This is a genomic window from Corynebacterium sp. (genome assembly GCF_022712275.1).
In the GTDB taxonomy this organism is placed as follows: domain Bacteria; phylum Actinomycetota; class Actinomycetes; order Mycobacteriales; family Mycobacteriaceae; genus Corynebacterium.
Map to the genome: position 1 here is coordinate 1 of NZ_JALAGU010000002.1, position 57,671 is coordinate 57,671.

Consider the following 57,671-nt stretch of genomic DNA (forward strand, 5'->3'; position numbering starts at 1 on the left):
CGGGCCCCCGCCCCCCTGCCGGGGGGGGTGGCGCGGCCCCCCCCGTGCCCGCTGCCTGGGGGGGGGGGGGGGGGCGGGGGCGGATGCAGCACTCATGATGGTTCGTCATCCCTTTCTTCGGAAAAAGTACAGGTCAGCGGGGGTTGCGAGGGGCGCTTGCTCCCCTCCCATTATGTCTGGATCTAGAATCTCCGTCAGGTGTTCGGGAGAACTGGTGCATCCGTCGCAGCCTTCACCTCCTCCTCGGTCACCCCCGGCGCCAGCTCGGCGATGACGAAACCCTCCGGAGTCCGGTCCAGAACGCAGAGATCCGTGATGACCCGGTCCACCACCCCCGCCCCGGTGAGCGGCAACGTAATGTCGGAGACAATCTTCGACCGACCGTCCCGACTACGGTGCTCCATGACCACCACAACCCGCTGCGCACCGACCACGAGGTCCATCGCGCCACCCATCCCCTTGACCATCTTCCCCGGCACAATCCAGTTGGCGATATCCCCCCGGTCATTGACCTCCATGCCACCGAGGATGGCCAGGTCGATCTTGCCACCCCGGATCATCCCGAAACTCAACGCGGAATCGAAGTAGGACGTCCCGGGCATCGCGGTCACCGTCTCCTTACCCGCATTGATCAGATCAGGGTCCACCTCCCCCGCCACCGGATACGGCCCGATACCGAGCATGCCGTTCTCCGACTGGAGGGTAACGTCCACCCCGTCCTGCACATAGTTGGGCACCAACGTCGGCAACCCGATACCGAGATTCACATACTGGCCGTCCTGCAGCTCCTGCGCTGCCCTGGCCGCCATCTCCTGCCTGGTCCAGCTCATCGCACAGTCTCCTTCTCGATCATCTTGTCCGCCGCCTGATCCCGGGTGAGCTCCACGACATGGTGAACGTAGATCCCCGGAAGGTGGATATCATCCGGAGCGAGCTCGCCCTTGGCCACCACCCTCTCCGCCTCGACAATGCAGACCCTTCCCGCCATCGCCGCCAACGGGTTGAAGTTCCTCGCGGTCTCATGGAACCGCAGATTGCCGGCGGTATCGGCGACCTCGGCGCGGACCAGCGCGACGTCCGCGACAATCGCATGCTCCAGGACCTGCGTCCGACCGGCGATGTCACGGGTCTCCTTGGCCGGTGAGATCACCGCACCGTCGACCGGATCCTCCGACCCGTCACGCCCGTACTTCCACACCATCCCACCGTCGGACACCGGGGTACCGACACCGGTGGCCGTGTAGAAGGCACTGATACCGGAACCACCGGCACGCAGCCGCTCGGCCAGAGTGCCCTGAGGGGTGAGCTCCACCTCCAGTTCACCCTCGAGATACTGCCGGGCGAACTCCTTGTTCTCGCCGACATAGCTCGCGACGATGCGGCTGAGCTGCCGGGTCTCCAGCAGAAGCCCGAGACCCCGACCGTCCAGGCCGGCGTTGTTGGAGACCGCCTCGAAGTCACCGACCCGCCGCTGCGCCAGTTCGGCGAGCAGGACCTGCGGGATCCCGCAGACGCCGAAACCACCGACAGCGAGGGTCGCGCCGTCGGGGATCAGATCGACGGCATCATGTTCACGGATGAGTTTTGACATGGTGATTCAGCTTTCTCTTCCGTAGGTGTAGAGACCGAGGATTCCGATGGCTTTCTCCCGCATCTCGACCTTGCGGACCTTGCCGGAGATCGTCATCGGGAAGCTCTCGGTGATGTGGACATATCTGGGGATCTTGAACTTGGCGAGCTTTCCGTCGCTGAAGGCGCGGATGTCCTCTGCGGTGAGCGTGCGACGGTCGGTGACGGCGTCCTCCTCGAGGATGATCCAGGCCATGAGTTCCTCCCCGTACTTCTCATCGGGGACGCCGATGACCTGGACGTCGGCGATATCCGGGTGCTCGTAGAGGAACTCCTCGATCTCACGCGGGTAGATGTTCTCCCCACCTCGGATGACCATGTCCTTGATCCGGCCGGTGATCTGCACATAGCCGTCGGCGTCCATGGTGGCGAGGTCTCCGGAGTGCATCCAGTTGTCGGCGTCGATCGCCTCACCCGTCTTCTCCGGCATGTCCCAGTAGCCCTGCATCACCGGGTAGCCGCGGACGAGCAACTCGCCCTGGACGCCACGGTCGACCGGGGCACCCTCCTCGTCGACGATCTTGACCTCGATGTGGGGTCCGACGCGGCCGACGGTCTCGACCCGCTTCTCCACCGGATCATCGGGCATAGTCTGATGGTTGACCGGCGACGTCTCGGTCATGCCGTAGCAGATCCCGATCTCCTCGATGCCCAGGATGTCGATGATCTCGCGCATCGTCTTCGTCGGACAGGAGGTGCCCGCAATGACGCCGGTACGAAGCCGTGATAGATCCAGGTTCTTGCCCTTCTCCGCCAGGTGGTCGAGCAGCTGGAGTTCGGCCATGAACATCGTCGGCACGCCGAGCAGGCTGGTCGCCTGACCATGGTGGGCGGCCTCCAGTGTGCTCTCGGCATTGAACACCGGCCCGGGGATGATCGACGCCGCCCCGTGGGTGACCGCGGCGAGGATGCCGATGACCATGCCGAAGCAGTGGAAGAAGGGAACCGGGATGACCACCCGGTCGGCGTCGGTGTAGTTCAGCCGTTCGCCGATCATGAACCCGTTGTTGAGCACATTGTGGTGGGTCAGGGTCGCGCCCTTCGCCATGCCGGTGGTGCCGGAGGTGTACTGGATGTTGATCGGGTCGTGCGGGTCGAGAGACTCGCGCACCGGGTTGAGGTCACCGATGGCACTGTTGGCAAGCTCCTCCCACCGCTCGGAGCCGAAGAACACGGTCTCCCTGAAGGGGCGGTCGAAGACGTGAGACACCGTGCCGATCATGGCCCGGTAGTTCGAGTCCTTGAATCTACCGGCGGAGAACAGCGCCTTGATACCGGACTGGTTGACGGCGTAGGTCAGTTCGCGGGTCCGGTAGGTGGGATTGATACAGACCAGGATCGCCCCGATCTCGGCGGTGGCGAACTGCAGCACCATCCATTCCCAGCGGTTGGGTGACCAGATGCCGATCCGGTCACCCTTCCGGTACCCGGCATTGTGCAGGCCGGACGCCAGGCGCAGGACCTTGCGGTGGAACTCCTGGTAGGTCAGGTGGATATCACCGTAGAGGTCGATGAGCGCGTCATGGTCGGGGAATGCGGCCACGGTACGGGCGAGATTCTGACCGATGGTCTCGGTGAGCAGCGGGGTATCTGTCGGTCCGACCTGGTGGGAGACCGCCGGGTCGATGTCGGCGGGGTCGGTGAGGATGATGTCATGATGCGGACGCAGTGAGGAAGTCATCGCGGGTCAGCTCCTTGAAATGGTGGATCGGGAGAGAATCAGTTCGGCCTGGCGGCGCAGCGGGGCGTCGATCATCTCGCCGTCGACGGCGAAGGCGCCGGGGTTCTCGGCGGCACCGGCGACGACCCGGCGGGCCCAGTCGACGCTGTCGGCATCAGGGTTGTAGGCCTCTCGGATGACCGGGACGAGTCCCGGATGGATCGCCACGGTGCCGGCGAAACCGCTGGCGGCGGCGTCCACCGCCTCGGCGCGTGCCCCGGCGGTGTCGGCAGTGTCCGCATGGATGGAGTCGAGGGCGGTCTTCCCGGCGGCAGCCGCGTGCAGCAGCGCGAGGGACCGGGTGAGCCGGGGAACCTCGCGGTAGCCGCCCGGCTGACCGGAGGCGCCGCCGCCAGGTGTGGGGGTCTCGTCCGCGGCGTAGCGGGAGGAGGTACCGCCGAGCGCGGCGGTGAGATCCTCCGCACCCCAGAACAAGGCGTCCACCTGGGGGTGTGCGGCCAACGAGGCCAGATCGAGGACGCCACGGGGCGTCTCGACCAGGGCGATGATCCGCCAGGTCGAGGCGTCCGGATGAGCGTCCGACAGGGCGTCGACGGACCGGCCGCCCTCCGCCTTCGGCAGCATCACCGTGGTGAAGGGACTGTCAGCGACGGCCTGCAGGTCGGCGTCGAAGTCCGGGGTACCCGGCGGATTGATCCGGACCACGGTACGGGCCGGGTCCAGGTCGGCGGCGACGATGTTCTCCCGGGCCGAGGCCCGGTTCTCCGCACGGCAGCCGTCCTCGAGATCGAGGATGACGGCGTCCGAGCGTTCGGCGGCCTTCGTGAACCGTTCCGGCCGGTCGGCCGGGGCGAAGAGCAGGGCGGGGCCCGGTGGTGTCCAGCGGTCGGTCATGCCGTCTCCCCTTCCCCGTCACCGGTGGGCCGACACCGCACGAGTGTGTTCCGTACGGCGGTGCACACGATGTCGCCGTGCTGGTTGCGGCCGATGTGCCGCAGCTCGATGACCCCCTGGTCGGGACGGGACTTCGAGACGCGCGTGGACAGGCATTCGGTCTCTGCGTAGAGCGTGTCGCCGTGGAACATGGGTGCGGGGAAGCTGATCTCGGAGAAGCCGAGGTTCGCGACGATGGTCCCGAGGGTGAGCTGGTTGACGGACAGGCCGACCACGGTGGACAGGGTGAACATGGAGTTCACCAGCCGCTCGCCGCGGAAGCCGGGCCGGGTCGCCGCCCAGGCGGCGTCCAGGTGCAGTGGCTGGGTGTTCATGGTCTGGGTGGTGAACAGGGTGTTGTCCGCCTCGGTGACGGTGCGGCCGGGGCGGTGGAGGTAGGTGGTCCCCTCCTCGAACTCCTCGAGCCACAGGCCCCGCTGTTCGACGGTCTTCGGTGTGCCGGTCATGGCGTCATCCCTCCAGTCCGAGCGAGCGGGCGATCAGCATGAGCTGGACTTCGGTGGTGCCCTCCCCGATCTCCAGGATCTTGGAGTCCCGGTAGTGGCGGGCGACGCGGGTCTCGTTCATGAATCCCGCACCACCGAAGACCTGGGTGGCGTCCCGGGCGTTGTCCATCGCGGCATCGCCGGCAACCATCTTGGCGATCGAGGCCTCCCGGCTGAAGTCTTCGCCGCTGAGCATCTTCTGTGCGGCCGCGCGCCATGCCTGGCGTGCGGTCCAGGCACGGGCCTCCATCCGGGCGATCTTGAAGGAGACACCCTGGTACTCGGCGATGGGACGCCCGAAGGAGGTGCGCTGCTTCGCGTACTCGACGGCTTCATCGACACAGCCCTGGGCGGCACCGGTGGCCAGTGCGGCGATGGCGACGCGTCCTTCGGCGAGGATGGAGAGGAACTGGGCGAAGCCACGCCCCTTCTTCCCCAGCAGGTTCTCCTCGGGGACGACGACGTCGTCGTAGCTCAGCGGGTGGGTGTCAGAGCAGTTCCAGCCGACCTTGTCGTAGGCCGGCTCGGCGGTGAAGCCGGGGGTGTCGGTCGGGACGATGATCGCGGAGATCTCCTTGCGTCCGTCCTCCCTGGTCCCGGTCACGGCGGTGGTGGTGACCAGCGAGGTGATGTCGGTGCCGGAATTGGTGATGAACTGCTTGGAGCCGTTGATCCGCCAGGTGCCGTCCTCCAGCTTCGCGGTGGTCTTCGTACCGCCGGCGTCCGAACCTGCACCGGGCTCGGTGAGACCGAAGCCGGCCAGCGCCCGACCGGCCGTGAGGTCCGGCAGGTACTTCTGCTTCTGTTCCTCGGTGCCGAAGCGGTAGATCGGCATGGCGCCGAGCGAGCAGCCGGCCTCCAGGGTGATGGCGACGGACTGGTCGACGCGGGCGAGCTCCTCCAGGGCGACGCCGAGGGCGAAGTAGTCCCCGCCCATGCCGCCGTATTCCTCGGAGAACGGCAAGCCGAACAGTCCCATCTCGCCCATCTGGGACTGGATGCCGTAGTCGAAGGTGTGGTTGCGGTAGTTCTCCGCCATCTTCGGATCGACGACCTCGTGGGCGAACTCCTCGACGGTACGGCGCAGTTCGACGAGCTCCGGGGTCAGTCCGTCATCGGCGGGGTTGCGGCGGCGGGCGGGGGAGTTGGTGGATGTGGAGGATGTGGAGGATGTGGAGGATGTGGAGGATGTGGAGGATGCAGTCATGGTGGGTTCCTTTCGTGGGGGTGAGGGTCAGGCGGGGACGGCAGCGGGGACGGTGGCGAGTACGGTTCCGGCGCCGACCTTGTCGCCGGTGACGCAACTGAGCTTCACGATCCCGTCGTGGGAGGCGGTCAGGGAATGCTCCATCTTCATGGCCTCGAGGACGACGAGCGGTTGGCCGGCGGTGACCGTGTCGCCGTCGGTGACCCGGACGGCGACGACGGTGCCCGGCATGGGGCTGAGGACGTCGTCCTCACCGCCGGCGGCGTCCGCGGCGTCCCGGCCCAGGCCGAGCGGACGGACCACCCAGGTTCCGTCGGGACCGGACACGGCGACCGCCTGACCTGCCCCGTCAGGGATGGTCCGGGAGGCCCACCGCCGGGAGGCGGCCGGGTGTCCGTCGCCGGACGCCACGGTGAGGACGCGGACCGTGTCCCCGCCTTCAGCGGCGGTGGCCAGCACCTGTGCCGTGACTTCCGGTGGTGCCGTGGTCTCCGGGTCCACCGGTCGAACCGAGAGGGTCAGGTCGGTGGTACCGGACAGTTCGAGGTCGACCGGGCCGGTGCCGGGCACGGCGACCCGGGACCGGAAGGGGGCGTGGTCCGCACCGGCACGCCATCCGTCGACCGCAGCCCAGGCGCCGTGCCGACCTGACCGGTGTGCGGAGTCACGGGCGGCGTCCTGCAGTGTCAGGGCGGCGACGACGAGGGCCTCGGCGGGCATGGCCGGGACCGAGTAGTCCCCGACGATCCGGTCGAGAAGGCTGGTGTCCAGTGCCCCGGCGCGGACGGCGTCGTCGGCGAGGAGGTACCGGCAGAAGTCGATGTTGGTGCCTTCACCGGCGTCGGAGCCGAGTCCGCTGAGCAGTGTTCCGGCCAGCGCGGCGTCCAACCTGCCGATGGCCTCGGCACGGTCGTGACCGGAGGCGATGACCTTGGCGAGCATCGGGTCGTAGTCCGAACCGATCACCTGACCGGCGCGGATGCCGGTGTCGACCCGGATGCCAGGGGCCGTGGGCCAGCGCAGCGAGGTGACGGTACCGCCGGTGGGCAGGAATCCGGCCGAGGGGTCCTCGGCGTAGACGCGGGCCTCGATCGCGTGGCCGGTCAAGGTGATGTCCTCCTGGGACACGGGCAGCGACTCCCCCTGGGCGACGCGGATCTGGAGTTCGACCAGGTCGAGACCCGTGACCAGTTCGGTGACCGGGTGCTCGACCTGCAGGCGGGTGTTCATCTCCATGAAGAAGAAGAGATCAGGACGCTTCGCCGAGACGATGAACTCCACGGTGCCGGCACCGCGGTAGCCGCAGGAGCGCGCGGCGTCGCAGGCCGCCTCGCCGATGCGGGCCCGGGTCTCCTCGTCGAGCAGTGCGGAGGGCGCTTCCTCGATGACCTTCTGGTGACGGCGCTGCAGCGAGCACTCCCGCTCGCCGAGGTGCACGACATTGCCGTGGGTGTCCGCCATGACCTGGACCTCGATGTGCCTCGGAGTGTCCACGAAGTGCTCGATGAACAGGGTGTCGTCACCGAAGGAGGACGCCGCCTCCCGGCGCGCGCCGACCAGGGTCTCGGCCAGGTCATCCGGTGACCCGACGACGTGCATACCCTTGCCGCCGCCACCTGCCGAGGGCTTGATGAGGACCGGGAACTCCACACCCGCTCCCCCGTCGGTGCCGGTGACTCCGGCGATGAGTTCGGCGTCGGTGAGCCCCGGGCGGGAGATGCCGGGCACGGTGGGAACGTCACGGGCCTCGACGGTGGCGCGGGCGGTGATCTTGTCACCCATGCCCTCGATGGCGTCCGCCGGCGGGCCGATGAAGACGATCCCGGCGTCCTCACAGGCGCGGGCGAAGGTGGCGTTCTCGGACAGGAAGCCGTAGCCGGGGTGGATCGCGCCGGCCCCGGACGCGAGTGCCGCGGCGATGACGCGGTCGATGTTGAGGTAGGACTCGGCGGCCGCGGCCAGGCCGAGCCGGACGGCGGTGTCCGCCAGGGCGACATGCGGGGCGTCCGCGTCGGCGTCGGAGTAGACGGCGACGGAACGCAGTCCCATGTCCCGGATGGTGCGGATGACGCGGCAGGCGATCTCCCCGCGGTTGGCGATGAGCACGGTATCGAACATGGTCTTCTGTCCTCTCACATCCGGAACACGCCGAAACCGGCGGCGGTGGTGTCGGTGGTGGTGTCCCGCGGGACCCGGGCGCAGACGCCCAGGGCCATGGCGAGGACGCGGCGGGTGTCGGCGGGGTCGATGACCCCGTCGTCCCACAGTCGGGCGGTGCCGTACCAGCAGCTGGACTTCTCCTCGAAGAGGTCCCGGACCGGACGCTCGAAGTCCTCCCGGTCGGTGTCCGTCCACTCCCCTCCCTCGCGGATCACCTTCGCTCCGCGGACGGTGGACAGCGTCATCGCCGCCTGCGGTCCGCCCATGACGGCGACCTTCGAGTTCGGCCAGGTCCACAGGAAGCGCGGCGAGTAGGCACGGCCACACATGGCGTAGTTGCCGGCGCCGAAGCCACCGCCGGTGATGACGGTGAGCTTGGGGACGGTTGCCGTAGCCACCGCGGTCACCATCTTGGCGCCGTGCTTGGCGATGCCGCCCTCCTCGTAGGACTTTCCGACCATGAAGCCGGTGGTGTTCTGCAGGAAGAGCAGTGGAGTGCCGCGGCGCTCGCAGAGCTGGATGAAGTGGGCGGCCTTCACCGCTCCCTCGGCGAAGATGACGCCGTTGTTGGCGATGACGCCGACCCGGTGGCCTTCGATCCTGGCGAACGCGGTGACCACGGAGTTGTCGTACTCCGCCTTGAACTCGTGGACGGAGCCGGTGTCCGTGATGACCTCGATGACCTCGCGGGAGTCATAGGGGGTCTTCAGGTCGGTGGGAACAATGTCGTAGAGGTCGGTCTGGTCCCGGGAGGTGTACGGCTCGACCGGGGCGGCCGGGTCATCCTCCGGCAGGGTGGCGACGATGTCGCGGATGCGCTGGATGGCGTCCGCGTCATCGGCGGCGAGGTGGTCGGTGACACCGGAGACCCGGGAGTGCATGGCTCCACCACCGAGTTCCTCGGCGGTGACGTCCTCGCCGGTGGCTGCCTTCACCAACGGCGGACCGGCGAGGAAGATGGTGCCCTGGCCGTCGACGATGACGGTCTCGTCGGAGATCGCCGGGACGTAGGCGCCGCCGGCGGTGCAGGAACCCATGACGGCGGAGAGCTGCGGGATACCGCGGGCGGACATCCGCGCCTGGTTGTAGAAGATCCGGCCGAAGTGGTCGCGGTCCGGGAAGACCTCGTCCTGCTGCAGCAGCATCGCGCCACCGGAGTCCACCAGGTAGATGCAGGGCAGCCGGTTGGCCTCGGCGATCTCCTGGACTCGCAGGTGCTTCTTCACCGTCTCCGGGTAGTAGGTACCGCCGGAGACAGTCGCGTCATTGGCGGCGATGAGGCAGAGGCGCCCCTCGACGAGTCCGATACCGGCGACGATGCCGGCTCCGGGGACCCGGCCGTCGTACATGTCCTCGGCGGCCAGCGGCGCCACCTCGAGGAAGGGGCTGCCGGGGTCGAGCAGGGAGTTCACCCGGTCCCGCGGCAGCATCTTGCCGCGGGAGAGATGACGCTCCCGGGCCTTGTCCCCTCCCCCGCGACGGGCGCGTTCAATGCGGTCGCGGAGTTCGGCGGTGAGATCGGCGAACCCGGTGGTCGGTGCCGTATCGGTGGATGCCGTCACAGTCGTCACGGTGGCGTCCTTCCTGGTCATCATTTCCATGTTGGAAAGCGAATGTTTTTGTCGCTGCAGCGAGTGTATATGGCACAGGTCACATCGGATAGCAATCACACATGATTGTTTTTGACTTGCACGTCGTTCAGGTGTGCCACCTGGCAATGATCAGATAAGAACACCCTTATACGGGGGTGGCGCAGGGGGGCACCACGGCAATATCCGGTCATCACTGACTGGTGGTGTTGAAACTCCGGAGCATGCTTCCCCCTCTGGACCGTTACAGGAACAGGTCGATCTCCAGCGGCTCTTCGCCGCCGTAACCGGACACGTCCGCGACGCCTGCAGACCGGAGCACGTCGGAGTCGACGAGCGTATACCCGCTGACCATGCCTCGCACCGACATACCGAACTTGCCGACGGCATAGGCCGGGTAGCTGCCGATCCACTCCTCCAGATTGACCGGCGGCGACAGGGTGAGAATGTGCGCGTGGTCGGACTCCCACGGATACGGCAGGGCCGCCCGGGTCAGTGCGAGAGAACCGCGGATGTTGATGTCCGGCACGAGGTCCAGCCGATTCAACGGCAGGCCCTTCGTGGGGTGGAGGTTGATCGCACTGGCGTTGTTCAGGTCGATGTCCACACCACCGGACTGCTCGACAGTCTCATCGACGACACGGGCAGTATCCTCACCTTTCCGCACGTCACCGACGACGGGGGCGCGTGACCACCCGCCTCCTCGATCAATTTCGCAGCGGAGAAGATCGTCCCCGGAATGCGGAGGTCAGGCTCTGCTGTCTGGGTGAGCATCGCAACAATGGCGCCGGGCCGGGCGGCGGCCAGGGCAATCTCACGGCCGAGACCGCGGGACCCGCCCGACATCACGATTGTCCGGCCCGCCAGCGCCCGGGGCGCCGGCACGGACAACGGAGGGCCAGCCGTACCTCCACGCAACGGGTCGATGGTCGCAGTGGTGGTGGCCGGGGACGGAGGGGAGAAATGAGTTCATATCAGGCGCGGTGACTCCGTGAAATTCGATTCTTCTGTTGTTGTGTTGTGAAACGCAGCACAGTATCGGCTAGCCTCTAACCAGTCAATGGTGACTGTTTTCGTCGTTGTCCCTCTCAGACAGAGGCCGACCTACTGCTACCCTGTTCCACGACATGCAGCCCCGTCCGCACAGAGGCGACAGGAGGATTCCGTGCCACGCACCCCCCAGCAGGACCGCAGCCGTGAGACCCGGAGGAAGCTGCTCGACGCCGCTGTCACCGTGCTCTCCGGGCAGGGCGCAGCGGCGACGACCGTCAGCGCCGTGGCCAGTGAGGCCGGCGTCTCCCGCGGAGCGGCACAGCACCATTTCGCGACCCGGGACGTCCTCATCGAGGAAACCGTCACCGAATTCTTCAACGCTCTCACCCATCAGCTGCGGACTGCCGTTGCTGACCTGCCCACGGGGCCGGACGGAGCCTCCACCGAGGATGTCGTCAGGCTGGTGACAGAATCATTTGCCAGCGATTCCTTTCGGGCTGCGCTGCACGTCTGGTCCGCCGCTGCCGGTCCTGAGGGCGAGCTCCGGGACCTGATCATCGCGGCAGACAGCCGCTACGCCAGGGAAGTCCACCAACTCATGGGACTGGCCCTGGATGCCGACCTTTCCGACCAGGCCACCCGGGAACTGCTGCGGATGACAGTCGACCTGGCCCGCGGTCTCGGCCTCGGTGCCGTGCTCGTCGACAACTCCGAGCACCGCCGGCGGGTCATCGACCGCTGGGCGGGCATCCTCTCTGACGGCATCGTCCGGAACGACTGAACCCCACTACAGTCGGGGCATGCCGTCCCGACCACCCCACGCCGCCACCGTCGTCGGCTCCGGACCCAACGGTCTGGCCGCCGCGCTCGTGCTGGCCCGGGCCGGGGTGAAGGTCACCGTGGTCGAGGCCGCGGACACGGCCGGAGGGGGTCTGCGCAGCAGCACCGATACCCACGGCGTGCGCCACGACCACTGCGCCACCACCTTCCCCCTCGCCCAGGCTTCCCCGTTTTTCCGGGAGTTCGGACAGGCTTTGGCCGGTCACGGGCTGGAGCTCGCCACCGCACCGGTGGACGCCGTCCACGTCCTCGACACCACCCGCTCCGCGACACTGCACACCTCGGTGGCGGACACCGCTGCCGGACTCCCCGGAACAGACGGCCGCATCTGGCAGGCGTTCTTCGGACCTCTGGGAGACCGGGCTGACCGGGCGGCCAAAGTCACCGACGAGTTCCTGCGCCCGATACTCCATGTTCCCCGACACCCGCTGCTCTTCGCCGGGTTCGGGGTACAGGCCGGGCTACCGGCGTCCTGGTCCTGGCGACGCTTCCGTTCCCCCGAGGCACGCGCGTTACTTGCCGGGATCATGGCGCACGCGTTCACCCCGCTGAACCTGCCCGGGTCTTCGGCCGCGGGCACCATGCTCACCGTCGCCGGCCACGCCCACGGCTGGCCCGTCGCCGTCGGCGGATCACAGTCCATGGCGGACGCCATGCTGGCTGAACTGGCCACCCTCGGAGGTTCGGTGGTGACCGGGATGCAGGTCACCGACGTGTCCCAGGTCTCAGGGGCGGATGTTCTTCTCCTCGACACCTCCGTGGAGGACGCCGCCCAGATCCTCGGCGACCGGGTACCGGACCGTGTCGCCAGGTCCTGGCGCAGGTTCCACCGTGGCCCCGCGGTGGCGAAGGTCGACTACACCATCGAGGATGGGATCCCCTGGTCCTCGCCGGATGCCCGGCGCGCCGCCACCGTCCACCTCAGCGGCACCGCCGACCAGGTCGCCGCGGCGGAGAAGGACTGCTGGCAGGGGCGACTCCCCCGACGTCCTTTCACCCTCGTCGGTCAACCCTGGCTCGCGGATCCCGGCCGCACCGTCGTCCACGACAACCGGCAACTGAACCCGGTGTGGGCCTACGCCCACGTTCCGGCCGGATGGACCGGAACCGCACAGGACACCTTCGACCTCGTCACCGCACAGATCGAGGACGCCGCCCCCGGCTTCCGTGACCACGTCGTGGACTGGTCAGCGTCCACCCCGCAGGCGGTGGAGGTCACAGGACGGAACAATATCGGCGGGGACATCTCCGGCGGGGCCAACGACCTCGTCCAACTGCTGGCCCGACCCCGGCTGCTGCGTCCCTATGACACCGGTGTCCCCGGCGTGTTCCTGTGTTCCTCCTCCACTGCACCGGGCGGCGGAGTCCACTTCATGTGCGGGATGAACGCAGCGGACCGCTGTTGTCCCGGTGCAGGTGCCGGGCGATGACCATCCGCTGGATCTGGTTGGTCCCCTCGAAAATCTGCATGGCTTTCGCCTCACGCATGTAGCGCTCCACCGGGAAGTCGCGGGTGTACCCCGCACCACCGAGAACCTGCACCGCATCAGTCGTGACCTTCATGGCACTGTCGGTGGTGACGAGTTTGGCCACGGACGCCTCCTCGGCGAAGGGCTCCCCGAGGTCCTTCAGCCTGGCGGCGGCGAGCATCGTCGCCCGCGACGAGGTGACGGCCGCCTCCATGTCCGCAAGCAGAAACGCCAGCCCCTGGTGCTCGATGATCGGCTGGCCGAAGGTCTCCCGCTCCTGCGCGTAGTCCACCGCCGCGTCCAGCGCACCCTGGGCCAGCCCGGTCGCACACGCAGAGATGCCCAACCGACCCGAGTCGAGTGCGGCCAGGGCGATCTTCAGTCCCTGTCCCTCCTCGCCGATCCGCTGGTCGGCGGGGATACGGACATCGTCGAAGGTCAGCGCCGCGGTCGGTGACCCGGTCAGACCCATCTTCCGCTCCGGTGGCCCCGCCGAGAACCCCGGTGTCTCCGCCGGGACCAGGAAGCAGCTGATGCCCTTCCCGTCACCGGGCTCGCCACTGGTCCTCGCCATGACCGTGTAGAAGTCGGCGAAGCCACCGTTGGTCACCCACGCCTTGGAGCCGTTGAGCACGTACGAGTCTCCCTCCCGTCTGGCCCGCATCGCCAACGCAGCGGGGTCAGATCCGGCATGCGCCTCCGACAGACTGTAGGCGCCGACCTGCGTACCGCCGAGCATCTCCGGCAACCACCGTTGCTGCTGCTCGCGGGTACCGAAAATGGCGAGCGGGAAACAGCTCAGTGTGTGGACGGACACTCCCACGGCCACTGAGGCCCACACCGCCCCGATCTCCTCCAGTGTCTGCAGATACAGCTCGGTCGGCATCCCCGCACCACCGAGCTCCTCGGGGTAGACCATGCCGGGCACGCCGATCTCACCGAGCATCCGGAACGCGTCCTGCGGAAACTGCCCCGCCTCCTCGATCTCCGCGACCTGCGGGGCCAGCCGGTTGGTGACCACGTCCCGCACCGTCTCGATCACCGCGAGGTGTTCCTCGTTGTCCAGAATCCGTCGTGCCGGCATCGTCACTCTCCCTGTCCGGTTGGTGCGCTGTGAGGTTCAGGATACGGCTCCCATGCTACGGTCAGACCCATGGGAACTCTGATTCACTAGATCTGGACGCCGCGTCGAGGACATCCTCCGTGGTGGGTCCTGAGCACGCCGTCGCCGTCTGAACGGGGATGCGTGTCGGTCCCCGATCCGATTCCGGTTCTCTCCTGGGGAAGAGAACCACCTGCAGCGTGCCTCCGCACGCCGAGGAGTTCCATCATGTCCCGACCATCATCCACTGCGTCCCTGCGCGAACTCACCGTGACTTTCGCCGACCGGACCGTGCTCGACCGGGTCGACCTCGTTGTCGGCCCACAGGACCGTATCGCCGTCATCGGCGACAACGGATCCGGGAAGTCCACCCTGCTCAGCGTTCTCGCCGGCACCGTCACCCCCACCTCCGGCGACCGGGAGGTGGACCTGCCCGGCGGCTTCGCCGTGGCCGAACAGGGCCCCGTCTTCGCCGCCGACGCCACTGTCAGCCAGGCGATCGACCACCTCCTCCACGACATACGGACGCTCGAGAGGGCGATCACCAAGGTCACCGGAGCGCTCGAAGTGGCGCCCGCCGCGGAGCTTCCCTCGCTCCTGGACCAGTTGTCCGAGCTCAACGACGTTTTCGAGTCCCGCGGTGGCCCCACCCTCGACCGCCGGCTGGACGCCGCCCTCGACCAGCTCGGTCTCGGCGCGCTGGACCGCGCGCGTCCGGTCGCTGAACTCTCCGGTGGTGAGCGCGCCCGACTGTCACTCGCCGCCGCCCTGTGCTCCGGCGCTGACCTGCTGCTGCTCGACGAACCGACCAACGATCTCGACGAGGACGCCGTGCGTTGGCTGGAGCGTCAACTCGACACCCACCGGGACGCCCTCATCGTGGTCACCCATGACCGGGCCTTCCTGGACCGGTTCGCCCGCGACATCATCGAGATCCGGGACGCCCACCTCCACAGGTACGGTGACGGATACCGCGGCTATCTCCGGGCCCGGGACGCCGAGCGGCTCCGGATCCGACGGGAGTACGAGCTCTGGTGCACTGAGCTGGCGCGTGCTGACAAGCTGGTCGTGACGAATGCACTGCTCAGCTCCGAGATCCCCCGAAGCCGGGAGAAACCCGGCTTCGGCCACGGCGCCTTCCGCACCCGCAGCGCCGACCACGGCGCCACCGGCCGGATCCGGCAGGCCAAGGCCCGGGCAGCGCAACTGAGGTCGGCACCCGCCGAGGTCCCCACTGACCCGTTGTCCTTCGCTCCGGACATGGCCGGCGCTGGGCTGGGCGATGCAGACACCTCGATGCCGCTGGTGACACTCCTCCCCGGACATCTGGAACTGCCCGACGACATGCCGCCGCTGTACCTGGACTCCACTCTGGAGATCCGGCCCGGTGACCGCTGGCTGGTGACCGGACCCAACGGAGCGGGCAAGACCACACTGCTCCGCGTCCTTGCCGGTGAACTCGGCGATCCACGGCACCGGCAGACCTCCGCTGGGCTGCGCGTCTCGAGGCTCCGGCAGTCACTCGCGACCCCGGACGGCGACGGACGTACCGCCCTCGTCGACACTTTCGCACGCGCCAGCGGGATGTACCGGGAGGACGCCACGGCCGCACTCGGCACACTCGGTCTCTTTCCTCCGGATGCCCTGACCGGAGCGGTCGCTGATCTGTCCGTCGGGCAGCGCCGACGTCTCGAACTGGCGGTCACCCTCACCGCACCCGGTGACCTGCTCCTGCTCGACGAGCCGACCAACCACCTCACCCCGGAGCTCGTCGAACAGCTGGAGGAGGCTCTGGTGGACTTCCCCGGTGCGGTGGTCACCGTCACCCACGACCGGCGCTGGCTCACCAACGCCCGACACCGGGACAAGCCACGGGAACTGCGCATCGCTGCCGGATCCGTCGCCGTCACCAGGTGAGGTCGGTACTCCGACCATTCCTTCCACGGGGTGGCCTCGATGACGACGTCGTTGACCGGGGCGAGATAGGTCTGCGTGCCGAGTCCGTCCTCCTCGCCGAAGGAGTCGAACTGCCACAGGTGGGGATCCTCGACGACTCCGATGAGGGTGTGGAAGAGACGGGCGATGGTCGTGCGGGGCATGATGCCTTCCTTTCTGATGGACGGCGGGAATGCCGTCACCGGATACGACGACACAGCTCTCCCGAACTCATCGGTCCAGCCGGAGATCCTCGAGAATCCAGGTGTCCATGACATGGGTGATCGAGGTGATGTGCCCGTCCCGGGTACCCAGGACATGCACGGCGAACGGGTCACCGTCATGGAAGACGGCGACGGCAGGTTGATGGTTGACCCTGGTCAGGAGACCGCCGAGGCCCGGCACACCTGCCCCGGGCCGCGCCACCACTGTTCGATGTCTTCCCTCCCCTCCGGCCAGAGGGTGTAGGGCGGCATCGAGAAGCGGGCGTCCTCGGAAAGTAGCGCGATCAGACGGTCGACGTCGTAGGCACTGAACGCCGCCACATAGTCACCGAGGACGCGGCGGTCGGCAGTGGAGTCCTCCGACGGTCCCCGCTCCTGCCGACGGCGCAGTGTCGTCCGGGCCCGTGCCAGCGCAGAGGTCACCGAGGCCACCGAGGAGTCCAGCAGCTCGGCACTTTCTGCGGCGGACCAGGCCAGGACGTCCCGCAGGATCAGCACCACACGCTGCCGCGGCGGCAGTGCCTGCAGTGCTGCGAGAAACGCCGACCGTACCGACTCGACCTGTACGTCGGCGTGCGCGGGGTCGTCGCTCAACCGGTGATCGGCGACCGGACTGCCCCAGACCGTCTCATCGCCCTTGTCCAGTGCGTCGCCTGTGGCAGGGACACGCTCCGAGGAGTTCACGTCCGTCGGCAGACTCCGTCGTCGGCAGGCCTTCGCCATGTCAAGACAGACATGCGACGCGATGGCGTAGAGCCACCGCCGTAAGGAGGACCGTCCCTCGAATCCGCTGCCCCTGCTCCATGCCCGCAGGAAAGCCCCCTGGACCGCGTCCTCGGCTTCCGCGTAGGAGGCGAAGAAGCGGTAGCAGTAGGCGGTCAGCTCGCCCCGGTAGGACTCGGCCTCAGTCTCACCGGCGGGGCCCCGGACACAGGTTCGGGAGTCATGGTTCCGGGGTAGTGTCCGTGCGGGCACGTGGTGACGGCCGCGACGGACAATGCCGCGCGGGCCGCTGTCGGCGGACTTCGGATGGTGTCCATGTCTTCCGAGGCCAACCCCGGTTCGGCGTCGGAACAGGGGTGGTCAGTCTTCCCGGTGCAGCGTGAACATGAACGGTGCATCCAGTGCACGGAAGTCCATGGCGCCGAAGAGTGTGTCCTCGTCCACCCGCCGGATATGGTCATTGACCGGCTGTGCGTCGTAGACCATCGTCCCGGAGACCACATTCCGGTACTCCACCATCCGCAACCGGGCGCCTGGCTTACGCGTCTTCGCCAACGGCAGCAGTCCACGCACCACTCTCCCGAGCTTCAGCCGACGCAGCACCGGAGCCGTCCTCATCGCCAGGCCCATCGGAACCAGCGCCGGATTGACCGCGAACAGCCCGCGGCGTCCCGCCATGACCAGCGGGTGGGCGTCCTCGGCAGAGTAGTACCGCTTGCCGTGCCAGCCCGAGAGTTCGAGGACGCCGTCCAACGGATTGCCGGTCGACACCTCCGCTCCGTGCCAGTTGCCCAGCATGTCCTCGACCTGCACCGGAGGCAGGGAATCGAAGAGCGCCAGGGCATCAGCGGTGCTGGTGCCCTGGCGCTCCATGGTGCGCAGTACGTTGACGGGATCCATGCCCGCCACCGTAGGCGAAACTAGTGGGCGAAGTGACGCTCACCGGTGAGGTACATGGTGACACCGGCCTTCACGGCGGCGTCGATGACCTCCTGGTCGCGGACGGAACCGCCCGGCTGCACGACAGCGGTCACGCCGGCCTCGGCAAGTGCCTCGAAGCCGTCGGCGAAGGGGAAGAAGGCATCGGACGCGGCGACCGCACCGACGGAACGCTTCTCGTCACCGGCCAGGGTGTTGGCGCGTTCGACGGCGATCTTGGCGGAGTCGACACGGTTGACCTGACCCATGCCGACGCCGACGGTGGCACCACCCTTGGCCAGCAGGATCGCGTTGGACTTCACCGCACGCACGGTCCGCCAGGCGAATTTCAGGTCGGCGAGGGTGGCCTCGTCGGCGGCGTCACCGGCGGCGAGGGTCCAGTTGGCGGGGTCGTCACCGGCGGCGTCGACCAGGTCGGTCGCCTGGACAAGCAGACCGCCGGAGACGTCCTTGTGGTCCAGGGAACCCTCGCGGACCGGGGCCTCGGTCGCCAGGATACGGATGTTCTTCTTCTGGCTCAGCACCTCGATCGCGCCGTCGGCGTAACCGGGGGCGACGATGACCTCGGTGAAGATGCCGGCGACCTGCTCTGCCATCTCGACGCTGACCTCGCGGTTGACAGCAATGACTCCGCCGTAGGCCGACACCGGGTCGCAGGCGTGGGCCTCGCGATGGGCGGTGGCGACATCGGCGGCGACGGCGATACCGCAGGGGTTCGCGTGCTTGATGATCGCCACACAGGGATCCTCGTGGTCCCAGGCCGCACGCCACGCGGCGTCCGCGTCGGTGTAGTTGTTGTAGCTCATGGCCTTGCCGTGGAACTGCTCGGCGTTGGCCAGACCGCCGGTGGCGCCCGGGGTCGTGTACACCGCGGCGGCCTGGTGCGGGTTCTCGCCGTAACGCAGGGTGTGGGCCCGCTCATGGACCTCACCGATCCACTCGGGGAACTGCGCGAACTCGCCCTCGGCGGTTTGCTCGGTCAGCCAGGTGGCCACGGCGACGTCGTAGGACGCGGTGTGGCGGAATGCCTGGGTGGCCAGCAGGGTGCGCTCACGACGGGTGTAGCCGCCGGCATTCGCCGCATTGATGACGTTGGTGTACTCGGCCGGGTCGGTGACCACCGCGACCGACGGGTGGTTCTTCGCGGCGGCACGCACCATCGACGGGCCTCCGATGTCGATCTGCTCGACACAGGCGTCGAAGTCTGCACCGGAGGCGACCGTGTCGGTGAAGGGGTACAGGTTCACCACGACGAGGTCGAAGGGCTCCACACCGAGGTCCTTCAGCTGCGCCAGGTGGTCGTCCTTACGGGTGTCGGCGAGGATGCCGGCGTGGACGCGCGGGTGCAGCGTCTTCACACGGCCCTCGAGACACTCCGGGAAGCCGGTGAGCTCCTCGACCGGGGTGACCGGCACGCCAGCGTCCGCGATGCGGGAGGCGGTGGAGCCGGTGGAGACGATCTGGACGCCGGCCGCGTGCAGGCCCTGCGCCAGCTCTTCCAGACCGGTCTTGTCGTAGACGCTGATCAGGGCGCGCTTGATCGGGCGCTGCCCGTTGTCGGTGGTGGTTTCAGTCATTGATCCAGACCTTTCGTCCGTCGATGGTGTAGCCGTACCGGGCCGTGCGGTGCAGGACGTCAACGATCAGCCGCCGTTCCACCGTCTTGATCCGTTCGTGGAGTGACGCCCGAGTGTCCCCGCGCAGAACCGGGACCTCCCGCTGCGCGATGATCGGGCCGGTGTCCACGCCGTCGTCGACGAGGTGGACGGTGGACCCGGTGAGTGCCACGCCGTAGGCCAGCGCGTCCTCCACCGCGTGCGCCCCCGGGAAGGCGGGCAGCAGCGCGGGGTGGGTGTTGATGATCCTGCCACGGAACCGGCCGACGAACTCTGCCCCGAGAATGCGCATGAACCCCGCACTGACGATGATGTCCGGACGGCGGGACGCCACGGCGTCGGCGATGCGACGGTTCCAGGCGTCCCTGTCGTAGCCGGACTCACGGTCGGGGTTGTACGCGACGAGGAAGGTGTCCAGTCCGGCAGCGGCGGCACGCGCCAGGGCGTGGCACGGGCGGTCGGCCCCCACCGCGACGATCTCGACCGAGTTGTCGAGGGTGTCGATCATCGACTGCAGCAGTGTGCCTTCACCAGAGGTCAGGACGACCACCCGCAGGGGTGCTGTCGGGCTCAGTTTCCCCTTCTCGGGGGCCTCCGGGGGCGTGGACTCACTCACGCCCGTCTACTTTACGGGGTGCGGTTCGCGCGGGGAATGCCGGGGCAGGAGGCAGGACGCCGCGACGGGCGTCACTTGTCGTCGTCTGCCGCATCCGTGCCGTCGCCGGTGTTGTCTCCGGTGCCATCGCCCACGGCGCCGTCCTCGCCGTCCTCGCCGTCCTCGCCGTCCTCGTTGGCCTCGTTGGCCTCGGGCTCTTCCTCATCCTCATCCTCAGACCCGTCGTCCGTGTCCTCCTCCGCGGCGTCCTCACCCTCGTCGTCGGTGGGCTCTTCATCAGAGCCTTCGGAGCCGTCAGAGGCCTCTTCCTCGGCCTCATCCTCAGCGACGTCTTCTTCGGGAGCACCCTCCGAATCAGCGGCGTCTTCAGTCTTCTCGTAGTCGTCGAACTCCAAGTCTCCGGCGGACTCCGTGACGCGGCGTCCCGACCAGGCGACCCAGCCGAACACGACGAGGGAGGGCAGCACCATCCAGCCCAGGAACAGCAGCGGTGTCAGCCACAACAGCGGCCCGGTCGAGCCGTAGTAGCCCAGCTCTCCGCCGGCGAACCAGGCGATCAACAGTCCGGCGACGCCGGCACACAGGCCCGCACCCATCGCGGTGAACAACGGGGACTCGATATAGCGGCGCCCCGCGAACCAGCGGTAGACGGTCACGACGGCGGCGACCGCCGGGATGAGCAGCCACACCGGGCCCAGCGGGATCGATTCATTCGGCATGACGGCCAGCACCGGCAGCGGCGGCATATTCGCGTTCGTCACCGCGAACAGTGAGGCACTGCCGTCGCCGATGTGCATCTCCCCGCCCATGATCACCGACGTCGCACCGACCGCGAGGTTCGGGAAATAGACCAGACTGAGCAGCGTCAGGCCCAGCACACCACCGACCCCGCCGGCGATGTCGTACGCACGGCCCACCGCGGCATGGTTGACCAGCAGCCCGATGCCCGCCACGGCCGCCCCCACGAGCAGCAGTACCTTGAAGAAACGGTCGGCCAGCAGCACTGACTCGACCGGCCACGTCGGCATACCCCGTCGCAGCAGCAGCGCGCGCCAGATCTTCGGACCGAGTCCGGCGACGACCACGGCACCGTTGAACAGCACGGTCGTCAGCAACGCCAGGAGGATATTGGGTGGCGCAACATCGAAGACCTTCGAGGCGTCCCACAACATCAGCCAGGCGATGAGCGTGAAGACCGCCGGGACGAGGACGCCGAGCACCGCGACAGTACGGATACCGCGCACCGTCACCGTCGTCCCGCAGGCCGCCCTGATCCGACGGGAATGCGCCACGAATATCAGGAGGGCGGGAAGTAAGGGGGCGACACCGAGGGACGCCCCGCTGATGGTCACCGGTGCGAGATTCGACAGCAGCCACATAGAACCGATGTAGGCCGGCACCGCACGGAAAGTCGTGCCGATGGCCAGGACCACGGCGATGACGAGCGCCACGGCCACGGTCACACCGTGGTTGAGGAGGATCCCCGGACCGAAGCGACGGATGTGCGGGCCCCAGACCGACCAGAAGGCGCCGAAGCGCCCCTGGGAGGCGGGACGCCCCGAAGCCGGCGCAGCGGCCCGCTGACGCGGTTCCCTGGGGTCTGCACCATGGGCACCGTCGACGAACCCCTCTTCACCACGGGTCACACCACGCGTGGACGCGCGGGTGGTGTCGCGGGTGGTGGCGGACGACCGGGAGGCATTCCGGGAGAAACTCCGGGCACTCCCCCGTTCCGGGCCGGAGGAGCCAGCCCGCCGGCGCCGCTCCTCCGGCCCGCGACCGGCGTTACGTGACCGGGGACTGGGACGGTGGCTCTCGTTGTTCACCCGTCCCATTGTGCCTGCCGCAGGTCCGAACGTCGGGGAAGGGCACACCGGTGATTACGGACACCCTGTCAGATACCCCCGTCACACCAGTCACATATGGACGATGACCTGCTCACTCGCAGGAGAACTAGACCCACCCCACCCCCGAACACCCATACCTCAATGTTGCTGAACCGTGATTTTTTACCGGAACAGGTTGCCCGCGGACCGTCTCCGCATTAGAGTTCACCCTCGTTAGATCACGATCCGGTCACGAAAGAGCGACCGGAAAGTAACAGCCCCAGGGTGGACGGCCCTGAAACGATCACACGGAGACACTGCAGACAATGACTGAAGCGCAGCAGCACACCAGCCACCGGAAGATGGACACCTCGGCCAAGCGCCGGATGGCTTTCGCCGCCGTCGCCGTGACCGGAGTCGCCACCGCCGGTGCCGCCGGTGCAGGTGCCGCCACCGTCCAGTCCGCAGACCGGGACGACGCCGCCGTCGCCCTCGCGTCCGACTCCAAGGTTCTCGCCCAGGGTGCCACTACCCCGGCCGCCGAGTCCGCCGCCCAGATCCTCGCCGCCCCCCAGGATCTCAACTTCGACAACCTCGGTGCACAGCTGTCCAGCGCCCTGGACTTCAACGCCGCGCGTATCGCCGAGGACCTGCTCAACCGCACCCCGCAGACCGTGAAGCCGACCGACGGCACCTACACCTCGGGCTACGAGGTCCGCTGGGGCACCATGCACAAGGGCATCGACCTGGCCGCTCCGCTGGGCACCCCGATCGTGGCCGCCCAGTCCGGCACCATCATCGACGCCGGTCCGGCCTCCGGGTTCGGTAACTGGGTCCGCATCAAGCACGACGACGGCACCATCACCGTCTACGGCCACATGCAGACCATCGACGTCACCGTCGGCCAGCAGGTCACCGCCGGCCAGAAGATCGCCGGCGTCGGCAACCTCGGCTTCTCCACCGGCCCGCACTGCCACTTCGAGGTCTACCCCGACGGCGTCAACTCCGTCGATCCCCAGGGCTGGCTCGCCGAGCGCGGCGTCCAGATCTAGTCTCCGCTCCCCGGGCAGCCCGACTGTCCCAGGCTCCCACCACAGAAAAGCCCCCGCGTCCTGATGAGGATACGGGGTTTCTCTGCTGTCTGCGGGTCCAGCTTCCTCTGTCCACCATTAATGTCCGTTTGTAGTGGCGGGAGGCTGCTCTGAGGCAATCTGAGCGACCTGTGAGCACTACAACTGAACCAGGTGGAGCACCGATACTGGCTGACTGCTGTGAGGCACTGTCGGTAACGCACAGTCGCCGGACTAGGTCACAGATCCTGGGCGAACAGCTGACCGGCCCCCGGGAGGCACCCCGAGAAGACTGGGCTTCCCTACCCCTGACAGCGGAAAGCCCTGCCGCGGCTCGGAAAGGGGGCGGCAGGGCATTACCGGAACAGGTACCGGACACAGGACCGGAACGGGACCGGATGGACAGTTCCGGTCAATGGACGGTTCCGGGGCAACCGGTCGGGGAAGAGTCAACACACTATTTGTCCCAGCCGATGTTCTGGACCGGAACCTTGGCGAAGCCGAGTGCGCCGTAGTTCGCGACGCCCGGGGTGACGGCCCAGATGTCCGGACCGTTGAAGGTCGGCATGATCCCGTACTCGGCGAACGCCTCCTTCTCGAGCTCGTTGGCCTTGTCGATCGGCTCGCCCGGGTCACCGATCTGCTGCAGGTCGCGGATCTTGGCGTCCAGTTCCGCAGAACCGGTACCGGACTTGTTCAGCTCAGACTCCGAGTTGTAGATCTGGTCGAAGTAGGCGACACCGAAGGGATCAGTGGAACTGAAGCCCATCTGGAAGATGTCGAAGTCGCGCTCCGTGGTCACCTTCGAGAAGTCGGAGGACGGACGTACCTGGATGGTCATGTCCACCCCGATGTCCTTGAGCATCTTCTGGATCGCGGTGGCCTGGGCCTTCTGCGCCGGGTCATCGCCGAGCAACACGTACTCCGGGGAGAGCTTCTCCCCGTCCTTCTCGCGGATGCCACCGGATCCTTCGGTCCAGCCGGCCTCGTCGAGCAGTTCCCTGGCCTTCTCCGGGTCGAAGGTGGCCTCTGCACCGAAGTTGTCCTCGTAGCCGTCCTGGGTCTGGAAGAGGACGAAGGAGCCGGGCAGATTCTCGGAGTAGTTCAGACCGTTGAAGCGGATCTTCGCCAGCTGTTCACGGTCGATGCCGGTCATGATGGCCTCACGGACCGCCACATCCTCAAGCTGCGGGGACTTGCCGTTGAGGGTGACCAGGTAGTTGGAGGGATGCAGTGCGATGCGGATATCCGCCTTGTCGCCCATGTTCGAGGCCGTGGCGAAACGGTCCTTCGTAGCCACCCGGGTCGCGTCCAGCTCACCGGCCTGGAAAGCGTTGAGGCTGGCCTGGTCCTCCAGGTAGCGGTAGGTGATCTTGTCCAGCTTGCCCTCGTCGCCCCACCACTTCTCGTTCTTGACGAAGGAGACCTCACCGGTGTTGACGTCGGCTCGGTCGACCTTGTACAGGCCGGCACCCCACTCCGGGTTCAACTTCTTGAGGTAGGCGGTGTTGAAGGTGTCCGCGTCCTTCACCTGGGGCGGCAGGACGTAGTTGAACAGTCCCTCCCACCACGGGTACTCCTGCTTGAAGGTGACGACGGCCTGCTTGTCGCTGTCGCCCTTCGTGACCGAGTAGATGAGCACGTAGCCGTCCGAGCTGGAGATGTTGCAGCCCTCGACGTCACCCTTGTTTGCCTTCCAGGTGTTCTCGAAGGCGGTCCAGTCCAGCGGCGTGCCGTCGTTGTACCGGGCCTTGTCGTTGCCGGCGTCGGTGGTACCGAACCAGTGCTCACCGGAGGGCTCGGCCGACAGGTTGAGGAAGTCGGGGTCACTGCAGGATCACTTCGTCAGGCGTGCGGGCCGACAACTGCGGCGAGCACGGGGAGGATGAAGATCACCACACCGACGACCGCCATCCTGTTCCGCAGGTACCGGCAGACGCAGAGCATGGTCTTGCTGGTGCCGCGACGTTTCGCCTCGGTGACCGGGGGCTTCTGCGGTTCCGGGGCGGAGGCCGCGGCCCGGAGGTTCTGGATGGTCATGTCAGTTCACCCGCACTCTCGGGTCGAGGAAGACGACGAGGATGTCGGAGAGCACCGCGCCGAGCGCGGTGGCGACCGCGCCGAAGGCGGCGACGGCGACAGCTCCGTTGACGTCGTTCCTGGTGATGGTGTCGATCGTGTACTGGCCCATGCCGTTCCAGCCGAAGATCTTCTCCGTCATGATGGCGCCGACGAAGATGCCGGGGATGGAGATGCCGGGGATGGAGAAGGCGACGTTGGTGGCGACCGGGATCAGTGAGGTCCGCAATGCGTGGCGGCGGATGGCCTTGCCACGACCCGGTCCCTTGGCCCGGGCGCGGTACGGACGTAGTCGGCGCCGAGGTTGTCGAGCAGCAGACTGCGTTGCAGTATGTGGTAGGTGGCGTAGGTGATGATCACCAGGGAGATGGTCGGAAGGATCAGGTGCTGTGCCACGTCGACGAGCACGGGGAAGAACCCGTGGACGTCGGTGTTCTTGGATCCGGTGACGTAGAAGATGCGGTTGCCGGAGGTGTCGTTGATCCACCGACCGACGGTGACCACAGCGACGGTGACCACAACGACGTGGAGGTTCAGGGTGACGATCGAGATGCCCTGCCAGACACGGTCACCGACTTTGTACTGGCGGGAGGCGGTGTAGGTGCCGATGGCGACACCGATGACCACTGAGAGGATCGTCGCGAGCAGCAGCAGTTGGGCGGACGTCCACATCCGGTATCCGACCTGCTCGTTGGCGGAGTCTCCGATCGGAGAGGTCCCCCAGTCCCAGTGGAGGACCACTCCGGTGATCCAGGACCACCACCGCTCCAACAGAGGCTGGCTCGGACTGAGATTCAGCGGGGTGAGAATGTCGTCGATCTGTTCCGGTGTCATCGGAGGGCGTCGACCAACGTAATTCGACCGTGGATCAAGGAAGGTAGCGGCCAGGAACCAGGCGAGATTCGTCGCGATGACGATCACGCCCAGCCAGGTGGCCACGCTCTTCAGAATATATCTGAGCAGGTTGTGGGCAGTCTTCCAGGAGAGGCTGGAATGTGGTGGGCCGCGGTCAACGGCCGGTCGACGGTGGTCACCCGTCATTCACACTCCAGCAGATTCAGTGTGTTCCCTGGAATCTAGCAGCAGATCCACATACTTACACCACCAAACATGTAAATACCCGGCTACCTATTTTTCAGCACTGCTACCCCAGTTCCAGTCACTGATTCCGTTCTAGAGTTTCTCCATCGGTACTCCGCCGATCAGCATGAGACGGACAGTTCCACTGGCACCGAAGTCGATGGTGGCCGTGGCACGAACCCCGGATCCGTCGACGGTCTTCACCGTGCCGAGGCCGTATTTGTCGTGGTTGACCCGGTCTCCCACGGCCAGTTCCAGGGGCTTCCCGCCCGACAGCGGGGAGGTCGGCGCCTTGCGCTTGGGTGCCGGGGAGGACGACTGACGGGAACCGTAGCCGGAGCCGCCGAAGCCGCCGCCGAAACTCGTGCCGTCGGCGTAGCCGCCGGAGGTCGACGACCCCCAGCCACCACCCCAGGACGGAGTCGGCTCCTCACGGATCCAGTCGATGAGCTCACCGGGGATCTCGTCCAGGAAGCGTGACGGCGGGTTGTTGGACGGCGTGCCCCAGGACGACCGCGTCATCGCACGCGAGAGGTACAGCCGCTGGCGGGCACGGGTGATGCCGACATAGGCCAGGCGCCGCTCCTCGGACAGTTCGGTGGGATCCCCGAGCGCACGCTGGTGCGGGAACTGGCCGTCCTCCCACCCGGTGAGGAAGACCACCGGGAACTCCAGTCCCTTGGCGGTGTGCAGGGTCATCAAGGTGATGAGTTCCTGCTCCTCGCCGGGGATCTGGTCGGCGTCCGCCACCAGGCTGACGCGCTCCAGGAACGCCTGGAGGCTGCCCGGTGCCGGCTCCCCCTCAGCGAGCACAGCGTCTGCCGCAGCGTCTGCGGCAGTGGCCGCCTCAGAGTCCGCGCCAGACGCAGCGCCACTCTCCTGCTGCGCTGCGGTACCGCCGGCGGAATCAGGCATGGCCTCATAGGCCGCGAGATTCGCGGCCTCCTGGGAGAACTCGTGACCGACGGAAACCAGCTCATGGAGGTTGTCGAGCCGGGAACCGTCCTGCGGATCATTCGATTTCTCCAGCTCCGTGGTGTAGCCCGTACGGTCCAGGACGTCACGGATCACCGCGCCCAGATCAGGGATCTCCAGGGAGGATCCGTCGGAGGCCTCCATGACATGGCCCGGCAGATCCTCACGTAGCCCGTCCATGAGCTCCAGGAACCCGGCGATCGCGTTGCGTCCCCGCGAGCTCAGCCCCGGCACCTCGCCGGCGGCCGCGGCACGCAGACCACCGGCGAAGCTGAGGTCCATGTTCTCGGCATGCACACTGACCTGGGAGATCGCCCGGTCACCGATACCACGGCGCGGGGTGTTGATGATCCGGCGCAGTCCCATCGTGTCCTCGGCGTTGTCGAGGACCTTGAGGTAGGCCACCACATCGCGGATCTCCCTGCGCTCGTAGAACCGGGTCCCGCCGACGACCTTGTACGGCAGTCCGGAACGCACGAGCACATCCTCGACCACGCGCGAGGAGTTGTTCGTCCGGTACATCACCGCGATGTCGCCGTAGGTGGCGTCCCCGTCATCGACAAGCTGGTCGATGGTCTGGGAGATGAACCGTGCCTCGTCATGCTCATTGTCGGCGACATAACCGCCGATCAGCGGACCGTCGCCGGAGTCGGTCCACAACTTCTTCTCACGCCTGCCCTGGTTGCGGGCGATGACGGCATTCGCCGCCGACAGGATGTTCTGGGTGGAGCGGTAGTTCTGCTCCAGCAGGATCGTCTCGGCGTGCGGGTAGTCACGCTCGAACTCCTCGATATTGCGGATCGTCGCGCCACGGAAGGCGTAGATCGACTGGTCCGCGTCACCGACCACGCACAGTTCACCGGCACCGGGTCCCTCCCCCACCAGCGTGGAGACCAGCACATACTGGGCGTGGTTGGTGTCCTGGTACTCGTCGACGAGCACATGGCGGAACCGGCGGCGGTAGTGGTCCGCCACCGCCGGGTTGGCCTGCAGCATCCAGACGACCTCGCCGATGAGATCGTCGAAATCCACGGCATTCGATTCCCGCAGCCGCGCCTGGTAGTCGCGGTAGACCAGGGCGATCTGCTCGCGGTGCCGGTTACCGTCCTCCTGCGTCTCCTTCAGCGCCTCGGCAGGCCCCTGCAGCTCGTTCTTCCAGTTCGAGATGACGCTGAGCACCGCGCGCGGGGCGAACTCCTTGAGGTCGCAGTCATGGTCCTTGAGCACCATGGTGATCAGACGCTTCTGGTCGTCCGAGTCGTAGATCGTGAAGTTGGTGTTCAGCCCCTCGATGAGCTGCGCGTTCGCCCGCAGGATCCGGACACACAGGGAGTGGAAAGTGGACAGCCACATCCGTTCAGCCACTGGGCCGACCAGATCGGTGACGCGCTCGCGCATCTCGGCGGCCGCCTTGTTGGTGAAGGTGATCGCCAGGATCTGCCAGGGTGCGACACCGTGGGCGAGCAGCCACGCCACCCGCCGGGTGAGCACACTGGTCTTGCCGGAACCGGCGCCGGCGACGATGAGCAGCGGAGAACCGTGGTGGACCACAGCAGCACGCTGGGCGGGGTTCAGCCCGGCGAGCAGCTCCTCCTCACGGGCGGCCAACCCGTTGCCACCCCCGTTGCGCAGGGACGCCGGAGCGGTCGCACGCTGCGGTACCGGCGCTGCACCCGCATCCCCCGTCGGCATCTCCGGGTACTCCGGCTCCGGCGGGAGTTCGGGCAGTGGCGCGAGGTGGGCGACCGAGTCGGCGAAGTCCTCGGCGAAGTCGTTGAGCAGGTCACCGGCATCCTTCGGGGGGAGGTCCTCCTCCGGCGGAGCGTCCCACCCTGCGTTCAGCGCCGCCTCATCCGGAAACGTGTCCTCAGGGAACGGGATCTGCCCGTCGAAGGGGTTGTCGGACATGCCCTGGTTCACTGTGCGGCGCTCCTCGTCAGCTGTATTTCACGGCCCTGTGTTCGGGTCTTGTCCACCCTACAACCCACGCGGACGTAGAATTACCGACCATGAGCGAACCTTCGAAGGGGCCGGAGAATGAGGTCGTGAACTCCGCCGCGGAATCGACACTGAGCAGCGGTACCGATGATCCCCTGTCGGACGCCGAGATCCAGGCCTACCGCCTGGAGATCAATGAACTGGACCGCGCGATCATCGAGGCGGCGGCACGCCGCTCCGAGGTCTCCCGCATCATCGGGAAGACGCGCAAGGCGTCCGGCGGGACGAAGCTGGTCTACGCGCGCGAGACCGCGATCCTCAACGAGTACCGGGACGCCCTGGGGCAGGAGGGCGTGGCCATCGCCAACGCCCTGCTGCAGCTCGGCCGGGGCCGGCTGGGACAGTAACCCCCTCCCGCCCCACCGGTCCGGGGATCAGGACTGGTCAGGCCAGGCGGAATCCGGCGCCGACACCACCGGCGGCGTCCATCTCCGCGGCGATCGAGTCCCAGGTGGCGACGAACACGGGGGAATGCGCCGGGCCCTGCAGCGGGGTGACACAGGCCGGCAGGGAGGACAGGCCGCCACTGAGGACGCCGATCAGGCGGTTGCCCGCGTAGACCGGGGCGCCGGAGTCCCCGTGGGCAGCGCAGAGGTGGGTGGCGAGATCGTCGCCGACCTGCATCACGGCGGGGCCGCAGCTGGTGCCGGTGGTGATGCCGGTCTTGCACACGGTGGCGGGGGCCTCGCCACCGAGCGAGGAGATCGAAGCGTTGTTGTAGGTGTCCGTCACCTGTGCATTCCCATTGAGCAGGATGATGCCGTTGTCCTGCGCACCACCGCGTACATAGGTGCCGATGAGGGTGCCGTCGGGGTCGTCACCGGAACGGACCTCGTCACCGGCGACACCGCAGTGGCCGGCGGTGATCGCCACGGCATTGCCGGCGGCGTCGTAGCCGGCGACAGCAGCGGTACACAGGGACTCCCCGACAACCAGCGGGGTCGAGGGGCCGACGAGGACTGACGGACGGATGGACTCCGCCTCATCGGGGACGCCGGGTGAGGTGAAGTAGGCGCCGGGCACCCGGTGGGGGCCGGGCTCACCGGTGACGGTGAGGAAGGCGTCCACCGGGTCGACGGTCTGGGCGCCGGCGGTGGCCGGGGAGGCACCGACCATGCCCGCAGCCAGAAGTGCGGCGGCACCGACGGCGGCGGCGCGACGTCCTGACGGACGGGCGGAAAACAGGGAGGACCGCAGAGCGGTGAGGGCAGTGAGGGCACGGGAGGGGCGGAAGTGACGCGGCATGCCCCCAAACTACAGGCGTTGTCATTACTTACCCCCTGCCCTCTGTCTATCGGGGTCCGCACACCACCCCCGAATGGGCAGACCATGACCGTTCGTGACTGTTCATGACCATTTTCCCCTAATTACAGGCAAATGATCCTTGACTAACCACACAATCCCACAGATAATCACCCCTGAGAGCTTTCTCTTACGGAAGCACTCGTCAACCCCCGAGCAGAATGGAGGTCACGCCCGGTGTACGCGACACTTCGACAGGACATCATCGCCGAGGAGATCAACTCCCACGGCGCCATGACCGTCGCCGAACTCGCCGAGAAGCACGGGGTCTCCGCCGAAACCGTCCGCCGCGACCTCGACGTCCTGGAGAAGTCCCGGCGCGTCTCCCGGGTCCACGGCGGCGCCGTGCCCTGGCTGCAGGGACAGCGCCATACCGGTGGCCCGGGGAGCGGGGGCAGCAGCGGGACCGAGACCGCCGTCACCGAGCGGCAGAGTTCGGCACGGGAGGCCAAGGAGCGGATCGCCACCGCGGCGGCGGAGCTCCTGCCGGAGACCGGCTCCGTGATCGTGGACGCCGGCACCACCACCGTGCTGCTGGCTGACCCGATCCTCGCCCACCCGGACCTCGCTGTGGTGACGAACTCCCTGATGCTCGCCCACCGGCTCTCCGCGGCGGATCACCGTCTGCTGCGGATGGTCGGTGGCCGGGTCAGGGGTGTCACCCAGGCAGTTGTCGGGGCGGACGCCGTCGCGGACTTCGAACGGCTGCGCGCCGATGTCGCCTTCCTCGGAGCCAACGGCGTGACCGCCGGATTCGGCCTGTCCACCCCCGATCCGTCGGAGGGGCAGACGAAGACCGCGATGGCCCGCTCGGCGCGTCGTCGCATCGCCCTGGTGGACGCCACCAAGCTCGGCGAGGAGCTGCTCTATTCCTTCGCCCGTCCCTCGGACATCGACATCCTCATCACCGACGCCCCGGAGGACCACCCGGTCGTCCGGGAACTCACTACCCACGGATTGGACGTGATCCACGCGTGATCATCACCGTCACCCCGAACCCCAGTATCGACCGCACCCAGGTCCTCGCCGACCCCCTGGGTGTGGGAGTGGTGAACCGGGTCATCTCCGGCACCGACCAGGCCGGCGGAAAAGGCGTCAACGTCGCCACTGTGCTGCACGCCGCCGGTGAGGAGGTCACATCGGTGGTCCCGACCCCGGACGTCGGCCCGTTCGCCGAGCTTGTCGGCGAGAGCCAGGTTCCCACGACATTCATGGAGTACGGCGTCCCGGCGCGGACGAACCTCACCCTCGTCGACGCCGACGGGGTGACCACGAAGATCAACGAGCCGGGACCGTACAGCAACGGCAACGCCCTGGCTACCACGGTCGGTCGACTCCTCGACGGGGCCTCCTGGCTGGTGCTCGCCGGATCGCTGCCGCCGGGTTACCCCGACAACTGGTACGCCACGGTCACCGCCGAGGCGCACCGGAACGGGGTGCAGGTCGCCGTGGACACCTCCGGGGCCCCGCTGACCGAACTGGTCCTCGCGGGCGCCTCGATCGCCGGTTCCACCCCGGACCTCATCAAACCGAACACCTTCGAACTCGCCGAGATCCTCGGTCTCGATCCCACCGACGCAGAAACCATGGAGGACGCCGCGGGCCGCGGCGAGCTCGATGAGGTGGCGGACGCAGCCTCGCAGCTGGTGGACCGTGGTTTCGCCGCGGTCCTGGTGAGTCTGGGTGCCGCCGGCGCCCTGCTCGCCACCGCTGAGGGGAACTGGTTCTGCCCCAGCCCGAAGGTGGAGGTCGTCTCCACCGTCGGCGCCGGTGACTCGACCCTGGCCGGTTACGTCCTCGGCAACGCCCGCGGGCTTGCCCCGGCTGACTGCCTCGCTCTCGCCGTCGCCCACGGATCCGCCGCGGTGACCCTGCCCGGCACGACTCTCCCGATCCCCGAAGACCTACCCCACGACCTGCCGACACCCCGGCAGACTAGGAGAGCATCATGACCACCCCGGAACACAGCGCCGACCGTCCGGTGCTCATCCCCGAGCTCGTCAGCCTGGACGCGGGCCTGCCAGCCGACAAGGACGTCGTCCTCACGACCCTGGCCGACCTGCAGGTCTCCGCAGGACGCGCCACCGACGCCACCGTGCTGCTCGGTGACATCCACGCCCGTGAGGCACAGGCCGCCACCGGTCTGCCCGGCGGCATCGCCATCCCCCACTGCCGCACCACTGCGGTGGACGCCCCGTCCCTCGGCGTGGCACGACTCTCCGAGCCCACCGACTTCGGCGCCGAGGACGGACCCGCGGACCTGGTGTTCATGATCCTGGCGCCCGCCGGTGCCGGCAAAGAGCACCTGAAGATCCTCTCGACCCTGGCACGGTCCCTGGTCAAGAAGGACTACGTGGAGGCCCTGCGCTCCGCATCCTCGGAAGAGGAGGTCGTCGCGCTGGTGACGGAGAAGCTCAACGCGAAGAAAAAGAAGAAGGCCACGGCGGACCCGGAGGCGACTCCGGAAGCTCCGGCCGCTACCACGGCTGCCACCGCAGAGTCCGCACCGGACGAGGCCCCGCAAGCGGCCCCGGCCAAGAAGGTCACCAAGCTCGTCGGCGTGACCTCCTGCCCCACCGGCATCGCCCACACCTACATGGCCGCCGACGCCCTCACGGGTGCGGCCGACAACCGTGACGACGTCGAGATCGTCATCGAGACGCAGGGTTCCTCGGGTACCGGGAAGCTGACGAAGGAGCAGATCGAGGAGGCGGACGCCGTCATCTTCGCCCACGGTGTCGCCGTCCGCGAAATCGAGCGCTTCGCAGGCAAACCTGTCGTGGACGTCCCGGTGAAGAAGGGCATTTCCGAGCCGGAGGAACTGATCAACCGTGCCATCGAAGCGTCCACCGCAGAGAACCCCCGGCGCGTCGCGGCATCCGGCGGTGGAGAATCCGGCGGTGACGACGAGGACGAGGGCAACCTCGGCTGGGGCTCACGCATCCAACAGGCCGTGATGACCGGTGTCTCCTACATGGTGCCTTTCGTCGCCGCCGGTGGTCTGCTCATGGCCCTCGGCTTCCTCATCGGCGGGTACAACGTCTCCAATGTCTGGGAGACGGCCGTCAAGGACTTCTCGCTGTGGAACCTGCCTGACCACCTCGACTACATGATGGACGGCAGCGAGGAGACGTTCAGCTCCGACCGCTCCGGCCTGCTGCTCTACCTCGGAGCCGTCTTCTTCGGTGGCGGTACGACCGCGATGAGCTTCCTGGTGCCCGCACTGTCCGGATACACCGCCTACGCGCTGGCGGGACGCCCCGGCATCGTCCCGGGCTTCGTCGGTGGCGCGATCTCGCTGACCGTCGGCGCCGGCTTCATCGGTGGACTGATCACCGGTATCATCGCCGGCCTCGCCGCCATGTGGATCCAGTCCTACAAGGTGCCGCGCTGGCTGGCATCCATGATGCCGGTGGTCATCATCCCGCTGGTCGCCACGCTCATCACCGCAGCGTCGATGTTCCTCGTGCTCGGCCGCCCGCTTGCCGCGATCATGGACGGCCTGCAGAACTGGCTGACCGACATGTCCGACAGCTCCGCCTGGCTGCTGGGCATCATCCTCGGCCTGATGATGTGCTTCGACCTCGGTGGCCCGGTGAACAAGGCCGCCTACCTCTTCGCCACCGCCGGGCTGTCCACCGGTGACGACGCCGCGCTGAAGGTCATGGCCGCGGTCATCGCCGCTGGTATGGTCCCGCCACTGGCCCTGGCGCTGGCGACGACGGTGCGTCCGAAGCTGTGGACCAAGGACGAGAAGGAGAACGGCAAGGCGTCCTGGCTGCTCGGTGCGTCCTTCATCTCCGAGGGTGCGATCCCGTTCGCCGCGGCGGACCCGCTGCGCATCATCCCATCGATGATGGTCGGTGGCGCCGTGACCGGTGCGATCTCCATGCAGCTCGGCGCGATGAGCCGCGCCCCGCACGGTGGTTTCTGGGTCGCCCCGCTGATGGACAACGCCTGGGGCTTCGTCCTGGCCGTGGTGGTCGGCACGCTCGTTTCCGCGGTAACGGTGATCATCGTCAAGCAGGTGACCGGGAAGAAGGACGCCGCTGCTGCGTCCGACTCGATGCAAGAGGCTGCCGCCCCCGCTACCGCGTGACACCCGACCCACCCCGATGACACCCCTGGACATCTCCAGGAGTGTCATTATCGTTGAGGGGTGAACAGGAGGTGCATCCGCCATGTCCACCACACGCACCCGACACACCCTGTCTTCGCTGTCTTCGCTGTCTTCGCTGTCTTCGCTGTCTGCAGTCCTCGCGGCCGGCGTCCTCGTCCTCGGCGCCTGCAGTTCCGACGACTCCGACGACACCGCGGCATCCGACTCTCCGTCCGGGACCGTGACAGTCACCGCCGGCCCTCCGGACAGCACGGTCGCTCCTGACCCCGGCGGTGACGGGGACGGTGGCGCCGGTGACGGGGACGGAACCGGTGAGGGGGACGGTGGAGAGAGCGACGACTGCTCCGGGCTCACCGGCGCCGACGCTGTCGCCCGCTGGGCAGGGGACGTCCCCCCGAACTCCGGTGGCTACCCGTGGGCCCCGGAATCGGCCGAGACCGACGGCTACGACCCCTGCGCCGACCTCTCATGGATCATCCTGCCCATCGAGGGCGGCACCGCCTCCTCCCCGTACCAGATCATGCTCTTCCACAACGGCTCCTATCTCGGCACCGCCACCTCCGACGCCTACTGCTTCTACCCCGACATCTCCCGCGTCGACGACGCGACAGTCTCCGTCACCTGGCACTGGCCGAAGGACGGCGAATCCAATGCCGGACGCTCCGGCGAGTCGACCGCCCAGTTCACCTGGGACGAGTCCACGCAGTCGGTCCAGATGACCGGTGAAGTGCCGCCGGTGTGACCCACCCCGCCGACTGAGCAGTGATCAGGAATTCTGCGCGGTGACGAGCAGTACCCGGGCAGGCACCGTGAGCAGTCCGGCGGAGTCCAGCATCGGCGTCAGCTCCGCACGCGCGTCAGCGAGTGTGTCCTCCCACTGCCCCACCGGCTCCAGGACCCGCCGGACCTGCAGCCCCACGTTCCCGACACAGGCGACGGCGAGACGCTCCGTGACACCGTCTGCTCCGGCGTGACCGTACGTGACCGGCTCCACCAGTTCCACGACCTCGATGCCGGACCAGCCGGCCGCAGTGAGAATCCCGGTGATCCGGTCAGGATCGGCGAACCCCCGGGCACCAGGTCGGTTCGGCACCGGCCCCTCTGGTCGCCTTCCGCCGACCTGCTCCGCGCGTTCCGCGGCCCGGCGCATCCCCAGGTGGAACATGTCCTCCTCCTCCCCCGGCCAGCAGACGAAGGACAGCGTCCCTCCTGAGGTGGTGTGATGCCGTAGCGTCGTGAATGCCATGACCGGGTCAGCGAAGAACATCACCCCGAACCGCGAGATCACCCGGTCGGCAGGTGATCCGGGCAGCGGTCCGACCTGCGCATCGACCTCGACGACGGTCGCCCCGGGCACCCGGTCGCGGGCGGCGGCGACCATCACCGGGTCGAGATCCACGCCGGCCAGATTCCCCACCAGGACGCCTGCGGCATGTGCCTGCTCCAGCATGGTCCCTGCACCGCACCCGATGTCGAGCACCCGGTGCTCCTGGTGGAGGTCGGATGCAGCGAGCAATGCCCTGGTGAACGGGGCGAAGACACGGTCGTAGATCTGCTCGTTGCGGACCCAGTCCGTGGATTTCGACGCCCAGTCGGTCCGGGCGTCTGGTGGTGTCGGTGTGCCAGGAATGGACATTTCGGTGCTCCGGTGCGGTGTCGGTGGAGTGCCCGAGGATACCCCCACCCGAGGTCACCCGTAGACGACAAGCGACAGGTCAGGGTCGTCCGGCACCGTCACGGTGAAGAACCTGCAGGCACGGACAGTGGGTGCCGCGGGGTCGTCAGTGCTACCGAGACCCACCCGCCAGGTACCGATCCGGTTCTCATAGGGCACGTAGCGGCTCCACAGCGACCGGAACGACGGCTCCTCCAGCAGCATCTCGACCGTCGCCCGCAGTGCCCCGGACGCCGCCCCGGTCGCCAGTTTCATGTGCACCAGCCCGATGACCTCCGCCGCCTTCTCCCGCCAGTCTACGTACACGCGGCGGCTGACCGCACGATTCTCCGGGGAGAAGAGGTACTCCACCAGAGACACCTGCGACGGCGGATCATCCACACCGGGGAAGAGGATACTCCGGCTCTCCTCGTCCGGGAGAGTGAGATTCAGGTCCCGGTCGAGAATGTGCCGCATGGTCGCCTCCGGGAAATGGCCGGCGATGGCTTCGAGGACACCCCGCGCACGCCGGTTGTCCTCGGAAGACACGGCCGCCGCCGGCAGCGTACTCTCCCCGAACAACAACCGGAGATACCGCCTGTCCAGGTCACCGAGCTGCAGGGCACCCATGATTCCGGTGAGCACCGAGGGCGACGGATTGAGCATCCGGCCCTGTTCCAGCTTCACGTAGTAGTCGAGGCTGATCCCGGCGGCCCAGGCGACCTCCTCCCGACGCATACCGGACACCCGGCGGTCCCCGACCGGATCGAACACCGGGGAGGCCGGATCAGGGGCTACCCCGCCCCGGCGGTCCCGGAGAAATCCGGAGACCGCGTCCTTCCGGTAGTTCCGGAGGTCAGGGACGCTCATCAGTCGGCGACTCCGAGGGCAGCGAGCAGCTCACGGTTGAATGCGGGCAGATCGTCCGGGGTGCGTGAGGTGATCAGCGGGAAGCCGTTGGTGGCGTCCACGACGACCTCACTGTCCTCCCAGTCACCACCGGCGTTGACGATGTCGGTGGCGACACTGGGGAACGAGGTCAGGGTCTTGCCCACCAACAGGTCGGCGTCCACCAGCAGCCACGGACCGTGGCAGATCGCGGCGACCGGACCGCCGACGGCGGCGATGTCCCTCACCAGACCACGCGCATCGGAGTCGGTACGTAGGCTGTCGGCGTTGAGGGTGCCGCCCGGGACGACCAGGGCGTCGTACTCCGACGCCACGACGTCCGCCAGGGCGATGTCGCTGTCGACATCAGGTCCGGGCTCCTTGTCGCCGCCGAGCGTCCTGATGCGTCCGCCGTCGGTCGATGCCACGGTGACTTCCACACCGGCGTCGCGCAGTGCCTCGACGGGACGGAGGATCTCGTCGGTCTCCGTGCCGTAGTTCGTCGAGATGACCAGTGCTTTCTTCATGGGGTGCTCCTATTCTGCTGCCGGGGTGTCTGCCACCGGCGTGTACGGGTCGATGTCGTATGCGGTCTGTACCAGCTCGGGGCGGGTGCCGTCGGTGAGCGTCCGGGACCATTCTGCGTCCAACTGTGCCCTGATGTCCTCGACGGAGTTCACCGGAAGGACGTGACGGTACATGGTGTCATTCCCCGTGAGGACGTCGATGCTGGTCGTGATGACCTCTTCGGGGTCGAACTGCTCATGCGGGAAGGCGAGCTCGTTGTAGTTGTAGAGGCGGGTGGTGGGATCGTCGTTCCACGACTTCCATTCCTCGAACATCGTGTCGTTGAAGCCGGTGAGGAAGGGTCCTGGGTTGATCGTCGCCACGGTCACGCCGTACTCCGCGAGTTCCTGGTCCAGGGCGTCAGCGAAGGCCTTGACAGCATGTTTCGACGCTGCGTAGGCACCGGTGAACGGGTCGACAGTCAGGCCTGCGACCGACGACATGAACACTATTCGTCCGGACTTCTTCGCCACCATCTGCTTCGCGATGTCCTGGGTCAGGAGGACCGGCCCGAAGACATTGACCTCGAACTGACGGCGGATGACCTCGGCCGGCAGGTCGACGGTCGCGCCACCCTCGGAAATGCCGGCATTGTTCAGCAGTACGTCGACACCCCAATCCAGTGCCTTGGCGCGGTCCCCCTCATCGGTGACGTCGAGTTTCTCGACCCGCAGTTCCACACCGCGGTCCCGGGCCTCAGCCCGGAGGGTGTTGACCTGAGCGATGATCTCGACACCGGCGACGACGTCGTGTCCCTGTTCGGCGAGGCGTAGCGAAATCTCCCTGCCGAAGCCACTGCCTGCCCCGGTGATCAGGTAGGTGCTCCGCGTCTGTGAGTCTGATGTCTGCATGGGCACCACTCTGCGTCGGCCACGTCCCGGACGGCCTGGCCCTGTCGGTACCACCCGGTCGGAACCGACCTCAGAAGTCTTCGATGACCAGTTTCTTCATCGCCATCATGTGCTCGTAGGCGTCTGGCCGTTCCATGAGTTCGGCCAAGTTCTCCGGCACCACCTGCCAGCTCACGCCGTAGCGGTCCTTGAGCCAACCGCACTGCTCCGCTTCCGGGACCGCCGAGAGTGCCGACCAGATCCGGTCGATCTCATCCTGGTCGGCGCACCGGACCTCCAGCGAGACTCCCTCAGTGAAGCCGAATCCGTGGTCGTAGCCCATGTCATTGCCGACGAACCACTGGTCACCGACCCGGAACTCGCCGAAGGCCAGTGCGTCCGCCGAGGCGGGACCGGTGGGCTCACCGTAGGGGAAGCGGTGCCCCGACCCACTGCCACCGGGGACGTCGGCGAACAGGGAGGTGTAGAAGTCCGCCGCCTCCACGGCCTTGTCCTGGGCGTCCCCGCCGAACATCAGGGAGGGCACGAGGAACGGACGGGGGTTGCCCGAGGGGTCGGTGAGCATGAGCTGCCAGTTGACCCCGTAGCGGTCGGCGACCCACCCGTAGTGTGGTGAGAACGGGTACTTCCCCAGTTCCATGAGAACGCTGCCTCCCTCGCACAGGGCTTCCCATGTCCGGTCGAGAGCGGTGCGTGCAGCAGTCGTGGCGGTCTCGTCGGAACCGCCGAACAGCAGCGGATCGAAGTTCAGAATGAAGGACAGTGCCGGGGTGGGCCGGAACTCGTCGCCGCCGTTGACCAGGGTGAGTCGCGTCCCTGCCACGGTGACGGCGACAGTCAGCGGTGCGCCGGCGAACTCCGCCTGGAAATCGGCCAACCCGGTCTCCGGGTATCGTGCCTCGACCTCGGCGTCGGTGAACGGCAGGGCCTCCGCGTAGAAACGGCCGGCCACCTCTGCCTCACGGTTGATCCAGATATTCGGGATGATGCGCTGCAGGGACATGACAGCTCCGTTCGTCGGGAGAACTTTCCTGTCAATTCTACCGATGCGGCAGATCCGCAGCGGGGGCTTCGTGTCTGCGGCACGAGGAGCCCGAGAATCCCCGGGCCCCGGGAACCCTCATAACCCGAGACTCCTGCCGTCCCCCGGACACGACGAAGGCCCCCGGATTTCTCCGGGGGCCTCGTCCTTTGTAGCGGGGGCAGGATTCGAACCTACGACCTCTGGGTTATGAGCCCAGCGAGCTACCGAGCTGCTCCACCCCGCGACGGGTAACTGATGAATAGCCGGTCTGTGCGACCCGCTCTCTCAGCGACTCCCATAGTGTAGCGCGCACACCGGACAATGTGAAATCCCCTGGTCACTCTGGAAATCAGGGCGATCAGGGGATCACAGGACGGTCAGCGACGCAGCACCGTCAGCGACTACTTGTCCGCGGCGGCGATAGCGGCGTCCAGTTCATCGAGGGCCTTACCGAACTCCTCGAAGGTGCCGTTCTCACGGGCGTCCTGCACTGCCTCCATGGCGTCGTTGATCCGCGTCATCTGCTCGGCGGTCGGGGCGGCACCGGTACCGGTCCCGCTGGTCGCACCGGAGCCGGAGCTCTGGTCATCCGAGGAATCGTCCTTGTCGGCGTCCGAATCCGAATCGCTGTCCGTGTCGGTGGAACCGGTGTTGCCCGAGCTCCCGTCATCGCCGGCGACGTCGGTCACCGCACCCGGGTCGATGCCGACCTGCTCGAGTGCCCCGGAGATAGTCGGTGCGTATCCGACCTGACCGTTGTAGCTGACGAGCACACGCAGCAGCTTCGGGAAGGCGGACTCCTGGTCGGCACGCTGCGAGTACACCGGCTCGACGTAGAGGATCTGACCGTCACCGACCGGCAGGGTCAGCAGGTTGCCGTTGGTCAGGGTGTTGGAACCCTGCAGCAGGGTGCGCTCACGGGCGATTTCGTCGGAGGACATCATCGTGTCCTGCGCCTGCTTCGGACCCTGGGTCTGGGTGTTCGTCGGCAGCTGGCGGACGTAGATCCGGCCGGACGTCTCCGGATCGGAGCTGACCGTCATGTGCGCCGACAGGAACTCACGCCGCAGACCACGGAACGGGGTGATCAGCTGGAAGCTCGGCTTGTTCGTCACCGGGTCGGTCGCGACCACGTGGTACGGCGGCTGAGCCAGATCCTGGGTACCTTCCGGACCGGTGGGGTCGGAGGGCACGGACCAGAAGGCGTCGTTGGTGAAGAACACGCCCGGGTCATCGACGTGGTACTTGGCGATGAGTTCGCGCTGGACCTTGAACAGGTCCTCCGGGTACCGCAGGTGGTCCATCAGCTCATCGCTGATCTCGCTCTTGTCCTTGACGATGCCCGGGAAGACACCCTCCCAGGCCTTGAGCACCGGGTCCTCCTCGTCGAACTCGTAGAGGTCGACGGAGCCGTCGTAGGAATCCACCACGGCCTTGACGGAGTTGCGGATGTAACTCACCGAGTTGGTCACCGCATTCTGCTGGGCGGCGGGGTCGTTGACCACGGCGTCCTCGATCGCGGAATCCAGCTGGGTGCGCTCGGCGTAGGGCAGGTTCTCCAGGGTGGTGTAACCGTCGACGACCCACTTGATGCGGCCGTCAATGACCACCGGGTAGGTCTTGGAGTCGGTGGTCAGCCACGGGGCGACCTTGTGGACACGCTCACGCGGGTCACGGTCGTAGAGGATCTTCGAGTCGTCACCGATGACGTCGGACAGAAGGATGTTCATCTCCTGGTACTTCGCGGCGTACATCGCACGGTTGAAGAAGTTGGAGACGTTCACGCCACCGGTGCCGGTATAGGTGTAGCTGGTGTTGTCGGTGTCGTACTCACGGTCACTGCCGGAGCCGTCGTCACCGACGATGGCGTAGTCCTCGCCCTGGTTGACCGAGCCGGAGATCGTCGGACCGAAGTAGATACGCGGCTGATCGAGATCCAGCTCAAGCTCGCCACCCTGGTCGCCCTCGGCGTGCTGCAGGTCGGCGACGGTGTAGACCGGGTAACCACCACGGGCGGACGCGGCGTCCTGCGCAACCTCGTCGACCTTGTTGGCCGGCGCGGCGATGAAGCCGTTGCCGTGGGTGTAGACGGTGTGCTTGTTGATCCAGTCGGTCTGGTTGCCGGACAGCGAGTTCGGGTCGATCTCGCGGGCTGCGACAACGAAGTCACGCATGTCGCCGTCAACCTCGTAACGGTCCACAGACAGTTCATCGGAGAAGCCGTAGAAGTTACGCAGCTGCTGCTGCTGGGTGAAGGTCGGCGACAGCACCTCGGGATCGAGAAGACGGATGTTCGACAGGGTCGCGTCATCGTCGGCGATCGAGCGGCGCTCACTGGCGTCACCGGAGGTCTCGCCGCCCCAGTCGCGGTCGTAGATGACCTGGCCGTCGGGGTTTTCGTAGTCTTCCCGGGAGGAGTCGGTCATCGTCTCGATGCCGTATGCCTGACGGGTGGACTCGATGTTGCGGGCGATGTACTCCCGCTCCTTCTCCGCGCGGTTCGGGTTGACGGAGAACTGCTCCATGATCGCCGGCCAGCCGACGCCGATCGCCAACGAGGAGACGACCATGAGTACCACGGCGAGGGCCGGAAGACGCAGGTCGCGCAGCACCAGGGTACCGAAGAACATGATCGCCACGAAGATGGCGACGATGAGCAGCAGGATCTTCGCCGGCAGCACGGCGTTGATGTCCGTGTAGGAACCACCGGTGAAAGTGGAGTGCGACTTATTGAGCAGGCCGTAGCGGTCGAACCAGTAGTCCGCGGCCTTGATCAGCATGAAGATTCCGGCGATGACCGCGAGTTGACGCAGTGCCGGGGACTTGATGCCGGCCTTCTCACCGGTGCGGGGGTTACCCGTGGTGATGTTGCCGAGCAGGTAGTGGGCCACCAGGTTGATGAGGAAGGCCACGATGACCAGGACGGACAGCGTGGAGAGGATGAACTGCAGCAACGGCAGGGTGAAGGCGTAGAACCCGAGATCCTTGTGGAACTGCGGGTCAGTGACCCCGAAATCACCGCCGGACATGAACAGGCGCACGGTGCGCCAGTTGCCCTGGGCCACCATGCCGGCGATGATGCCGGCGATGACCGGGATGATGATCAGGAAAGGACGCAGCGAGCGACGGATCGCCGGCTGGTGCTCGGCCAGCGGGGAGGACGCCTCGAGCCCGGCCAGGGATTCCGGGGACTTGTCGGCGGAGCGGTAGGCGGCGTAGGCCGCACCCCACACGATGGCCGCGGCGACGAGGGCGAAGATGACGAACAGGATGATGCGGGTGATGATCACCCCCCAGTACACCTTCGGCATGTCCACCGACTGGAACCACTTGAGTTCCGTGTAGTTGGACACGAGGACCGGGAGCAGGAAGACCAGGACGACGAGAACGACGGCGATGGTGCCGAAGATCTTCGCCTTCCGCCCTGGTTTGGGCAGGTCGGGCAGGGACGGGACGGACGGTAATGACAAGGGGCGCTCTTCTCCTGGCGGTCGGGCTGTGGCCCGGGACGGTCGGGTGACGACAGTGCCCGGGGCGTAGTGCCTAGAATACCTACCGACTGTACTGCGGCCGACGAGAGAGGGACATAAGATGAACGACGCTCACCACGAGCTCGACTACCGGAGCGACCTGCGGCCACTCACTGCGGCCCTCCGCGAGGCCGTGGACTTCGTCCAGGCCGAGGGCTGGGACCGCCCGCCGACACTGTTCGCGCTGGTCCCCGCCCATCTCGTGCAGGACACCCTCGCCGCCGGCGGTCAGGAGACCGACCTCGACGCGGCGCGTCATCCCCTGACCCTCGTGGTTCAGGACGAGCTGCCGGAACATATCCTCCCCGGTTCCGAGGAGCTCGGCGACTACATCGGCTCGGCCCGGTGGCCCCCGCTGGTCGTCGGAGCGGTGCTAGCCCAGGAGATCATGTTCTCCAACGCCGCCCCCGGTGCCGACCCCACTCCCCGCCCGGCGCGCTTCTTCTCGGGCATCGTCGACGGTGGCCCGGACCGTACCCTGGTCCAGCTGCGTCCGACCGAGGAGGAACTGGACGCAGACCCCTTCGGCCAGGACCGTGTCGAACTGCTCGGCGGCGACAACCTCGCGCCCGGCGTCATCGCCGCACTACGGGCGTCCTTCGAGCAGGACGACTTCGACGGGGACCGGTAGATTTCCCGCAGGACGTCAGCCGCAGGTCTCGACGTCCTCGCCCTTGTTGTGGGCGGTGAGCGCATCAACCGCGCCGTCGAGGGTGTCCACCTCGAGCAGCGTCATGTCACCGCTGTCCGCCGAGGACGCCTCGGAGCAGTTCCCCGCCGGGACGAGGAAGACCGAGGCGCCCGCGTTCTTCGCCGCGGAGATCTTGTGGGTGATCCCGCCGATCGGGCCGACCGTGCCGTCGGAGGCGATGGTGCCGGTACCGGCGACGAACTCTCCTCCGGAGAGCTCCCCGGGGGACAGCTTGTCGACCACGGCGAGGGAGAACATCAGGCCGGCTGACGGGCCACCGATGTCCTTGAGGTTGTACTCGACCCGGATCCCGTCGGCGGGCTGGGCGACCATCGTGACGCCGAGGAAGGCCTTGCCGTTACCACCGGTCGCTGCCTCGGCTTCCTCGTCACCGGCCAGTTCGTCCGGCATCTCGCCGAGGGTGACCGTCTCGGTCTCCGTCTTCCCGCCACGGTCGATGCCGAGGGTGACCTCGTCGCCGGGTGACTTGTCACCGATGGCGTCGGAGACATCGCCGGGCACGGTGACGTCGGTGCCGTCGACGGAGGTGATGACGTCATTGATCTTCACCGTACCGTCGGCGGGTGCGCCCTCGCTGACGTCGTAGACCATGGTCTCCAGAGGGCGTCCGAGGTGGTTCATCGCGGCGACCGTCGCATTGGACTCGGAGGACGCGAAGGCCGCGGCGTTCTGCCGCGCGACCTCCTCGGCGTTCGAGTTGGCGGGGATGACGGTCTCGAGCGGCACGACCGTGTCGTCGCTGGCGAGCCAGCGTCCCATCATCTGCGGCAGCGTCATCTTCGTGCGCACCGCGACGGTGGTCATGTTGAGGTTGCCGGAGGTCTCGTCGAGTTCGTCGTCGTCCACCCCGGTGATGTCGACGACCGGGGTGCCGTCGACATCGCCGAGGGTGTTGAAGGTCGGCCCCTCCCCCTCCGCAGCGAAAGGGACGGTGAGGTTGATGTCGGTACCGGGGATGCTCGTCATGCCGAGCAGCGCGACGATCACGACGACCGGCAGGGCACCGACGGCGATGGTGCGGACGCGGCGGCGACCACCGGTGTCCGGGGTGTCGGACTGGGCGCCGGAGGAGGAACTACGGAATTTCACCCGTCCCACCCTACCGTGGAGATGTTCGCTGACAGCGCACGCATCCGGGCCCGCGTAGGCCACGGGGACGTCGGGGGCGCAGGTAGGCTCAGGACATGAGCAACTTCGGATTCGGCTTCCACGGCTCCAGCGACGACGACAACGACGATTCCGACCGCAACAACGGAGACAACGGAAACGGCAACAACAACGACCCCTTCGGCTTCGGGGCGAACCCCTTCGGGTTCCTCTTCGGCGGACAGGGGGGTCAGGGCGGTTTCGGCCAGGGGGGCCAGGGCGGCCAGCAGGGCCCGGGGATCGGGGACATCCTGGGCCAGTTCGGCGCGATGCTCAGCGGCTTCGGCAGGGACATGAACTCCCCGGACGCCCAGGGGCCGGTGAACTACGCCCTGGCAGGTCGGATCGCGCGTCAGCAGATCTCCGGCGCCGCGGCCCGCACCCCCTCCAGTCATGACTCGCAGGCCGTCGCCGAGTCCGTGCGACTGGCTGAGCTGTGGCTCGACGAGTCCACCGTGCTGCCTGCCGGTGCGACCGGGTCGGTCGCCTTCTCGGCCGAGAAGTGGCTTGAGGAGACGATGCCGCGGTGGCGCCGCATCATCGACCCCCTGGCGTCCAAGCTGGGCGACGCCACCCTCGAGGGTCTACCGGCGGAGGCCCGCGAACAGCTCGGCCCGATGACCGGCATGCTCAGCCAGATCAACGGCATGAACTTCGGGATGCAGCTCGGCCACGCCCTCGGCGAGCTGGCCAAGGAGGTCGCGATCTCGACACAGTGGGGTATCCCGCTGGCGGACTCCACCGTCGCAGCGGTCGCGACCGCCCGACTGGACGACCTGTCGAAGAAGCTCGGTGCGGAGCGTCGGGAGACACTGATCTACCTCGCCGCCCGTGAGGCCGCGCACCTGCGCCTGTTCCAGCATGTGCCGTGGCTGGTGGAGCGCCTGATCCTCGACGTGGAGGAGTTCGCCACCGGCCTGTCGCTGGACAACTCCGCCCTGGAGGAGGCGACCCGCGAGTTCGATCCGGAGAGCATGGGTGACCCGCAGAAGATGCAGGAGATGATGGAGAGCCTGCAGAACCAGGATCTCGCCCCGAAGATCGTCTCCTCCACCGACCACGCCCGGATCCGGCTCGAGACCAGCCTGTCGCTGGTCGAGGGCTGGGTGGACTACGTCGTCGGCGAGGCGCTGGGCAACCGGCTGCCGACCACGGCGAGCATCCAGGCAGCGTGGTCCGTCTTCCGCGACTCCGACCAGCCGGGCATGTCCGCGCTGGCCAGGACCGTCGGCATCGACCTGTCCGCCCCGAAGGCCAATCAGGCGGCCGAGCTGTGGGCACGGTTGACCTTCGCCGTCGGCAAGGAGCGCCGGGACGCCGTGTGGAACCACCCCGACTTCCTCCCGGTCGACTCCGACCTCGACGCCCCGGCCGAGTTCATCGACTCCATCCTCGGCGAGACCGAGGGTAAGGACTTCGACCCGATCAGCGAGATCGAGAAGCTGGAGCGCGAGCTCAACAAGGGTGACGACGATTCCGACAAGGGATCCGACGGGGACGACGCCGGCAAGTAGCCCCGCGTGGGAGTGACGGAACTCCCCGCAGGTGTCGCATACTGCAAGGTATGACCGGCAAGGGAGAGACCCGCAGGCGGGACGGCGTCCGCCATGTCCCGGTGACCGCGGCCGCCCGGGAGCTTGCCGGGGACGAGCACCTGGGGGAACACCAGATGTCGGTGCGGATCAACCGCAGCGGTGACCGGCAGACCTGGCGCGTCACTCTGCCGGTCGCGGTCGCCATCGGCGCGCTGCTCCTCGTCGACATCCGACAGAACCTCTTGCCCGACCTGCTGGGCTGGATCCTCGCCGGAATCACGGTCGCCATGCTGATCAACATGGTGGGGCCACTGTGGCGGGGCGGGGCCGCCATGCATCTCTTCAGCGACGGTGCGGTCGTCGAACGTTACCGCGGGTCCACGGCGTCCTTCCGCTACGCGGCGGTGACGCCCCGCTACGTCCTGTGGGAGAGGGTCGACGACCGAGGCGAGATGCAGCGCAGGAACCGGCAGTTGTGGCTGAAGATGCCGGAGAGCGGCTACGCCGTCCACCTGGACGGTACGAAAGGGAGGGACGCCGCCACCCTCGACATGCTGCTCGACAGGTTCGGCGTGACCGGGGAACCGGAGGAGCTCGGGGTACTCAAGGCACCGGGGCCGCTGCCGTTCTGAAGGATGGCACCGACCCGCTCAGCCGTGGATGAGGTCGGGCACGAAACGGAACCGGTAGTCGGTGACCGGCCCGTCGGATTCGCGGATGCCCACGCCCACGGATTCGCCGTTGACGACCCAGGCGCCCGGTACCGGGTGGTTCGGCGCACCGTCGTCGGGTCCGGGGAAGTTCGGGATCTGCGTGTACTGCTGCCACATCCCCGCACCCGGCACCTTGGTGGACAGGAACATCTTCCACACCGGTTCGATCCAGCCGGTCGGACACTGTGTCGCCGGCAGCGAGCCGAACTCCTCCCCCATCATCTCCTCCCAGGGGTAGAGCTTGAAGATGATCTGGTTCGGCCGGTCGTCCATGTCGACGAGCTCCTCGAGCCTGGCGTCCCACTCGAAGAGGAAGTTCCACTGTTCCCAGGCGCCGCCGTCCCGTTCCCGACCGTAGAGGTCTTCGTACCGGTACCACCGGCTGCCCGGCTTCCACTGCTCGTCGGTGAGGAAACGGGCGGCCTCCAGGGCCATCTTGTGCAGGTTCTCGGTCTGCACCTCCAGGGCCTCGACCCCGGTCCCGACATCGGGCCCGGAATCGGGCCCGGAATCGGACCCGGCATCGGACCCGGAATCGCGGACGCTGTGTGGGCAGGTCACTCCCTGGGACCGGATGATCTCCTCCCAGCCCTCCCGCGGGGTACAGGTGATGCGCTCCGCCGGTGTCCCCTGACCTCCCATGCTGTGGCCGTGACCGGAACTGCCGGAATCACCCGGGTTTCCGGCCCCGCCGCCGGTCGAACCGACCCCGCCTCGGGTGATGTTCCCGCCGGTTCGCGGTGCAGTCTGTGTCTTCGTCCCGGCCGGCACCGAGGTCGTCCCGGAGTCCGCCTCGACCGGTGTACCGACCGCAGGCACATTCGTGCGCCCGCCACCCGGAAGCCGCGGCAGGAAGAACCAGCCGGCGTGCATGTGGGAGTTGCCGACGGGTTCCTCGCACTCCTCGTCAGGCAGCCGTTCCTCGGTGGTCTCGTCGCGGCAGATCTTCGCGTACTCGGCGTCCTCCACTTCGTTGCTCTCCGAGGAGCAGCCGGTGAGGGTGGTGGCGAGTGCGGCGGTCACGCCGTGCGCGACGACGCCGGAGACCCGACGCCTGCCGTGACTCCGGGGGCGTCCTGATCTGCCGTGTCCGATACCGGCCAGTCTACGGAGCCGGTCTCAGGATGCGGTGGGTGCCCACCTGCTGTACGCCTCCAGGTACCCGGTCGCCCGGTCGGCGTACGGGGCCTTCGCCGCCCACTCCTTGAACTCGGGACCGTGGTCCGGGATCCAGGTGTGCACCATCTCATGGATGAGCACCGAGTCCAGCACGTACTCAGGCACGTCCTTGAGCCGCGAGGAGATCCGGATCCGTCCCGAATCCACCGAACAGCTCCCCCACCGTCGACTCATGTTCGTCACCCACTTCACGCTGGTGAACTCCGCCCGGTTCTCCAGGTACTTCTGGTTCAGCGTCCGCGCTCGGCGCATCAGCGCGTCCGATTCCCCGGTCTGGGACGCCCCGGTGTGGCGACGCTTCACTTTCTCCACCAGCTCTGTGGCACTGGAACGCAGCTCCTTCGCCGACATCGACAGCGGGGCCAGCACCACGACCTTGCCTGCCTCCATGCGCGCGGCGATGGTGCGGCGTCGCTTCGCGGACAGCCGGATCTCCACGTCCGGGGCGAATTCCGCGACGACCTCCTGCTGTGCTGCCGTAGGGTGCTGCCGGGTACTCATCACGTCCTCTACACTGGGTGCATCGACTGGGGATCAAGGGACTTCATTGAGGGGGACTCTACATGACAGATGTATCTGAGCAGCGTATCCAGCGTATTCCTCGCCTGCTGCAGCTGCGCGACGGTACCGATCTCATCATCCGGTCCGACGGACACCTGCAGTTCAGGGCGGTACCGGAGCACGCCCTGGTACTCGGCCTTCCGCCGCAGGTCGAGGTCGACCAGATCCACCAGGTGATGCGAGAACTACGCCGACCACTGCCGGATCACGCGGTGGTCCGGCTCCTCCACCACTGCGGTGTACCGGTGGTCCATGCCCGCGGCATTCTCGGCGAACTGCTTGCCGCCGGGGTGCTGTCCGCCCGCCCGGCCGGCTACGGGATGCGCGTCCATGTCCTGGGCGTGTCGCTCTACACCCGCTCGCTGCTGCGGCATCTGCGCCGGACCGGGGTCCCCTGTTCCGGGATCACACCCGGCACACCCGCCTTCGGACGCCTGTCGGGTGATGACCTGGTGGTCATCGCCGGGATGCTGTTCCCACCCGCCGACATCACTTACCGGCTCATGGAGCTGGGCGTACCCCACCTGACCTGTGGTGTGGTCGATGCGAGGGTGACGGTGGGCCCGATGGTCCTGCCCGGTGGGACGGGGTGCCTGTCCTGCCTGGACGCCACCTCACTGACCGCAGACGCCCAGTGGCGGACCGTCCGTGGCCAGGCCGCCGAGGGAATGTCTCCGTCGGTGGACCACATGATCGAGTACTCGATGTCTATGGCGGCAGACATGGTCCGTGATCTGGTGTCACTCAAGACCATCGGACCGGACGCACCGTCATGGGTGGTCCCGGACGTGCTGGCAGGGCGTCGGTACCTCGATCCGTTGACCTTCGACATCTCAGTGACCGAGGTGCCTCAGCATCCCGGATGTGCATCCTGCGCGGTGGTGCCGCTCAGCTGAAGTTCTTCACGATGTCGAGGATGTCCTCGCCGAACTGCTCCACCTTCGCCGGACCGATCCCCGGCACTTTCAGCAGATCCCGCGCCGAGATCGGCGCCTTCAGTGCCACGGCCTTCAACGTCGCATCACTCATCACCACATAGGCCGGCACGTCCCGCTCCCTGGCCAGGGTGGTGCGCCAGGACCGCAGTTCGGTGACGAGCACCTGGTCACCGTCTTCGGCGTGGGCGTCGCAGCGTCCGAGGATCCGCTGCTCGGGCGTGGTCAGCCGTGTCCCGCACACCGCACAGGCGTTCTTCGGTGCGCCCTTGACCGTGGATTCACGTGCTCCGGACACGGCGTCCGCCTTCTCCCACGGCACCAGACCGTCGAGGAACCGCGTCCTGCGCCGCGACGCCTTGCCGCCGGGCTGGCGGGCCTGTGCCCAGGACAGCTCCAACACCTCGCGGGCACGGGTCACTCCGACGTAGAGCAGTCGACGCTCCTCCTCGATGGCGTCCTCGGAGTGGGTGCCCTTCAGCGCGTGCCGGATTGGCACGGTGCCGTCGACCAGGCCGATGAGGAAGACCGCGTCCCACTCCAGGCCCTTGGCCGCGTGGATACTGGCGAGCGTCACACCCTCGACCTTCGGTGGGTTCTTTGCCTGGGCGCGCTCGCGCAGGATGCCCAACAGGTTCGTCATGTCCAGGCCCGGGGTGGCGGTGGAGAGCTCCTCCGCCAGGTCCACCAGTGCACCGAGGGACTGCCAGCGGGCCCGGTCCTGGGCACCGGTCGGCTCGGTCGGAGTCAGCCCCACCGGGACCAGCGCGGCACGGACCTGGTTGACCAGCTGTTCCGGTGTGGGGCGCGGCTGATGCTCTGCTCCGGGGTCACGACGCGAGAGTTTCCGGGCCGCGTCGGCCAACGCGTTGACGCCCTGCCGGATCTCCGGACGCTGGAAGAATCCGTCCCCGCCCTTGACCTGGTAGCTGATGCCGGCTGCGTCCAGTGCGTACTCCAGCGCCGCGGACTGGGCGTTGATCCGGTAGAGCACCGCGATCTCCGACGGGGAGACACCCGAGGCGATCAGTGCGGCGATCCGCTCAGCGACACCGGTGGCCTCGGCTGCTTCGTCGGAGTACTCGGTGAACTCCGGGGCGGGGCCTGCCGGACGCTGACCCTCCAGCTCCAGGCGGGTTCCCGCGGCACGCCCGGTCGCCCGGCTGATGACCTTGTTCGCCAGGTCCACGACCTGCGGCGTCGACCGGTAGTCACGGAACAAGCGGACCGTCGTGGCCTCCGGGTAGCGCGACGAGAAACGGAGCAGGTGCTCCGGGGTCGCGCCGTTGAAGGAGTAGATCGTCTGGTTCGCGTCACCGACAACGGTGAGATCGTCACGGTCCCCGAGCCAGGCGTCCAGCAGCCGCTGCTGCAGCGGGGTGACATCCTGGTACTCGTCGACGACGAAGGTGCGGTAGCGCGACCGGAACTCGTCGGCGACACCCGGGTCCGCCTCGATCGCACCGGCCATGGACTGCAGCAGGTCATCGAAATCGAGGTAGACGCCCTCGCCGGTCACCTTCGAATTCTCGTAACCCTCGAAGATGCGGACGAATTGTTCCGGTGCCACCGGGCAGTCCCGGCGGTCGGGGCCGATATGCGCCGGGTAGTCCTCCGGGGCGATGAGCGAGGACTTCGCCCACTCGATCTCCCCGAGCAGGTCGGACAGGGTCGTCTTGTCGGTCGCCACACCGTTGGCCCGGCAGGCCCGGGCGACGAAGGGGAACTTCGAGTCCAGCAGCTGCCAGGGAGTGTCCCCGACGAACCGGGGCCAGAAGTAGTGCAGCTGGCCACGGGCGGCGGCGTGGAAGGTCTTGGCCTGCACCCGGGCGACACCCATCATCGTCAGCCGCTCGCGCAGTTCCGCGGCGGCACGGGTGGTGAAGGTGACCGCCAGGACATGGTCCGGGTTCACGAAACCACCGGCGACCAGGTGCGCGATCCGGTGGGTGATGGTGCGGGTCTTACCGGTGCCGGCACCGGCGATGATCGCCACCGGACCACGCGGTGCCGTCGCCGCACGCAGCTGTTCCGGGTCCAGGGCGTCCAGGTTGAGCTGTCCGAGCCGGGAGTGGGCGCCGTTCACTCCACTCACTTCCGTTCAGGTTCGGCGTCGTCGGTGATCCGCCGGATGTAGAGGATCCGGTCGCCGGGTTCCACGGTCTCCGCCTCCACCGAGTCGATGCGGTAGAGCTCACCGGAACGCACCACGCCCAGCACGATGTCCTCGAGGTTGCGCGGGCTGCCGCCGACCTCGTCCTCGGCGACGAGACGCTCGGCGATAGAGAAGCCCTCGTCGGGGCTGAGCAGGTCCTCCATCATGCCGGTGACCGACGGGCTGACGGTCGCCAGACCGAGCATCCGGCCGGCGGTCTCCGAGGAGATCACCACCGAATCCGCGCCGGACTGCCGCACCAGGTGGGAGTTCTCCGACTCGCGCACACTGGCCACGATCGTCGCCGAGGGGGCGATCTCCCGGACCGACAGGGTGATCAGCACGGCCGTGTCATCGAGGTTCGGGGCGACGACGACCGCCCGGGCACGGGTCACGCCGGCGAGTTTGAGCACGTCGGACTTCGTCGCCGTGCCCTGCACGGTCACCAGACCGCGGGAGGACGCATGGGCCAGTGCCTCCGGATCCGAGTCAACCACCACGATGCGGTCGGCGGGGACGCCGTCGGCGAGCAGCGCGGTGGTCGCCGCGCGGCCCTTCGTGCCGTAGCCGATGACGACGGTGTGGTTACGCATTCTTCTCCTCCAGCGGCGGATCTTCAGTGCCTTCCGTGACTCCTCGGTGAGCACGGAGAGCGTCGTGCCGACGAGGAGGACCAGGAAGATGACGCGCATCGGGGTGATGAGCAGCACGTTGAGCAGGCGGGCCTCCTGCGTCACCGGGGTGATGTCCCCGTAGCCCGTGGTCGACAGCGACACCGCCGAGTAGTACACGGCGTCCAGGAACGTGTGGACGCCCTTGTATCCGTCCCGGTCGAGGTAGACCACGGTCGATGACAGGATGATGAGGATCAGGGCGTATGCCATCCGACGCGCGATCAACCACCAGGGGCTGGCCTGTGCCGGCTCCGGGATGCTGATGACTTTTATCAGAGCATGCGGCGGGAGGGCGTCGATGTCCTTGTCCGCGCCGAGACGGTCACGCAACCTGTCACGCATCCTCTAGCCCTCCGTCCGGTCCGGCCAGCCATCCGGCCAGGTCTTCTGCAGACGGCAGTGTACCCGGTTCCCAGGTCTCGTTCGAGACCACGTAGTGGAAGGCGGCACGCACGTTCGCCGGGTCGACCGGTCGTCCGTGCCGGGCACTGAGCAGTTCCGCCCAGGCGAGCCGGTAGACGGCCAGTTGCAGGGACGCGTCGGCCAGGTCCCGACCGGTCGGCCTGCGCCCCGTCTTCCAGTCCACGACCGTCCAGCCGGTCAGCGGATCGTCGCCGTCATGGAAGACGGCGTCGATGCGCCCCTCGAAAAGGTGCCCGGCCAGGGTCACCGAGTAGGAGCCCTCCACGCTCACCGGGGTACGGTCCGCCCACTCACTGTCGAGGAACCTCTGCTTCAGGGTGGCGAGGACCGGGTCGGCGAGGGTGGCGTCCGCCGCACCCGGCAACTCGTCCTCGTCGAACAGGCCGACCGCACCGTAGTGCTGTTCGACCCAGTTGTGGAATGCCGTGCCGCGTTTGGTGTACGGCCGTGGTTCCAGCGGCACCGGGCGGCGCCGCCGACGGGCGAACTCCTCCGGGTCACGGGACAGGGCCACCGCCTCGGTCGCCGTCAGCCGGGAGCCCAGCGGAACAACGACCTCGGGCACGGTCTGCTCCCGGTGTTCGCGGGCCAGAAGTGCGGTCTCACGCGCCCACTCGTCGGCCAGGGTCCCGGCGTCCGGGGCCTTGTCTTCCTGGTCCGGGTCTGCCGCGTCACGCGCCGCCATCGCGGCGCGCACCAGGTCCGCCCCGTCGGCCACGCCGGGCAATCGCTCGGTGATGGTGGGACGCGGCCACTGTGCCGGTGGCGTCTCGGGTAGTTCACGGATGTAGGCCTCGACCAGGTCATTGCGGGCCGCCGGGTTCTCCGGCACCATCACCGCGTCCTCCCGGTGCTGCAGTGCGCCGTCCTCACGGGCCTTCACCAGCCGTTTCAGTTCATCCTTCGAGTAGACCATGCCGAGGTCCGACCAGGTCGCCACGCATTCCGGGGCGGACGTGGCGAGCCGGTCACGGATGAGGGTGAGCGCGACAGACGGGTCCACCGGCTTCTTGTCGTCCTTGTTGAACGCCGCGCCGGATACCAGCAGGGTCTCCTCGGCGCGGGTCACGGCGACATAGAACAGCCGGTCGTCCTCCTTGGCGGCGTGGACACCGAGGGCGACCTTGAAGGCGTCCTCCGCCTCGACGACGCCCTTGCGGTCGACGACGTCGGAGAGGTCGAGCACCGGCATGCCGGTGATGTCGGCCGGGTCCTCGGTGGCGTCGCCGCGCAGACCGGAGGGCAGGATACGGGCGTTGGTGGTCCAGGACCCGACGGTCGGGCGTTTCACGGCGTCCGCGTAGGTCTTGCGTGTCGCGTGCGGTACCGCGACGATCTCCCACTCCAGGCCTTTGGCCTTGTGCACGGTGAGCAGTTGGACACAGTCGCTGCGCTTCTCCACCTCACCGGCGTCGAGCCCCTTCTCGCGGGCCTCGGCGGCGCGCAGGTAGTCCACCAGCGCCCCTGGGGACGCGCCGGAGAGGTCGGCGAAGGACCGGACGACCTCGGCGAAGCGGTCGAGGTGGCTGGCACCGATGGAACGACGCCGGTCGCGGTGGTAGCGGGTGAGAACCTCGGTGCGCACCCCGAGCATCTGCTCGATGTCGGCGACGAGGTCGTTGAGCGGTTTGCCGAGCGACTGCAGGCGCAGGAAGCGGAGTTCCCGGCCCAGGTCGCTGAGACGTTGCTGGCCTTCCCCGGACATGCCGAACTCCTCCATGCCACGCAGATCGGCCAGCGCCTCCGCCAGGCCGACGGGGACGCGGGAGGAGTCGCGGTCGATGTCGGCGAGGCGCTCACGGACCGTGGCCATCGCCGGGGAGTCACCAGGATGCGGGGTCACCAGGGCGGTGAGACCGGTGGGTTCGTCGGCGTCATCGTCGTCGGCGGCTTCACCGTCAGTGCCCTCGGCTCCACCGTCGACCCGGCGGTCCCGCAGCGACAGCTGGTCGACCCGTCGCGCCAGAGCCTGCAGGTCAGCGGCACCGATGTTCCACCGCACGCCGGTTAGCAGGCGGAGCAGGGCGATGTCGTCGGAGGGGTCCACGAGGACGCGCAGCGTAGCGTACACGTCGGCGACCTCGGGTACCTCGAGCAGGCCGGGTCCGTCGGACATCTCCACCGGTACCTCCCGCTCGACGAGGAGGTCGTGGATCGGTGTCGCCTCGGCATTCTTGCGCAGCAGTACCGCCGCAGAGAACGGTCGGGAGGTGTCGCGTCCGTGGTATCGGGCGGCGAGTTCGTCGGCCAGCCAGACGAGTTCCTCCTCGCGGGTGTCGAACCACGCGGCCTTCACGTCACCGCTACCGGCACCGGGCCGGGAGACCAGCGGGGACACCGCGGCCGGTGACCCGGTGCCGGAGGCATCCAGTGACCACCGGGACACGGTGTTCGCCAGATCGAGGACGCGTGCCGGGTTGCGCCAGGAGGTGGTCAGTTCCCGCCTGCGGGCCGGGGTGGCATCCTGACCGGTCCCGGTCGGGAAATCGGTGCGGAAGTGGGTGAGGTTCGCCGCCGTCGCGCCTCGGAAACCGTAGATGGACTGCATGGGGTCGCCGACGGCGGTCACGGTGAGATCCGGGTCGACCCCACCGCCGAACAGTCCTCGCAGCAGGACGCGCTGGGCATGCCCGGTGTCCTGGTACTCGTCGAGCATGACGACGCGGAACCGGCGACGTTGTGCAGCCCCGATCACGGGGTGCGCGTCGACGAGCTGAGCCGCCTTCGACATCTGCGCGCCGAAGGTCATGAGGTTCCGCTCGGCGAGCCGTGCCCGGTAGTCCGTGACCACGTCGAGGAGTTCCTGCCGGTACACCAGGGCGTCCCCGATCTTCCGCAGGGTGGTGTCCACCCCTTTGAGCGCCTTGCCGTCGCGGTCGGGCAGGCCGTCGATCTCCGCGGCGGTCGCCCGGCACTCCTCCGCCACATCGGTGACGGTGGCGAGGTGGTTGTCCATGCCGTCGTTGAGTTCCAGCATGTCGTCGATGATGGTGGGCACCGAACGGTGGGTGGTGAACCCGGTGGGGCGTTCCAGCACCACGTCGCGGGCGATCATCCAGCGCTCGGTGTCGGTGATGACGCGGCCGGTGGGTTCGGTGGGCAGCAGCAGGCCGTACTCGCGGACGATATCGCCGGCGAAGGAGTCGTAGGTGGAGACGGTCGGGGTGATCGCCGGCATGGACTCCACCAGCCCGGAGGACGCCAGGGACTGCAGCCGGGCACGGATGCGCTCCCCGAGTTCGCGGGCCGCTTTCCGGGTGAAGGTGAGGCCGAGGACCTGTTCGGGCAGCACCAGACCGTTGGCGACGAGCCAGACGACACGGGCGGCCATCGTCTCGGTCTTTCCGGCTCCTGCTCCGGCGACGACCAGCATGGGTCCGGCGGGCGCACCGATGACGGCGGCCTGCTGGTCGGTGGGTGGGAAAGCCTGGCGCAGCCACTGCTGCGACAGTTCGACGGGGTCGACAGTATCGACGGGGGGTCTCGTGTCAGCCATCTAGATCACCTGCTCCCCGGCGCGGCAGGCGGGGCACAGGCACGCGTACTCTGTGCCGCCGCAGGCTTCGGTGGCACTGAATCCCGGACCTGCGACACGTGCCGCGGTGGCCAGGGCGAGGGCGCGGAACTCCGCCAGGTCCTCCTCGCTGAGCTGGCCCTGCTGCAGGACCTTGACCTTCGCGTTCTCCACCCGCGGGTAGACGAGCATCGCCCCGTCGGCGCGGCGGCCCTCCTCGAGGGAGACCAGGAGCTGGTAGGCCGACAGCTGCGGGCTCTCGGCTGCCTCCTTGACGGTCTTCGCGTTCTTCCCGGTCTTGAAGTCGATGACGGTGGACGCGCCGTCTGCGGTGGTCTCCAGCCGGTCGGTGCGGCCGGCGAGGATGACCGGCAGGCCGGTGTCGGTGTGTCCGATCATGTGCTCCAGTTTCTTCTCGACCTCGACAGTGCGGCCGCTCCCGGAACGCTGGATCAGCCAGCCGTGGAGCCGGTCGACGGCCTCGAGACAGCTCTCGGTCAGCGGTCGCGCGGTCCACGCGGGACCGTCGACGAGCCAGGGCACGACCTCGCGGACGATGTCGGCGGCGTCCTCCGGGGTGAGCCCGGCGGCGAAGCCCTCGGCGAGGGCGTGGATGAGCGTTCCGACCTTCATCGGTTCGGTGGTCGGGGTGCTGCGCAGGGTGTCGAGGAATGACGCCAGGTCGCAGGCCGGACCGGTGGCTCGCCCGAGGTTCTCCAGGGTGGTGGGGCTGATCCGCAGAGTCGGTTCACTGTCTCCGCGGCGGTGGGCGACGGCGGGGCCCGTGGAGGAGGGTCCGGCGGTCCCCCACCAGTCGGCGGGGTCGGCACCGTAGACGCCGGCCTCGGCGAGGGTCGCGAGATTCTCGGCGGCGGCGCGGCGCTCATGGCCTGGCCGGTCGGGATCGCAGACGGCGTCGCGCAGTTCGGCGACGAGGGGCTCCATCGCCAGGACCCGCGGCAGGGAGTCTGCCACGGTGTCGACGGGGTGGGGGCGGG

General features: G+C 67.6%; 45 protein-coding genes, 1 tRNA gene and 2 pseudogenes (1 of these 48 running past the window's edge). 13 read left to right on the forward strand and 35 right to left on the reverse strand.

Features of this window, described 5'->3' with window-relative positions:
* Window positions 1–194: 194 nt before the first annotated feature.
* From Q0A27_RS00095 to Q0A27_RS00135, 9 genes and pseudogenes are all read right to left on the reverse strand, one after another.
* The gene (locus Q0A27_RS00095; protein ID WP_291473062.1) at window positions 195–830 is read right to left on the reverse strand and encodes a 3-oxoacid CoA-transferase subunit B; all 636 of its coding nucleotides are present in this window, start codon (window positions 828–830) and stop codon (window positions 195–197) included.
* Entirely contained in the window at window positions 827–1,591 is a 765-nt protein-coding gene (locus Q0A27_RS00100) for a CoA transferase subunit A (RefSeq protein ID WP_291473063.1), read from the reverse strand. Before Q0A27_RS00100 ends, Q0A27_RS00095 begins: the two co-directional genes overlap by 4 nt.
* 6 nt (window positions 1,592–1,597) lie before the next feature.
* Complete coding sequence (locus tag Q0A27_RS00105) at window positions 1,598–3,310, reverse strand: AMP-binding protein (protein WP_291473064.1); 1,713 nt, start codon at window positions 3,308–3,310, stop codon at window positions 1,598–1,600.
* Between the two features lie 6 nt (window positions 3,311–3,316).
* Window positions 3,317–4,204 (reverse strand): CoA ester lyase, encoded by an 888-nt coding sequence (locus tag Q0A27_RS00110; RefSeq protein WP_291473065.1) that lies wholly within the window; start codon window positions 4,202–4,204, stop codon window positions 3,317–3,319.
* Entirely contained in the window at window positions 4,201–4,710 is a 510-nt protein-coding gene (locus Q0A27_RS00115; protein WP_291473066.1) for a MaoC family dehydratase, read from the reverse strand. Before Q0A27_RS00115 ends, Q0A27_RS00110 begins: the two co-directional genes overlap by 4 nt.
* Window positions 4,711–4,714: 4 nt before the next feature.
* Entirely contained in the window at window positions 4,715–5,956 is a 1,242-nt protein-coding gene (locus Q0A27_RS00120; RefSeq protein WP_291473067.1) for an acyl-CoA dehydrogenase family protein, read from the reverse strand.
* A gap of 27 nt (window positions 5,957–5,983) precedes the next feature.
* Window positions 5,984–8,074, reverse strand: coding sequence for a biotin carboxylase N-terminal domain-containing protein (locus tag Q0A27_RS00125; RefSeq protein WP_291473068.1), 2,091 nt, complete (start codon window positions 8,072–8,074; stop codon window positions 5,984–5,986).
* A gap of 14 nt (window positions 8,075–8,088) precedes the next feature.
* Window positions 8,089–9,708, reverse strand: coding sequence for a carboxyl transferase domain-containing protein (locus tag Q0A27_RS00130; RefSeq protein ID WP_291473069.1), 1,620 nt, complete (start codon window positions 9,706–9,708; stop codon window positions 8,089–8,091).
* A gap of 241 nt (window positions 9,709–9,949) precedes the next feature.
* A pseudogene (locus tag Q0A27_RS00135) lies at window positions 9,950–10,551 on the reverse strand (SDR family NAD(P)-dependent oxidoreductase).
* 319 nt (window positions 10,552–10,870) lie between these two features.
* Between Q0A27_RS00135 and Q0A27_RS00140 the strand changes: the two are divergent.
* Window positions 10,871–11,479: a TetR/AcrR family transcriptional regulator gene (locus Q0A27_RS00140; protein ID WP_291473070.1), complete on the forward strand. Its 609-nt coding sequence runs from the start codon at window positions 10,871–10,873 to the stop codon at window positions 11,477–11,479.
* Between the two features lie 19 nt (window positions 11,480–11,498).
* Complete coding sequence (locus Q0A27_RS00145) at window positions 11,499–12,968, forward strand: NAD(P)/FAD-dependent oxidoreductase (RefSeq protein WP_291473071.1); 1,470 nt, start codon at window positions 11,499–11,501, stop codon at window positions 12,966–12,968.
* Here Q0A27_RS00145 and Q0A27_RS00150 read toward each other — a convergent pair.
* Window positions 12,910–14,091 (reverse strand): acyl-CoA dehydrogenase family protein, encoded by a 1,182-nt coding sequence (locus Q0A27_RS00150; protein ID WP_291473072.1) that lies wholly within the window; start codon window positions 14,089–14,091, stop codon window positions 12,910–12,912. The genes Q0A27_RS00145 and Q0A27_RS00150 overlap by 59 nt on opposite strands.
* 246 nt (window positions 14,092–14,337) lie before the next feature.
* On the opposite strand from Q0A27_RS00150, the gene Q0A27_RS00155 reads away from it, so the two are divergent.
* Window positions 14,338–16,026, forward strand: coding sequence for an ABC-F family ATP-binding cassette domain-containing protein (locus Q0A27_RS00155; protein WP_291473073.1), 1,689 nt, complete (start codon window positions 14,338–14,340; stop codon window positions 16,024–16,026).
* A 249-nt stretch (window positions 16,027–16,275) separates the two neighbouring features.
* Here the strand turns inward: Q0A27_RS00155 and Q0A27_RS00160 are convergent, their stop codons facing one another.
* The 6 genes from Q0A27_RS00160 to Q0A27_RS00185 all read right to left on the reverse strand — a co-directional run bounded on the left by Q0A27_RS00160 (window position 16,276) and on the right by Q0A27_RS00185 (window position 21,997).
* Window positions 16,276–16,449, reverse strand: a complete 174-nt coding sequence (locus Q0A27_RS00160) for a hypothetical protein (protein WP_291473074.1) — start codon at window positions 16,447–16,449, stop codon at window positions 16,276–16,278.
* A complete protein-coding gene (locus Q0A27_RS00165) occupies window positions 16,425–17,243 on the reverse strand; it encodes an RNA polymerase subunit sigma-70 (protein WP_291473075.1) in 819 nt (272 codons plus the stop codon). Before Q0A27_RS00165 ends, Q0A27_RS00160 begins: the two co-directional genes overlap by 25 nt.
* Window positions 17,244–17,351: 108 nt before the next feature.
* Window positions 17,352–17,891, reverse strand: coding sequence for a DUF4334 domain-containing protein (locus Q0A27_RS00170; RefSeq protein ID WP_291473076.1), 540 nt, complete (start codon window positions 17,889–17,891; stop codon window positions 17,352–17,354).
* A 20-nt stretch (window positions 17,892–17,911) separates the two neighbouring features.
* Window positions 17,912–19,507: a bifunctional phosphoribosylaminoimidazolecarboxamide formyltransferase/IMP cyclohydrolase gene (gene purH, locus Q0A27_RS00175; RefSeq protein ID WP_291473077.1), complete on the reverse strand. Its 1,596-nt coding sequence runs from the start codon at window positions 19,505–19,507 to the stop codon at window positions 17,912–17,914.
* On the reverse strand, window positions 19,500–20,162 hold the full coding sequence (gene purN / locus Q0A27_RS00180; protein ID WP_291473078.1) for a phosphoribosylglycinamide formyltransferase: 663 nt from the start codon (window positions 20,160–20,162) through the stop codon (window positions 19,500–19,502). Before purN ends, purH begins: the two co-directional genes overlap by 8 nt.
* Window positions 20,163–20,233: 71 nt before the next feature.
* Window positions 20,234–21,997, reverse strand: coding sequence for a DUF6350 family protein (locus tag Q0A27_RS00185; RefSeq protein WP_291473079.1), 1,764 nt, complete (start codon window positions 21,995–21,997; stop codon window positions 20,234–20,236).
* Between the two features lie 317 nt (window positions 21,998–22,314).
* Between Q0A27_RS00185 and Q0A27_RS00190 the strand changes: the two genes are divergently transcribed.
* Complete coding sequence (locus Q0A27_RS00190) at window positions 22,315–23,040, forward strand: M23 family metallopeptidase (protein WP_291473080.1); 726 nt, start codon at window positions 22,315–22,317, stop codon at window positions 23,038–23,040.
* 475 nt (window positions 23,041–23,515) lie between these two features.
* On the opposite strand, the gene Q0A27_RS00195 is transcribed toward Q0A27_RS00190, so the two are convergent.
* The 4 genes and pseudogenes from Q0A27_RS00195 to Q0A27_RS00210 all read right to left on the reverse strand — a co-directional run bounded on the left by Q0A27_RS00195 (window position 23,516) and on the right by Q0A27_RS00210 (window position 29,100).
* A complete protein-coding gene (locus Q0A27_RS00195; protein WP_367273295.1) occupies window positions 23,516–24,868 on the reverse strand; it encodes an ABC transporter family substrate-binding protein in 1,353 nt (450 codons plus the stop codon).
* Window positions 24,869–24,903: 35 nt separating this feature from the next.
* The gene (locus Q0A27_RS00200; RefSeq protein WP_291473081.1) at window positions 24,904–25,098 is read right to left on the reverse strand and encodes a hypothetical protein; all 195 of its coding nucleotides are present in this window, start codon (window positions 25,096–25,098) and stop codon (window positions 24,904–24,906) included.
* Window position 25,099: 1 nt separating this feature from the next.
* Window positions 25,100–26,100, reverse strand: a pseudogene (locus tag Q0A27_RS00205) (ABC transporter permease).
* 210 nt (window positions 26,101–26,310) lie between these two features.
* Window positions 26,311–29,100, reverse strand: a complete 2,790-nt coding sequence (locus tag Q0A27_RS00210) for a UvrD-helicase domain-containing protein (RefSeq protein WP_291473082.1) — start codon at window positions 29,098–29,100, stop codon at window positions 26,311–26,313.
* A gap of 101 nt (window positions 29,101–29,201) precedes the next feature.
* On the opposite strand from Q0A27_RS00210, the gene Q0A27_RS00215 reads away from it, so the two are divergent.
* Complete coding sequence (locus tag Q0A27_RS00215; RefSeq protein WP_291473083.1) at window positions 29,202–29,537, forward strand: chorismate mutase; 336 nt, start codon at window positions 29,202–29,204, stop codon at window positions 29,535–29,537.
* Window positions 29,538–29,574: 37 nt separating this feature from the next.
* Here Q0A27_RS00215 and Q0A27_RS00220 read toward each other — a convergent pair whose 3' ends face one another.
* Entirely contained in the window at window positions 29,575–30,435 is an 861-nt protein-coding gene (locus Q0A27_RS00220) for a hypothetical protein (RefSeq protein WP_291473084.1), read from the reverse strand.
* Between the two features lie 234 nt (window positions 30,436–30,669).
* Here Q0A27_RS00220 and Q0A27_RS00225 point away from each other — a divergent pair, with 234 nt between their 5' ends.
* The 4 genes from Q0A27_RS00225 (at window position 30,670) to Q0A27_RS00240 (ending at window position 35,354) form a co-directional block, all read left to right on the forward strand.
* Window positions 30,670–31,470, forward strand: a complete 801-nt coding sequence (locus tag Q0A27_RS00225; RefSeq protein WP_291473085.1) for a DeoR/GlpR family DNA-binding transcription regulator — start codon at window positions 30,670–30,672, stop codon at window positions 31,468–31,470.
* Entirely contained in the window at window positions 31,467–32,444 is a 978-nt protein-coding gene (locus tag Q0A27_RS00230) for a 1-phosphofructokinase family hexose kinase (RefSeq protein ID WP_291473086.1), read from the forward strand. The genes Q0A27_RS00225 and Q0A27_RS00230 overlap by 4 nt, the downstream gene beginning before the upstream one ends.
* Window positions 32,441–34,591 carry a fructose-specific PTS transporter subunit EIIC gene (locus tag Q0A27_RS00235; protein WP_291473087.1) on the forward strand — a complete coding sequence of 717 codons (2,151 nt, stop codon included), beginning with the start codon at window positions 32,441–32,443 and terminating at the stop codon, window positions 34,589–34,591. Before Q0A27_RS00230 ends, Q0A27_RS00235 begins: the two co-directional genes overlap by 4 nt.
* Before the next feature lie 82 nt (window positions 34,592–34,673).
* Window positions 34,674–35,354 (forward strand): LppP/LprE family lipoprotein, encoded by a 681-nt coding sequence (locus tag Q0A27_RS00240; protein ID WP_291473088.1) that lies wholly within the window; start codon window positions 34,674–34,676, stop codon window positions 35,352–35,354.
* 24 nt (window positions 35,355–35,378) lie between these two features.
* Here the strand turns inward: Q0A27_RS00240 and Q0A27_RS00245 are convergent, their stop codons facing one another.
* The 7 genes from Q0A27_RS00245 to Q0A27_RS00275 form a co-directional block, all read right to left on the reverse strand.
* The gene (locus Q0A27_RS00245; protein ID WP_291473089.1) at window positions 35,379–36,248 is read right to left on the reverse strand and encodes a class I SAM-dependent methyltransferase; all 870 of its coding nucleotides are present in this window, start codon (window positions 36,246–36,248) and stop codon (window positions 35,379–35,381) included.
* Window positions 36,249–36,302: 54 nt separating this feature from the next.
* Window positions 36,303–37,136: a helix-turn-helix domain-containing protein gene (locus tag Q0A27_RS00250; RefSeq protein ID WP_291473090.1), complete on the reverse strand. Its 834-nt coding sequence runs from the start codon at window positions 37,134–37,136 to the stop codon at window positions 36,303–36,305.
* Window positions 37,136–37,681, reverse strand: a complete 546-nt coding sequence (locus tag Q0A27_RS00255; RefSeq protein ID WP_291473091.1) for a type 1 glutamine amidotransferase domain-containing protein — start codon at window positions 37,679–37,681, stop codon at window positions 37,136–37,138. The genes Q0A27_RS00250 and Q0A27_RS00255 overlap by 1 nt, the downstream gene beginning before the upstream one ends.
* Before the next feature lie 9 nt (window positions 37,682–37,690).
* On the reverse strand, window positions 37,691–38,572 hold the full coding sequence (locus tag Q0A27_RS00260) for an SDR family oxidoreductase (protein ID WP_291473092.1): 882 nt from the start codon (window positions 38,570–38,572) through the stop codon (window positions 37,691–37,693).
* 70 nt (window positions 38,573–38,642) lie between these two features.
* The gene (locus tag Q0A27_RS00265; protein ID WP_291473093.1) at window positions 38,643–39,575 is read right to left on the reverse strand and encodes a VOC family protein; all 933 of its coding nucleotides are present in this window, start codon (window positions 39,573–39,575) and stop codon (window positions 38,643–38,645) included.
* Between the two features lie 191 nt (window positions 39,576–39,766).
* Window positions 39,767–39,840: transfer RNA gene (locus Q0A27_RS00270), tRNA-Met, on the reverse strand.
* 157 nt (window positions 39,841–39,997) lie between these two features.
* The gene (locus tag Q0A27_RS00275) at window positions 39,998–43,066 is read right to left on the reverse strand and encodes a UPF0182 family protein (RefSeq protein ID WP_291473094.1); all 3,069 of its coding nucleotides are present in this window, start codon (window positions 43,064–43,066) and stop codon (window positions 39,998–40,000) included.
* A 121-nt stretch (window positions 43,067–43,187) separates the two neighbouring features.
* Here Q0A27_RS00275 and Q0A27_RS00280 point away from each other — a divergent pair, with 121 nt between their 5' ends.
* Window positions 43,188–43,757 carry a PPA1309 family protein gene (locus Q0A27_RS00280; protein WP_291473095.1) on the forward strand — a complete coding sequence of 190 codons (570 nt, stop codon included), beginning with the start codon at window positions 43,188–43,190 and terminating at the stop codon, window positions 43,755–43,757.
* A 15-nt stretch (window positions 43,758–43,772) separates the two neighbouring features.
* Here the strand turns inward: Q0A27_RS00280 and Q0A27_RS00285 are convergent, their stop codons facing one another.
* Window positions 43,773–44,927: a PDZ domain-containing protein gene (locus tag Q0A27_RS00285; protein WP_291473096.1), complete on the reverse strand. Its 1,155-nt coding sequence runs from the start codon at window positions 44,925–44,927 to the stop codon at window positions 43,773–43,775.
* A 95-nt stretch (window positions 44,928–45,022) separates the two neighbouring features.
* Between Q0A27_RS00285 and Q0A27_RS00290 the strand changes: the two genes are divergently transcribed.
* Window positions 45,023–46,498 (forward strand): zinc-dependent metalloprotease, encoded by a 1,476-nt coding sequence (locus tag Q0A27_RS00290; RefSeq protein WP_291473097.1) that lies wholly within the window; start codon window positions 45,023–45,025, stop codon window positions 46,496–46,498.
* A gap of 50 nt (window positions 46,499–46,548) precedes the next feature.
* Window positions 46,549–47,151: a hypothetical protein gene (locus tag Q0A27_RS00295; RefSeq protein WP_291473098.1), complete on the forward strand. Its 603-nt coding sequence runs from the start codon at window positions 46,549–46,551 to the stop codon at window positions 47,149–47,151.
* Between the two features lie 18 nt (window positions 47,152–47,169).
* Here Q0A27_RS00295 and Q0A27_RS00300 read toward each other — a convergent pair whose 3' ends face one another.
* Window positions 47,170–48,255, reverse strand: a complete 1,086-nt coding sequence (locus tag Q0A27_RS00300; protein WP_291473099.1) for a glutathionylspermidine synthase family protein — start codon at window positions 48,253–48,255, stop codon at window positions 47,170–47,172.
* A gap of 96 nt (window positions 48,256–48,351) precedes the next feature.
* A complete protein-coding gene (locus Q0A27_RS00305; protein ID WP_291473100.1) occupies window positions 48,352–48,912 on the reverse strand; it encodes a SprT-like domain-containing protein in 561 nt (186 codons plus the stop codon).
* A 62-nt stretch (window positions 48,913–48,974) separates the two neighbouring features.
* On the opposite strand from Q0A27_RS00305, the gene Q0A27_RS00310 reads away from it, so the two are divergent.
* Window positions 48,975–49,868 (forward strand): hypothetical protein, encoded by an 894-nt coding sequence (locus Q0A27_RS00310; RefSeq protein ID WP_291473101.1) that lies wholly within the window; start codon window positions 48,975–48,977, stop codon window positions 49,866–49,868.
* On the opposite strand, the gene Q0A27_RS00315 is transcribed toward Q0A27_RS00310, so the two are convergent.
* The 4 genes in view from Q0A27_RS00315 to Q0A27_RS00330 are tightly spaced (at most 5 nt apart) and all read right to left on the reverse strand, a layout consistent with a single transcriptional unit that may run on beyond the window.
* Window positions 49,861–51,993 carry an ATP-dependent DNA helicase UvrD2 gene (locus Q0A27_RS00315; protein WP_291473124.1) on the reverse strand — a complete coding sequence of 711 codons (2,133 nt, stop codon included), beginning with the start codon at window positions 51,991–51,993 and terminating at the stop codon, window positions 49,861–49,863. The genes Q0A27_RS00310 and Q0A27_RS00315 overlap by 8 nt on opposite strands.
* 5 nt (window positions 51,994–51,998) lie before the next feature.
* On the reverse strand, window positions 51,999–53,078 hold the full coding sequence (locus Q0A27_RS00320) for a TrkA family potassium uptake protein (protein WP_291473102.1): 1,080 nt from the start codon (window positions 53,076–53,078) through the stop codon (window positions 51,999–52,001).
* Window positions 53,071–56,655 (reverse strand): UvrD-helicase domain-containing protein, encoded by a 3,585-nt coding sequence (locus tag Q0A27_RS00325; RefSeq protein WP_291473103.1) that lies wholly within the window; start codon window positions 56,653–56,655, stop codon window positions 53,071–53,073. Before Q0A27_RS00325 ends, Q0A27_RS00320 begins: the two co-directional genes overlap by 8 nt.
* Window positions 56,656–57,671: the end of an ATP-dependent DNA helicase gene (locus tag Q0A27_RS00330; protein WP_291473104.1), read on the reverse strand. The gene runs 2,359 nt beyond the window's last position; the window shows 1,016 of its 3,375 coding nt (coding positions 2,360–3,375); its start codon lies off the right edge, out of view — the gene reads right to left on this strand; it ends in the stop codon at window positions 56,656–56,658.

Coding starts and splice junctions, on each gene's coding strand:
- Q0A27_RS00155 (WP_291473073.1), top strand. CDS start 14,338: ATGTCCCGACCATCATCCACTGCGTCCCTGCGCGAACTCACCGTGACT.
- Q0A27_RS00245 (WP_291473089.1), bottom strand. CDS start 36,248: ATGTCCATTCCTGGCACACCGACACCACCAGACGCCCGGACCGACTGG.
- Q0A27_RS00210 (WP_291473082.1), bottom strand. CDS start 29,100: ATGTCCGACAACCCCTTCGACGGGCAGATCCCGTTCCCTGAGGACACG.
- Q0A27_RS00235 (WP_291473087.1), top strand. CDS start 32,441: ATGACCACCCCGGAACACAGCGCCGACCGTCCGGTGCTCATCCCCGAG.
- Q0A27_RS00100 (WP_291473063.1), bottom strand. CDS start 1,591: ATGTCAAAACTCATCCGTGAACATGATGCCGTCGATCTGATCCCCGAC.
- Q0A27_RS00265 (WP_291473093.1), bottom strand. CDS start 39,575: ATGTCCCTGCAGCGCATCATCCCGAATATCTGGATCAACCGTGAGGCA.
- Q0A27_RS00150 (WP_291473072.1), bottom strand. CDS start 14,091: ATGCCGGCACGACGGATTCTGGACAACGAGGAACACCTCGCGGTGATC.
- Q0A27_RS00170 (WP_291473076.1), bottom strand. CDS start 17,891: ATGGATCCCGTCAACGTACTGCGCACCATGGAGCGCCAGGGCACCAGC.
- Q0A27_RS00095 (WP_291473062.1), bottom strand. CDS start 830: ATGAGCTGGACCAGGCAGGAGATGGCGGCCAGGGCAGCGCAGGAGCTG.
- Q0A27_RS00200 (WP_291473081.1), bottom strand. CDS start 25,098: ATGACCATCCAGAACCTCCGGGCCGCGGCCTCCGCCCCGGAACCGCAG.
- Q0A27_RS00130 (WP_291473069.1), bottom strand. CDS start 9,708: ATGACCAGGAAGGACGCCACCGTGACGACTGTGACGGCATCCACCGAT.
- Q0A27_RS00120 (WP_291473067.1), bottom strand. CDS start 5,956: ATGACTGCATCCTCCACATCCTCCACATCCTCCACATCCTCCACATCC.
- Q0A27_RS00250 (WP_291473090.1), bottom strand. CDS start 37,136: ATGAGCGTCCCTGACCTCCGGAACTACCGGAAGGACGCGGTCTCCGGA.
- purH (WP_291473077.1), bottom strand. CDS start 19,507: ATGACTGAAACCACCACCGACAACGGGCAGCGCCCGATCAAGCGCGCC.
- Q0A27_RS00190 (WP_291473080.1), top strand. CDS start 22,315: ATGACTGAAGCGCAGCAGCACACCAGCCACCGGAAGATGGACACCTCG.
- Q0A27_RS00320 (WP_291473102.1), bottom strand. CDS start 53,078: ATGCGTGACAGGTTGCGTGACCGTCTCGGCGCGGACAAGGACATCGAC.
- Q0A27_RS00220 (WP_291473084.1), bottom strand. CDS start 30,435: ATGCCGCGTCACTTCCGCCCCTCCCGTGCCCTCACTGCCCTCACCGCT.
- Q0A27_RS00280 (WP_291473095.1), top strand. CDS start 43,188: ATGAACGACGCTCACCACGAGCTCGACTACCGGAGCGACCTGCGGCCA.
- Q0A27_RS00255 (WP_291473091.1), bottom strand. CDS start 37,681: ATGAAGAAAGCACTGGTCATCTCGACGAACTACGGCACGGAGACCGAC.
- Q0A27_RS00290 (WP_291473097.1), top strand. CDS start 45,023: ATGAGCAACTTCGGATTCGGCTTCCACGGCTCCAGCGACGACGACAAC.
- Q0A27_RS00110 (WP_291473065.1), bottom strand. CDS start 4,204: ATGACCGACCGCTGGACACCACCGGGCCCCGCCCTGCTCTTCGCCCCG.
- Q0A27_RS00295 (WP_291473098.1), top strand. CDS start 46,549: ATGACCGGCAAGGGAGAGACCCGCAGGCGGGACGGCGTCCGCCATGTC.
- Q0A27_RS00125 (WP_291473068.1), bottom strand. CDS start 8,074: ATGTTCGATACCGTGCTCATCGCCAACCGCGGGGAGATCGCCTGCCGC.
- Q0A27_RS00310 (WP_291473101.1), top strand. CDS start 48,975: ATGACAGATGTATCTGAGCAGCGTATCCAGCGTATTCCTCGCCTGCTG.
- Q0A27_RS00240 (WP_291473088.1), top strand. CDS start 34,674: ATGTCCACCACACGCACCCGACACACCCTGTCTTCGCTGTCTTCGCTG.
- Q0A27_RS00185 (WP_291473079.1), bottom strand. CDS start 21,997: ATGGGACGGGTGAACAACGAGAGCCACCGTCCCAGTCCCCGGTCACGT.
- Q0A27_RS00145 (WP_291473071.1), top strand. CDS start 11,499: ATGCCGTCCCGACCACCCCACGCCGCCACCGTCGTCGGCTCCGGACCC.
- Q0A27_RS00325 (WP_291473103.1), bottom strand. CDS start 56,655: ATGGCTGACACGAGACCCCCCGTCGATACTGTCGACCCCGTCGAACTG.
- Q0A27_RS00215 (WP_291473083.1), top strand. CDS start 29,202: ATGAGCGAACCTTCGAAGGGGCCGGAGAATGAGGTCGTGAACTCCGCC.
- Q0A27_RS00305 (WP_291473100.1), bottom strand. CDS start 48,912: ATGAGTACCCGGCAGCACCCTACGGCAGCACAGCAGGAGGTCGTCGCG.
- Q0A27_RS00260 (WP_291473092.1), bottom strand. CDS start 38,572: ATGCAGACATCAGACTCACAGACGCGGAGCACCTACCTGATCACCGGG.
- Q0A27_RS00105 (WP_291473064.1), bottom strand. CDS start 3,310: ATGACTTCCTCACTGCGTCCGCATCATGACATCATCCTCACCGACCCC.
- Q0A27_RS00115 (WP_291473066.1), bottom strand. CDS start 4,710: ATGACCGGCACACCGAAGACCGTCGAACAGCGGGGCCTGTGGCTCGAG.